The following is a 57,671-nucleotide window of genomic DNA, read 5'->3' on the forward strand; positions in this document are numbered from 1 at the left end:
TAGCAACGGTCTTGTCCGGTATGGCTTGAGGTTATTTGTAGAGATTTAACGCTCATATTTTTGCCGCGGGTGGGGCCGTTGTCTAGTTGGTGGGTGTGGGGTGCGTGTCTACTTTTGAATAAGCCTCCATGTCTCAGGTTAAATCTCAGCAAACTGCTCTTACTAAAGCTGAACAGCTGACTAGCTTTCTTCTGAAATCAGGCGTGGAGGGAAGCAAGACCTTCAAAAGCGCAGAGCAAGTAGCTGAGGAAGCTTTGAAAAGTACGCGAGGCGATCGCAATAAAGCTATTAAGAAAGTGATTGCTTTACATGCTCGTACAACCGGAACAGCTGGCTTTGTTACTGGTCTGGGAGGTCTCGCGACACTCCCAGTGGCCATCCCAGCTGATCTCTCAGTTTACTATTTGCAAGCAACCCGAATGGTAGGAGCCATCGCAGTAATCCAGGGTTATGACTTGGAGAATGAAGAGGTCAAATCAATCATTCTTGTGTCTCTAATTGGGGCAATCGGTACCGAAGTAGTAAATAAGCTAGGAATCAATGTCGCCGGAAAAAGTGGTGTAGCAGCACTAAAAAAGCTTCCTGGGCGGGCGCTGATTGAGATCAACAAGAAGGTTGGATTTCGATTACTTACTAAGTTTGGTGAAAAAGGTGCGATTAACTTAGTAAAAGTGATTCCTGTTGTTGCAGGTGGGGTTGGTGCTGGAATAAATGTTGTAGGGATGACAGCGATAGGTAAACATGCTCAGAAAAACTTTCCCTATGAACCTTTGGGTGACACTGATGGCTAGATGCCAGATTGTGTAAGAAAATGAGGCAATGGAAAAAGCGTTGCAGGCACTTGCAAATACAGGAAGGCGATAATTTTTATGTTGCTTCGTTTGATGTGTAACTGCAGATTCTCGTAATTTCCTATAAACCTTCCCCGGGGTACAGGTTTGTGCGTCGGGGAAGGGGTTGCTTAGTGGAATATTCCTTCGTATATATTAAAAAATTTTGTTTCTTTGGGGGTTTTGCTGGTTAGAGAGTTGTTTTGTGCATAATGATGGTGTTGAAATATTTTAGTTCTGAGTTGTCTAGAAATAGGATATCGTTCGCAAGCTTAGCTTCATGTTGATGTAGAGATATTTAAAACTGCTAGCATCGCAGTGCGAAGAGTGCCAAGACCTGGTGATACCGGATATTCTGAAATACTTGTAGTCACCTTTAGGTAATCGGTAAGTTTTCCTATTAATAATTTTCTTAAAGTGTTTTAATAATTTTTTTACATGAGGAAATGGTATGTCTGAAGAAAAGAGAGATCAAGAACAGAACCTGCAAACTGCAGCTGAAATTGCTCTTGTTGAGTTGCGCCCCGGTATTGCTGCCCTATACTCTAAAGATTCAGTGGCTGGGCTAGAAACAATGTCATTTGACTTACTCAATAATGAGACTAACGCGCGACTTGCTGATGGGTTATCGATGCTTCTCAACGCCGGAAGCGTAGGTAGCCAATTTGTCCAGACCGGGGCTGTCTTGCAGGGGCTGGTTCAACTTACCCCCAAAACCTTGAAAGACCTGGAAACCATGGCTCCGATGACAAATGGTTTGGTTAATTACGGTTCCCTCATGAAGGGAAGTAGCATCGGTGCATCGCTACAGTGGACCAAACTTCCACCCGAAACGGCTGCTCTACTCACCGGTCCTGGAATGTTGCCAACCCTGGCATTAGCTGCAGTTGCCCATCAGGTTGCAACAATTAACCGTAAACTTGATGAAAATCTTGAACTAACTAGGCAAGCTATTAACGAGATTCGCCAAGCCACCCAAGAAGACCGGTGGGCAACGCTTATCTCCTTAGATAAGGTAGTTTCAAAAGCTCTTGATGAAGCACGCTCGGTTGGTCAGGTAACAGGGCATGTTTTTGAACCTATCCAAGGCAAAGAATCAGAAATTATTAAAAGCCGTGAGCTATTTTCAAATAACGTACAAAAGCACCTCTCAGCCTTGTCAGCAAATATAGATGAGCAGAGAAACTACATTGAAGCTAATGAACAGGCCATACTCAATGACGCTAATGGTCTTTTGCTGGCCGAATGGACAAGACATCGCTGGAATGTGCTGCGGTCGGCGCATATTAGCTTAGATGAGGGTGCATATAACCTGTTAGAAACTGTTCTGGCTACTACTGAGAATGAATATGAGGAATCACGTAAAAAACTTGAGAACTTGTTGAGTACACTCGTTCAACAGTTGAATCTGATCAAGGAACTTACCCCAGAGGGAGGATTGGCTCGTATACCTTTTGGAAAGGGTCGACGCAGCCTAAATTCAGCTGACAAGGCGGAATCATTAGCCCAAGCAGTCTCAGCGCTAGCTGGAAAAGCTTACAGCGCGCCAGCACAACCAGAACCAAGTTTCACCGTATTTAACCAGGAAGTTGAAGAGTCACTTTATCGTATTCTTCGGTGGGCCTTGCCTCCTGGGGCTCGGTTGCTGGCTTTTGCGGATGTTAATGAGGGTTTCACCAACTCATACTTGGGAATCACAGAGACAGACTTCTTTATTGTGAGCTACGGAGATTTGCGGAAGAAGGGGCTGGTGGGAGAGCTTCACCCCCTGGCCGATATTCGCTATGTGCGTTTAGATGAACGAAAGTCCCGTGACCCTCAGCTGCATATCATCACAAAGGATCAAAATTTCCAGGTTGATTTTGATCGGTGGATTACTTCTGGGGAGAACCTATCTAAGGCTCGTAGGCTAGCAGATATTTTGGCAACCGTAATGAATCTTCCTGTAGACGAGAAAAAGAATGACCCGATCTTCGAGCTGGAGGGTCAAAAGCAGTTATCGGGGGGATGGGGAACAAGTAAGAGCCTGTCTTAAAGTGCAAGTGCCCCGCGAAAAGTGCGGGGCACTTGCACTTTTTCGATGGCATCTTAAATGGGTGTGCGGTGTGTCGTTCACCTCTCGTAAGCATGCTTTGGCACAATAGGTGATAACAAGTTCACTGATGAAAGAAGGTTTATCATGAAAGCACGTCTAGCGTTTATCGCCGGTGCAGGTATCGGTTACGTGCTGGGTGCTCGCGCAGGCCGCGGCCAGTACGAAAAGATCAAGACCCAGGCCGCCAACGTCTGGAACGACCCCAAGGTACAAAACGGCATCAAGACCGCCGAAGAAACCATCAAGGAACAGGCCCCCGTCGTCGCCGAAAAGGCCAAGGAAGCCGCTGCGGCAGGTGCCGAAAAGGCTAAGGAAGCTGCTGCCGCAGGCACCGAGAAAGCCAAGGAAAAGGCTGAAGAGGTCAAGGACGCCCGCACCGAGGCTAAGGCCGAGAAGCAGGTAGAAAAGGCAGAAGCTAAGGCCGAAAAGGAAGCCGAGAAGGCTGACAAGAAGGCCCAGAAGCTGGTCGACGATGTCCCTGCCGATGTTGTTTCAGATCCCGCCACCGATATGAACGACGAAGGCCCCGCGACTACCAAGTAAAGCCTCCTCACGCTCAAGCGCAGACCCTCCCGCCCTCGGATAATCGAAGAGCGGGAGGTTTTGTGCTTCTATCTGGGATAATGGGGAGCGACCTAGACACCACCTAACTTTTGGAGACCCCCATGTCTGATGCCCCCGCACCCGCCTGCCCCGCCTGCTCTGAAGAGTACTCCTACCAGCAGGGTGACCTCTGGGTCTGCCCCATGTGCGGCCACGAGTGGGCCGAAACCGATGCTGCTGAGGCAGAAGAGACCGGCTCCAAGGTGCTCGATGCTGTCGGCAATGAGCTGGTGGACGGCGATTCCGTCACCATCACCAAGGGCCTCAAGGTCAAGGGTGGTGCTGACATCAAGGCTGGCACCAAGGTTCGCGGTATCCGTCTGCTCGAAAGCCCCGTCAACGGCCACGATATTGAAGCTAAGGTTCCCGGCGCAGGCCAGATGTACCTGAAGTCCTCCGTGGTCAAGAAGAGCAACTAACCCCCGAAAGCAGTGGCCCACCCGTGAAATGGCTGGTGTGGGCGGTTGCCATAGCCGCCTACGTTTTCTCGATTATCAACCGCAGCTCCTTCTCGGCGCTGGGGGCCACTGCCCAAACCCACTTTGGGGTAGAGGCTACAGCTATTTCCCTCTTCATCATGCTGCAGCTGGTGGTCTACGCCAGCTGGCAGGTGCCGGTGGGCGCTCTGCTCGATCGTAAGGGGGCGCCGGTGCTGATTGCCATCGGCCTGACCCTCATGACGGCTGGCCAGTTTCTCCTGGCCCAGAGTGAGACTGTGCCCCTGGCCCTGCTGGCGCGTGTGCTGGTGGGCAGCGGGGACGCCTGTATCTTCGTCAGCTTGATTCGTCTGATTTCAGATTGGTTTACCCCTAAACAGATTCCGGTGGTCAACCAAATTAGCGCCAATATGGGTCAGATGGGTCAGTTGGTTGCCGTCACGCCCTTGGTCACCCTGGTGGGTGCCCTGGGCTGGCAGGGCGGATTTACCGTTCTCGCCGCTATCGGTTCCTGCCTTCTGATCCTGGCCCTATTTACGCTCAGGCCGGCTCCCGGCAGGGCTACCGTAGCCCAGGGGCTGGGCCGCCGAGCCCGGCGCGGACGGGGGAGCGCGTCCGCCCGGCGTCCGCTCCCTGACCAGGAAGAAACCAACCGGGCCCGCGCCGACCACCCCTACCCCGTCACAGACTCTCTACCTGTACTACCCCCAGCAGGAAACCCAGGCTTTGCGGCCTCTATCAGGCAGGTACTGGCCTACCCGGGAGTGCGCCTGGCCTTTTGGGTGCACTACGTGACGGCCTCCATGATTTTCTCCATCATGCTGCTGTGGGGCATGCCCTTCCTGACAGGGGGCCTGGGCTATAGCCTGGCCTTGGCCTCGGGCATCGTCAGCACAGTGGTGGCCTCCATCGTCATTGCCGGGTTCTTCACCGGCTCGATTCTCTCCCGCTTTTCTCCCTACCGGGTGCACATTGCGGTGGGTAGCAGCCTGCTCAACCTCAGCCTGTGGTCCCTGATTTTCTTCTGGCCCGGAATTGCCCCCACCGCCCTGGTGTACGCTGCGGCTATTACTCTGGGCATTAACGGCCCGGTATCCATGGCAGCTTTTGAGGTGGTGCGTTCGCACGTGCCCCAGCACCAGCGCGGCCTAGCCACGGGCATCGCTAATATGGGAGGCTTCGTAGGGGCCCTCACCACCGTGTTCCTGATCGGCCTGATTCTTGACAGTCTCGGCGCCGGCACCCCCGAAACCTACACCCTTGAGGCCTTCCGCTGGGCTATGGCCAGCCACATCCCGGTAATTCTGCTGGGTATTCTCATGATTGCCCTGCTTTACCCCAAGGCCAAGCGGGAGCTGGCAGGCCGGGCACAGGCGTCCTAGTTTCTCAGGGGCGGACGCCCGCCGCCCCTCCCAGTCGACAGGCAGCAAATGCGCGGGGAGGGGCACGGTATCTTGCCCACATTTTCCGGTTTTCACTGGGCAGGTGCTACTGCGGTCTTTAGAATTAAAAGCCGCACACCACGCCTTAACCTGTGAAGGAAACATGACCAGAAAATCAGTCGTCCTGTTCACTAGCCTTGCCCTGCTGGCCCTCACCGCCTGCCAGCAGGAAGAAGTGATTACCCGCGTTGACCCGCAGACCGCTTCGGCAAGCGCAAGTTCAGCATCGCCCAGCCCTACCCCCTCCGTTGAGGCGACCACCGCAACGCCCACTCCGGAGCCGACTCCCGAACCCACCACCGCAGAGCCGACCCCTGAGCCCACTCCCGAAGACCCCTTCCCGGGCACCGTTTTTGCCGAGAACGGCGTGACCTTCTTCGTCCCCCAGGACTACGTGCAGGACGCCGCTCCCTCCCAGGCAGAAATCTTCACCTACCAGTTCACCCACTACCGTAGCGCAGAGGACGCCGCAGGCCGCTTTATGGTGGGCACCCCCTATAACGATGAGCAGGGGCGCAGCGCCGAAGAGATGGAGAAAGAAACCGTCGCCCGCCTTACCCCGGCCTGGTCTATCAATGAGACCATTGAGACCATTAACTACACCCGCGAAGACGGCGTGCGTGTGATTCGCTCCGAGGTACGTTTTGCTTCGAGTAACGCCCCCGGCTATATCTTCACCCTGGATAACGGGCACGAGCTGATGCACGCCGCTATCTTGGTCGACGAGGCCAACCCTGACTTCGTGAAGAAGATTGAGGATTCTATCGGCTTCGCCTGGTAGCAGGTACTTTAGCCAGAAGCCTATACACACAGCGGGCGGAACCGGTACCGGTTCCGCCCACTGTGGCGTTTAAAGAGTTTCGCTATAGGTTTGCCCCGCTTTTAGTTTTCTTCTGCGGTCTCTTCGGGGGTGTGCAGCTCGCCCACGCCCTCAGACAGGGCAATGAATTCGTCGATGTCTTCCTGGGTTGCGTAGGGTACGGGGTGTACGAGCAATTCATTAATACTGGAACGGAAGATGTAGCTAAGGTGGACGGGGTCTGATCCCTTACCGCCGATAATAGCTTTGGTGGTCAGACCGTAGCTGAGCATGGTCAGCTGGTTAGCCTGCACCTTGATATCGGTTCCGGCCTTAAGCTGTCCTGCCTCGTCGAGGTGCACCAGCATATCGTAGAAGAGGGTGCGGATGCGCTCCAGGCTGGCAGTCGAAATATCTTTAATTTCGGGGGTAGAACGCAGCTCGGCCACCATGCCCAGGGTGATGCGGGAAACCGCGCGGGAGCGCGGGGTGAGTGGGATGAAGTGCTCAAGAATCTTGATGGTGTTGAGCACGTCCTGCCCCTGTACCGATACCGCCCGCATACTGGCCTCGGTCTCTACACCGATAAGTTCCAGGGCGTAGGTGACAAGTTCGACGCGGCTGTCGAAGGAGTGACGCAGGGAACCGGTGGAAATACCGGCTTCGGCTGCCACCTTGCGAATGGTGATAGCTCTGACGCCGCGCTCGTTGAGGAGTTTCCAGACTGCCTGGGAAATGACTTTCTTGCGTTCGTCGTGGTCAATGAGTTTAGGCACTGAAGAACTCCTGACTGAAGTAGTCGAGATCCTGATCCTCAGGGTAGGTGAAGATTTCAAGCAGGGTCTCGAAGTGGGTGAGCATGGGGGCCATGAGCTCTTCGTCGCTTGCCTCGCCATCGGTGAGCAGGTAGAGACAATTAATTCCCCACAGCAGAGCTACAAGCTTTTCTACCTCTAGGTCGATATCGATATCGTCGCGCACAAAGCCCTGGGCCCGCAGCTGGCTGAGCAAGAAGCCATAGGCGTAGAGGAAGTCCTTTTCATGGGACTGCAGAATCTTGGCGATACCGGGAATCGTTGAGGCATCGGCCAGCATGCCCGCAACCACGGTGATAAAGAGCTTGCCGTCTTCAGAGACGGGGGAGAGCTCGGTGAAGATTTCTTCGAGGCTGTAAATCAGCTCGTAGTTGAAGGTGCGGCTGGTGAGGGACCTAATGAAGCGCTTGCCTACATAGTCGAGAGAGAACTGCATCATCTCTTCGTGGGAGGGGAAGACGTGGCGCAGAGAGCCTGTAGAGATGCCAGCTTCGGCGGCTACGGTTCGCACAGATACGCCGCGGACGCCTTCACGGGCGAGCACCGCCCAGACCGCCTGGGCGATTTCTTGTTTTCGTTCTTCGTGGTTGATGAGTTTTGGCACAGTTTTACTTTAGATGATGGTGTGGTTACAGGCGTCGCACCCTGTCTTTTTTCGTGGGAGAACGCCTTTATGACGTGGTGCGGCGGGGTTTTATGACGCTAGGTAGGACGCCAGGTGCTCGCCGGTGAGGGTAGCAGCGGCGGCGAGGGCAGTGGGGGTTCCCTCAAAGACGATTGTACCGCCCCCGTGGCCGGCCTCGGGGCCAACGTCAATAATGTGGTCAGAATGGGCGATGACGGCCTGGTGGTGTTCAATGCAGAGTACGGTGGTGCCGGCGTCAACCAGCTGGTCGAGCAGGGTAAGGAACTGCTGAATGTCGGCCAGGTGCAGGCCGGTGGTGGGTTCGTCGAAGATGTAGATTCCGCCGGGTTCTGCCATGTGGGTGGCGAGTTTGATGCGCTGGCGCTCGCCGCCGGAGAGGGTGGAGAGGGGCTGACCGAGGGCGATGTAGCCCAGGCCCACATCGACGAGGCGCTGCAGGATTTTGGTGGCGGCGGCCAGCTTGGTGTCTTTGGCGCTGAAGAAGGTGAGGGCATCGGCAGCAGAGAGGGCCAGAACGTCGCTGATGTTCTTGTCGCCCAGGCGGTATTCGAGCACGCCGGGGGAGAAGCGTTTGCCCTCGCATGCCTCACAGACGGCGGTGGATTTTTCCATGAAGCCCAGCTGGGTTTCTATCACGCCGGTGCCCTTACATTCGGGGCAGGCGCCCTCAGAGTTGGCTGAGAAGAGGGCGGGCTTGACCCCGTTGGCCTTGGCGAAGGCCTTGCGGATAGGTTCGAGCAGGCCTGTGTAGGTAGCCGGGTTGGAACGGCGCGAGCCTTTGATAGGGGCCTGGTCGATGTAGATGATGCGCTCTTCGCTATCTGCCTGCTGCTCGAGGAGCTCGGTAATCAGGGAGGACTTACCAGACCCGGCAACGCCGGTGAAGGTGGTCAGGACGCCGGTGGGCACGGCCACCGAGACATTTTTGAGGTTGTTGCGGGTTGCGTGAACAACCTGCAGGGCCCCGGTAGCCGGGCGGACGGCGTCCTTAAGTCCCTGCCGGTCGTAGAAGTGGCGGGAGGTGACGGTATCTGCCTGCTTGAGCCCCTCGAAGGCCCCGGCGTAGACCACGGTGCCACCGGCAGAACCGGCGGCTGGGCCCATGTCGATAATGTGGTCGGCAATGGCGATGGTCTCGGGCTTATGCTCTACCACCAGCACGGTGTTGCCGCGGTCGCGCAGGCGCAGCAGAAGCTCGTTCATCTTGGTGACGTCGTGGGGGTGCAGGCCCGCGGTGGGCTCGTCAAAGACATAGGTGACGTCGGTGAGCGGGGAACCCAGATGGCGCACCATCTTGGCGCGCTGGGCCTCACCACCTGAGAGCGAGGAGGCAGAGCGGGAAAGGGCAATGTAGCCCAGGCCGATGGTGACCATAGAGTCGAGCAGGTGCTCCAGCGCAGCGAGCAGGGGAGCGACCTCGGGGATGTCCTGCTCACGCACCCAGGCAAGCAGGTCGGTAACCTGCATGTCGCAGAGCTCAGCAATGTTCACCCCGTTGACCTTGGACGCCAGGGCAGCCTGCGACAGGCGGGTGCCGCCACAGTCAGGGCAGGGGACAAAAGTGACGGCCCGGTCAACAAAGGCGCGAATATGGGCCTGCATGCCCTCCTTATCCTTGGAGAGCATAGACTTCTCAATGCGGGGTAGCAGACCCTCATAGGTCATATTGATGCCCGCAATTTTCATCTTGGTGGGCTCTTTATACAGGAAATCGGCACGCTGCTGCTCGGTGAAATCCTTGATCGGAATATCGGTGGGGTAGAGACCCGACTCCTTGTAGAGGCGGGCGGACCAGCCGCTGGTAGAGAAACCGGGGACCTTGAAGAAGCCCTCATCTTCCATGGTCAGGTTCTCATCAAAAAGTTCAGCCAGGTCAATCTGGCTGGTACGGCCCAGACCCTCACAGCGGTTGCACATACCGCCGGTACGGGAGAAAGTAACGTGCTCGGCCTTACCGTCACCTACCTTACGAGCCCCGGTGCCCTGCACGGTTGCCTGGTTGAAAGAAAAAGCGGTGGGGGAGCCTAGATTTGGGGAGCCCACACGGGCAAAGAGCATACGGAGCATGGGAAGGGCATCGGTTGCAGTGCCCACCGTTGAGCGAGGGTTAGCCCCCAGGCGCTCCTGGTCAACGATAATAGCGCTGGTCAGCCCCTCAATCGCATCGACATCGGGCCGATCCTGATGCGGCATAAACCCTGCACAAAAGCCGAATAGGTTTCATTAATAAGACGCTGAGACTCAGCCGCCACCACACCAAAAGCCAAGGACGACTTACCCGACCCCGACACACCGGTAAAGACCGTCAGACGGCGCTTAGGAATCTCAACCGAAACATTCTTGAGATTATTATTGCGGGCACCCGTAATACGAATAGTCTGATGGGAATCAGCGGGGTGGGTTGCAGACACGAAATCTCCCTAAAGTGCGAAAGTTAGCTGCACACCAGTCTATCGAACCGCCCACCCCGGCTAAGACCCGCGGTTCCCCGCACAGCGCAACACCTTGCACCACCCCGGTTGCCTGCGCCACAATACAACTATGGCTACTACACATCTTGAAGGCAATGACGTAAAGACCGTAGGCGACCTGCCCGCCGTAGGTTCCACAGCACCCGCATTCACCCTGGTGGGCACCGACCTTGACGCAGTCACCTCAGACTCATTCGAGGGTAAGAACCTGGTCCTCAACATCTTCCCCTCCATCGACACCGGCGTCTGCGCCACCTCCGTCCGCAAATTCAACGAAGAAGCATCCAAACTCGAGAACACCACCGTCGTGTGCATCTCCAAGGACCTCCCCTTCGCCCTGGGCCGCTTCTGCGGCGCTGAAGGCATCGAAAACGTTGTCTCAGCCTCAGCCTTCCGCGACTCCTTCGGCGAAGACTACGGCGTAACCATGACCGACGGGCCCCTGGCCGGCCTGCTGGCCCGCTCCGTTGTCGTCGTCAACGCCGCCGGTGAAATCGTCTACACCCAGCTCGTCGACGAAATCACCACCGAGCCCGACTACGAGGCAGCGCTCGCAGCTCTCTAAAACCAACATCACTTACGCGGTGGGTATATCCCTTCCGCCTGCTGACCCTCTCCCAGCTCGCGCTGGGGCGCTCGCCGCTCTCTAAAACAGAGACACCGCGCAATAAATTAAATTAGCGCAGCAAACATACTCTCGCCGACTGACCCTCTCGCTCCTCGCCTAGAGGCTCGTCGCGATTCACGCCAGACCCAGCCAGTCGGCTCCGAGTATGTTTGCTGCGCTTTTTTGGTAGGTGCCTCTTGGCGGTATCTCCTTAGAAGACCCAGTTAGCAAGTACCACGCAGGTCGCTGTACCTACGATGAGGGAGAGCGCCAGGTTCTTCCGCCACAGGTGGGTAGCAACAGTTACTACCGCTCCGGCGAGGTAGGGCAGGGCCGTCTCGCGGGAAGAGTAGTCGATTTCTGCCAGCACGTAGAAGCCCAGGCAGATAATGGCGCCCATGGGCAGCCAGGCGGCCAGGTTAGCAACCAGAGCTGAATCTTTGAGCACGGACTTCACGCCGAAGGGAATCAGTCGCAGGGCGAAGGTGATGCCGGCGGCCAGGAAAATAGCTGACAGAATGTAACCGGTGCTAGGCACGGGGAGCCTCCTTCGCAGGGGTAGTGGCACGCTGGGCGGCAAGGTGACGGATCGTGAGCAGGACCACCAGGGTCAGCAGAGACACCAGCAGCATAGAATGCGGGGCAAGGACGATGGCCGTCAGCGAGGCAGCTACCGCAAGGGACGCTGTGATCCGGTCCTTGACCGCCCGGTAGGCGTCGATAGAGAGCACCAGGAACATACCGGTCATCACGAAGTCAACGCCCTCTAAATGGGAGAGAAAAGTGGCTCCTAGAATCACGCCCAGTGTGGAGCCGCCCCACCAGGAGAGCCAGAGCACCACAGAAACCGTCATGATGCGGGAGCTACGAAAATTCTGCGACCCCGGGGCGGTGTTCAGGGCATAGGCCTCGTCGCAGAGCATATACACAGCCAGGGCCTTAGCTAGGTTCCCCTTGACGTTCTGCAGGGGATAGGAGATGCCGTAAACCAGGTGCCGGGCGTTCATGAGCAGGGTCGTGGAAGCAATCAGGCTCAGTGGCGCAGCGGCGGCAATCATGCCCACCAGCAGGAACTCCACCGACCCGGCAAAGACAATAGCTGAGAGAGCCGGGGCAACCCACCAGGGCAGGCCCACCGAAGCGACCAGCACGCCCAGGCCCATGCCCATGACCACAAAGCCAATGCAGAGGACACCGGCTACGCGCAGGCCTTCCCTAAAGCCGCTTTCGCCGGGCAGCTGGCTGATGTGTTCCCCCGTAATGGGGGCGGACGCCGTCGCCCCGCTGGCGGGGGCCGGCAGGTTGGCAGGGGTAGAAGGCGCTGAGAGCTGACCTGTATCTGGGCTGGTGTGGTGCATAGCCATAAGTTTAGATAAAACTAGAGGAACTCCAATTTTCTGATCAGCATGTAACTGCTTGCCTCCTCAGAAATAAAACCCGTGCTGGCGCCGTTACCCGGGTACCGGCGTCCGCCCTCCCCCCACAGTAAGGAAGAACCATGACCGACAAGACTACCCGCACCGAAGACCCCAACTACCGCGCCGTGACCGTCGAGCGGGTCGCCTCCCGCCACTACCGCGCCACCAACGCCAAGGGCGACACCCTCGACTTTGGCCAGGGCGAAGGGCTGCTCACCCCCGTCGAACTGCTCCTAGCCGCTATCGCTGGCTGCTCCGCCATCGACGTCGATGTGGTCACCGGCCGTAAATCAGAACCCGAAACCTTCACCGTACACTCCTCGGGCTTGCGCAAGGTCGACGAGAACAAGGCCGTCAGTCTCGACGACATCGAAGTCAGCTTCAACGTGCGCTTCCCCGCCACCGAAGACGGCGAAAAAGCCCGTTCCATGGTCGACCGCCTGATCAAACTCTCCGCCGAAAAAGACTGCACCGTCTCCCGCACCGTCGAACACGGCGCGTCCGTCACCTTCATCAACGAAGATAAGCAGAGCTAAATCACGCTGCCCACCCGGGGGTGCAGGGCGCTCGCGGTGGTAATCTAAAGTTTGTCTTATGCCCCCTAAGCAAAACTGTTGGGGGCTCATTACCACCGAAAGTAGCAGCACACTATGTCTACTGAAGCGCAGTCTGTACCCACCGGGCAGACCAAAGAAGAGCTCAAGCGTGGCCTCGCCAGCCGCCACCTCTCCATGATCGCCATCGGCGGCGCCATCGGCACCGGCCTCTTTGTTGCCTCCGGCTCCACCATCGCTGAAGCCGGCCCCGGCGGCGCCCTGCTGGCCTACGCCCTGATTGGCATCATGGTGTTGCTCCTCATGCAGTCCCTGGGCGAAATGGCAGCAAACCTGCCCGTTGCAGGCTCCTTCCAGACCTTTGCCTCCCGCTACGTCTCAGACTCCTTCGGCTTCGCCATGGGCTGGAACTACTGGTTCAACTGGGCCATTACCGTAGCTGCTGAGCTGGTGGCTGCCGGCGTCATTATGTCCTACTGGCTTCCGGACGTCCCCGGCTGGATCTGGGCTGGCGTCTTCCTGGCCATTATCCTGGGCATCAACGTGCTCTCGGCTCGCTCCTACGGCGAATCAGAGTTCTGGCTGGCTACCATCAAGGTGGTCACCGTGATCGTCTTCCTGATCGCTGGCGTCGCCATGATTTTCGGTATTCTGGGCAACCACGACAACGGTTTTTCCAACTGGACCGACGGTGAAGCTCCCTTCAAGGGCGGCTTCCTCTCTGTCCTGGCTATCTTCATGGTCGCTGGTTTCTCCTTCCAGGGCACCGAAATGATCGGTGTTGCCGCAGGTGAATCCGAGAACCCCCGCCGCGATGTGCCCCGAGCCCTCAAGAGCGTTTTCTGGCGCATCATGCTCTTCTACATCGGTGCTATCGCTATTATCGGTACCCTGATTCCTTACACCAGCCCCAACCTGCTGCGTGCGGACGCCACCGATATCGCCTACTCACCCTTCACCATGGTTTTTGAGAACCTGGGTATTGCATTTGCCGCTTCGGTGATGAACGCCGTCATTCTGACCGCGATTCTCTCTGCCGGTAACTCGGGCCTCTACGTTTCATCCCGTATGCTCTACGCCCTGGCTCTGGAGGGGCGTGCTCCCAAGATTTTTGCCCGCGTGAACTCCCGCGGTATTCCCATGCCCGCCCTACTCATGACCGCCGCTATCGGCCTCTTCGGCTTCGTCTCTGCCGTGGTGGGCGAGGGTTCTGCCTACACCTGGCTGATTAACATCTCTGGCCTATCGGGCTTCATCACCTGGGTGGGTGTGGCTATCTGCCACTACCGCTTCCGCCGCGCCTACGTGGCTCAGGGTAACGATGTTAATGATTTGCCTTACAAGGCCCCTCTCTTCCCGATTGGCCCCATCGTTGCGCTGCTGATGTGCCTGCTGGTGATTGCCGGCCAGAACTACAACGCTATCTTCGCTGGGCACTGGTTCGAGGTTGTCTCGGCCTATATCGGTCTGCCCATCATTATTGGTGTCTGGCTGGTGCACAAGCTGGTAACCGGCTCAAAGACTATCCCGCTCAAGGACGTGGACGTCTCAGGCCTTGAGGTCTCAGGCAAGTAAGTTACTTGTGAGGAACAGGGAGGGCACCGGGGTTTTCCGGGGTCCTCCCTTTTTGTATACCTAGGTGCATTGACTCCGGTTTGTACCAGCCCCTGCCCACTTTGAGACTGATTTCTGAACACTGCGTGGTACAAAGTCGTTTGGTCGGGACGCGGACGCCTGTGAGCGGGGGAGCGGGCCGGGCTAGAATGGTGTGGTTTGGTTTTGTTTTCTGTGTAAGTGTTCTAGGTTGAAAGGTGTGGCCGCGTGGCTAAGCTCTATTTCCGTTTTGGCGCCATGAATTCGGGTAAGTCAACCGCGCTGTTGCAGGCTGCCCATAACTATGAGGAGCGGGGCCAGCGGGTGCTGCTGGCCAAGCCGCAGGTTGATACCAAGGGCGATACTGAGATCGTGTCCCGCCTGGGTGTGACTCGCCAGGCTGACTTTTTGGTGGGTGCGGACGACTCTGTGCGCGAGCTCTTCCACGCTGCTGCTGAGCCTAATGCCGATGATGACCGCATGCACTGGCATCTGCCCGTCTCCTGTCTGCTGGTGGATGAGGCCCAGTTTTTGACCGCTGAGCAGGTGGATGACCTGATGCGGATTGCGGTGGAAGAGAACGTGCCGGTGATGTGCTACGGCATTCGTACGGATTTTAGGACGCGGGCTTTCCCCGGCTCTGCCCGCCTGCTGGAGATCGCCCATACGCTTGAAGAGCTGAAGACTATTTGCCGGTGCGGACGCAAGGCTTTGTTCAATGGTCGCACCGTTGATGGAAAATTCGTCTTTGCCGGTGACCAGGTGGCCATTGACGGCGTGCATGTGGGCTACGAGTCCCTCTGCCCCACCTGCTACCTGGAAGAATCGGGCGGCAAGCTCTACCAGTAGCAGCCCTCTTGCACGTGTGGATTTTTTCCTGCTAAAGTAGTCATCACGATTCAGAAGCCCAACGTAAAGCCCTTTGACTTGTTGGCTGGCAACCGCCTGACGCAGACGGTGCCCTCAAAGGAAAATCGGTCACCCGCCAAAAGGCCCGGTGAAAGCGCGATTATTTAGGAGGCCCACTGTGGTTTCATTTTTCCCTTTTTCAAAGTCTTCAGCTTCAGTAAAAGCTACTTCAGGCTCTTCTCACACCGATCAGCGGATGAACGTGCCGCTTAGCCAGCGGTGCACTCTGCACTCGGCGGGGCATGGAATTGTCCCGGCAATTGGTATCAATGCGTCGAACATGACCTGGCAGGAAGCTACGATTATGGCTGTGCGGGGTACGCGCGTGCAACTGAAAATCGACGGGCAAAGCCGGAATTTCTGGCATCATGATTCTGCTCGTTTGTTTGAGTTCCTCGGCGCGACGGACGGCCAGGTCCGCGACGCATCGGGTGAGAGGAGGGACGCCGGTGCTCCTCTTCTTCTATGGAATGAGGAACATCAGCTGCTTGGGTTGCGAGATGACAAGATCTTTTCTTTAAGTCATCTTTCACCGGAACCCTTAACCGCTTGCGTTACCGCTGAAAATCGCTAGCTGAGAGTATAGATGAGGGGTCGGCTACGGACTAGATTTGTAGCCGACCGTCTTGATAATTTCACCTAATCAATTTCCTTTCGAAACACTGGACGGGTGAACAACGTAGTAGGTAGGTTGCGACAGAGCCGTTCGGCTGTGTACTTCATTTGTTGGTAGTTTCGTTCAATGCGCCTTCAGTATGAGGTGTAACGCTCATGAGTTTAATGCTGATTCAACTCGTAAACGTCATAGACTAATACAGTTGGCAGTGAGGGTTCCCAGCTCTCGTGAACACATGTATAGTTGAAAAAAGTCGAATATATATTCGAAGATTGTGATGAGTTGATGGGGAGACGCATGTATGCTGACTTCAGTTGAGATTTGCGCCGGTGCTGGTGGCCAAGCTCTTGGCCTAGAAATGGCTGGGTTCGAGCATCTAGCAGCCGTTGAGATTGACCCAGATGCTTGCAATACTCTTCGAGCTAATCGTCCTGAGTGGAACGTGGTTGAGGCTGATCTCAATGAATGGGACCCTTCACCGTTCAAAGGTGTAGATCTCTTTGCCGGTGGCGTGCCTTGCCCTCCTTTTAGCGTTGCCGGCAAACAGCTGGGTGCTGACGATGAGCGTGACCTTTTCCCCCGAGCCCTTGAGATTATTGAGACTCTTGAGCCCAAAGCCGTCATGCTTGAGAACGTTAAGGGCCTTCTATCGAAGCGTTTTGCTGATTATCGAAATGAGATTATCAAAGCTATGGGCGACCTAGGCTACGTCGTTGATTGGCGACTGATTAACTCTTCTGATTATGGTGTACCCCAGTTGCGTCCTCGCAGTATTTTGGTTGCTACTCATAAAGATTTAGAGGGGTGTTTTGTTTGGCCTGAGCAACGCCCTGATGAGGCTCCCACGGTAGGGAATACCCTTGTGGACTTGATGGCTTCTAACGGTTGGGAGGGTGCGGACGCCTGGGCTCAAGGAGCGCAGAAGATTGCTCCTACCTTGGTGGGGGGCTCGAAGAAACACGGCGGGCCCGATTTAGGGCCAACACGCGCAAAGCAGGCCTGGGCTGATATGGGTGTAAACGGTAAATCGATTGCTGAGGACGCCCCAGAGCCGGGATTCGCTGACATGCCCAGATTGACTGTGCGTATGGCCGCACGTATCCAGGGTTTCCCAGATGAGTGGCAGATTACTGGTCGGAAGACCGCTGCATACCGCCAGGTGGGGAATGCATTTCCACCTCCGGTTTCTTGCGCTATTGGTTCTGAAATCGCAAATCTTTTGAACAAGAATATTGAGGTGAAGAATGGTAGCGTCGCTGCGTAAACTTCGGCAGGAGTATCATCAAGAGCTCATCGATTTAGGTGTCTTGGCCGTCACTGCGAGTGGGGTGGCTTCGAACGCTGATAGCTCACAGAAGACGAGCAAAGCTATTGCTTTATCTATTGCTGAACAGATTGGAGTTACTCCTGGTGGTGAAAAGCTAGCCGGTCAGACAGCTGGGCATGCCTTTGAAGCTGCGACGACTCGGTTTCTGAGCAAAGCATTGGCTGAGTTTAACCATTTGGTACCACCGGGTACAGCCATTGAGCATGTGGTGAAGCGTGGGCATGGCTTTTATCTGGCTGAGTTTGTGCCTTACCTGCATTTGAAGCAACTTGCGGGTGCTGTGGAATCAGACCCGACCTTGTCTACGGTCTTGGGTAATTCATATGATATTAGTCCTGATGTGATTATGACTCGGTCTCCCCAGCCTGATGTGTACTTCAACGGCAACGCTTCTCGTGTTGATGATTTAGTTGCGAGATTGACGCCTCGCCGTCTTATCAATAGTGAAGCAAAGTTTGTCGAAGCGATTATTAGTTGTAAATGGACCTTGCGTAGCGACCGTGCTCAGAACGCCCGTTCTGAGGCCCTGAATATTATTCGGAATCGTAAGGGACGTACTCCGCATATTGTGGTGGTAACTGGAGAGCCTACTCCGTCTCGTTTAGCTTCTCTAGCATTGGGCACAGGCGATATCGATATGGTGTATCATTTCGCACTAGATGAACTTCAAAAGGCAGTAGCTGCTTCAGAAAATGATGAAGCAGTGAATATGCTCAATATCCTGACTCAAGGTAATAGGCTCAGAGATATATCAGATTTGGTTTTAGATATTGCAGATTAGTCGAGGCTATAGACGATACTAAGGGCTGGATTAGTAAGTCAGATTTCTAACTTCGGTGGACGGATTGTTTTTCCTCTAAAAATTTTTCTGATGACTGGATTATTAGGGAAGCTAGCTTTTGAGGCTAAGCTTAAGAACGTATAAGTATATCCGGAACCTAAATAAAACAGTTATTATATGAGACTTTTAAAAGATGATTACTCTCATATGCTATATGATAATCCAAAATGAAATATAATCGGATCCTTATATCTCTGATTATATCTTTTACTTTGATTCTCTGACTGATATACAGATTGCCTTAGCCAGCGCCGAAATCTATCTATTCTTTGACTATAATTTGAAGTATCCGTCAATCGAAAATTTTTTGGGAATCCGCTATCGGTCGTATGGGGCATTAATCATTCATTAGAAGCTGATGACGCATATTCTGAAATCTCACAGATAATCGAAAAATCCATATGGGTAGCTATCGCATAGCATGTGAAATTTTCGATTATCTGGAAATTTCTTGGGTGGTAGAAACGCCTAGCAACTATTATTATTTTGGATAAAAATGATGCTATTGGGTTCTCTGTCTAGACTTTAAGTAATTTTAAACTTCGCTCCGCAGGCTATTAACGTAATGGGTGGCCCTATGCATCATGGAATCATAATGAGCGGAATTATTTGTTTTTTCAAATAAATTCCTAAATGCAGATAGCCATTTTTCATTGCTGTGACTCTGTAAGTTTATTGAATCGAAATCCATGACTGTATGTGAGCCACTATGTGACCATGCTATTAGTGAGTTATGAATTATTCTTTCTTCGAAATCCATCTCAGCATCAATCTGATATAGATTGTTCTCTCCTCCGAGTGTGGAATAATAGCTTTCGATTATTCTTCTCATAGTATTGGGAAGCCATGGGTGATTTCCATGCAAATCTTCCTGCGCCAGGGCAATTTGGTCCCATAGCTCTTGGTAACTAGTCCTAATAGGATTGATTTGCCCGTAGTTCTCAACGCTATTTGGCTGAGGAGATTTCTTCAAAATTTTATAAAAACAATAGGACAGTGGGTACCTACTACTATTTTTGTAGCACACTTCGTTATGAAATCTTGTGTTGTGTGTTAATAAAATTATTTGATTGATGGTTGGGTGATTTCCTGAGGCTACTTTTTCAATCATATCGCGAATTAACATTGAAACAGTAAACATGACATCAGAGTCGAGACTTGAAATAGGGTCATCGATTAGTACGACAATTTTATCTGAAGGGTCATCAATAGTGATTCCTTCAACTGTTTGTAAGAAATATAAGAAGGTAATGAAGGTTCTTTCACCTTCGCTAAGTGTATTTACATCTGCTCTCTGACCTTCATCTCGAACAATAAAGTATCCACCATTATTCCTTTCATCTATATCAATATAGAAAGAGTGGAAATTACATATCTTGAGTAGATTATTTATTTTAGCAGCTACTGAGGCTGAGGTTTGCAAAGACCTCTTTAACGTTTCAAGTTCAGTTCGTTTACTGTCTAAAGAATTTCTTAGAGTTATTATTCCTCTATTTATTCCTTCTATTTGACACTGTATAGAGGTTACCGACTCTAAGTACTCGGTATACCTAGCTTTAATTCCTCTGCTAATTACAAAAGATTTCCACACTTCATCTTCGAAATTTCGTCTTAATTCTCTAGAGGAACTAACCATCTCATTAAAATCTTTTATTTTTTTGTTGGCTCTGTTGATAATTTGATTAATCTCAAGATATTCCTCAGGCCAGTAGGCTTCGTGGGTGCTGGAAGGATGAGAGAGCTTCTTAGAAATTTCTGTAAGGAAAAGTTCAATTTTTGTAATAAAATTTTCTAAATTTATGCTAAGGTTGAGGTCGCCGAATTGTTGATCCACCCATCTATTCATTTCATAAAATGATTTAACATCACTAATAAATCCTTCGATTAAAGATTTTGAACTAGTGAGAAGCTCTATCTTATTTGAGTAGCTCTCATCGATTATATTTTCTATTTGACTTCGGATATCAGCAGGGAGTTCTTGAAAACAAAATGGACACACATTATCTGTGATATCATTTACCCCTTCCTTCACCCAGTCGAAGTTATTGTTTTTCTTTACCTTCAGAGCATACTCAGATTCTGAGGCTGAGAGTAAGGGAGAAGATAAGATTTCATATACGGCGTTTAAATTAAATTCGTCAGTTGCTGGTAAATACTGCAACTCTTCAAGAGGTTGAGCCTCATCAGAGAATATCACTCTTGCCTTTTCTTCAAGCTCTTCTATTGTGCTAAAATTTCTTTGGCTGGTTTCCTCATCTCCGGGCGCAGGTGAATTTATTTTTTCGATAGCTGAAACGCACTTCTCTCTACATTTATCCTTTCTCCCGAAACCTACTACTTCTCTTCTGATAGCCTCGGGTATCGTTCTCCGCTGCTCCCAGATAAAATCTATTAGTTTTTCACCTTCTTGCTGTATCTCATTTTCCTTTTTATTTTTAGCTTCGTTCTTGCCAGTGAGTCTTCTCCTATATCCAGCAATATCTCTATTTAGAATCTCTATTTGTTCTACCGCTGAGTCGGCGTCTTCGCCCATTTGAAAGACCCCCGGCTCACTATTATCTGAAGTGAAGGTGGATTTCAGATAGTCTCTGTTAAAAACTTTAATTATTTTTTTTCCGGATTCCCAAACAATATCTGTATCAGATGCTTTAATTAGATTGCTAATAGAAGTTTTCCCTGAGCCGTTGGGTGCATATATGAAATTAACGTTTGATAGATTAGAAATTTCCTCACAACTTCCATTGAATGGATGCAGGGAGCTTACGTTGATGGTCTTTATCATTTTTACCTCTTTGGATGAGCTAATCTTGAAATATTAAAATTTCTTAGGTGGAAATATCTATTCTGTTAATTTTGTTTGGCAATCTTGAGACAGTGTTAAATTTTTTATAAATTGATTGAAAATTAAATTTTTTCTTAATTATTGTTTGGGTGAACTGTTGTTCATTTATTTTGAATAAGTTGATGGAGGCGTATAAAAAATTTTAAGGTGTTGAAAGAATAGATAGACAAGATGAAATATTGAAATCAACAGAGGCCCTGGCGCTAAAGGAGCACTAGGGCCTCTATGGATAGATTCTTTACTTCTTCAACCCATCCACCACTTCATTCAGGGTAGCGCTCGGGCGCATCACGGCTGATGCCTTGGCGTCCTCGGGCTTGTAGTAGCCGCCCAGATCTGCGGGGGAGCCCTGGGCGTCCAGCAGCTCAGCCACAATCTTCTCCTCGTTGGCAGCCAGAGCCTCAGCCACCGGAGCGAACTTAGCCGCCAGGTCGGCGTCCTCACCCTGAGCAGCCAGCTCCTCAGCCCAGAACTTAGCCAGGTAGAAGTGCGAGCCACGGTTATCAATCTCGCCCACACGTCGGGAAGGTGACTTGTTCTCGTTCAAGAAAGTACCGGTTGCCTTATCCAGGGTGTCAGCTAGAACCTGGGCAGAAGTATTGCCGGTGGTCTTGGCCAGGTGCTCAAAGGAAGCTGCCAGGGCCAAGAATTCACCCAAAGAATCCCAGCGCAGGTGGTTCTCTTCCAGAACCTGCTGAACGTGCTTGGGGGCAGAGCCGCCAGCACCGGTCTCAAAGAGGCCACCGCCGTTAATCAGCGGAACAATGGACAGCATCTTGGCTGAGGTACCCAGTTCCAGGATGGGGAAGAGGTCGGTCAGGTAGTCACGCAGTACGTTACCGGTGACTGAAATGGTGTCCTCGCCCTTGCGGATACGGTCAATCGAGAACTGGGTTGCCTCAGCAGGAGCCAGAATGCGGATGTCCAGACCTGAAGTGTCGTGCTCGGGCAGGTACTTCTCGACCTTGGCAATCAGGTTTGCGTCGTGGGCCCGGTTCTTATCGAGCCAGAAGACCGCGGGGGTTTGGGAGTCGCGGGCGCGGGTGACGGCCAGCTTGATCCAGTCCTGAACGGGGATGTCCTTGGTCTGGCAGGCGCGCCAGATATCACCGGCAGAAACTTCGTGTTCAATGAGAACGTCACCGGCAGAGTTCACCACCTGAACTGTGCCGTCCGCTTCAAGCTGGAAGGTCTTGTCGTGTGAACCGTACTCCTCAGCCTTCTGGGCCATCAGACCCACGTTGGGCACGGTACCCATGGTGGTGGGGTCGTAGGCGCCGTTGGCACGGCAGTCCTCGATGACGGTCTGGTAGACGCCAGCGTAGGAAGAATCGGGCAGGACGGCCAGGGTGTCAGCCTGCTGGCCTGACTCGCCCCACATCTGACCGGAGGTACGAATCATGGCGGGCATGGAGGCGTCCACAATGACGTCTGAGGGGACATGCAGGTTGGTGATGCCCTTGTCAGAGTTGACGTAGGCTAGCTCGGGGCCTTCCTGTAGACCCTTGTGGATTAGCTCGCGGACGTCCTCACGGATATCCTCAGGCAGGGTATCAATGCCGGAGATGATAGCGGCCAGGCCGTTGTTACCGTTCAGGCCGGCGGCATCCAGCTGCTCACCGTAGGTCTCAAAAAGCTCGGAGAAGTAGGCGCGCACAACACGGCCGAAGAGGATGGGGTCAGACACCTTCATCATGGTGGCCTTCAGATGTACCGAGAAGAGCACGCCCTCAGCCTTGGCACGGGCAACCTGCTCGGCCAGGAACTTATCAAGTTCAGCCACGTTCATGTAGGTGCCGTCAACGATTTCACCAGCCAGTACGGGCACAGATTCCTTCAGGACAGTCACGGTGCCGTCGGTACCGACGTGCTGGATCTTCAGGGTATCGTCAGCCTCAATAATCACGGACTTCTCGTTAGAGAAGAAGTCGTCGTGGCCCATGGTTGCAACATTGGTCTTGGAATCTGCTGACCAGGCACCCATGGAGTGGGGGTTCTTGCGGGCGTAGTTCTTAACAGACAGGGGAGCGCGGCGGTCTGAGTTGCCCTCGCGTAGAACCGGGTTCACGGCTGAGCCCTTGACACGGTCGTAGCGGGCGCGGACGTCCTTATCCTGCTCGGTCACAACCTCATCGGGGTAATCGGGGATAGCGAAGCCCTTTTCCTGCAGCTCAGCAATAGCGGCCTTGAGCTGGGGCACGGACGCCGAGATGTTGGGCAGCTTGATGATGTTAGCTTCGGGGGTCTTAGCCAGCTCGCCCAGCTCGGTCAGGGCGTCCGCTACCTGCTGCTCTGCAGGGAGGATATCGCTGAACTGAGCCAGAATACGACCCGAAAGTGAAATGTCGCGGGTTTCTACCTCAACACCGGCGGTTGAAGCATAGGCCTCAAGAATGGGCAGGAAGGAGTAGGTCGCCAGCAGCGGAGCCTCATCGGTGTGGGTGTAGATAATCTTTGCCATGAAGGGCGTCTCCCTTGTCGCTTGTGGGCAGTTTCATTTCCAAGAATACAACGATGTGCCAGCGCTCACTAAATAAGAAGTGCCTGTGTGACAAGATAAATCGGCTACTGAGATAGGGTTACTGATATGAGCATCGATACTTCAGCCCCGATTGTTGTTTCTGCACTTGTCATTCGTAATGCCTTGGGTGAGGTGCTCACTGTTCGCAAACGCAGCACCACAGGGTTCATGCTTCCCGGCGGTAAACCTGAGCCGGGCGAAACCGCCGAAGAAACCGCTCGCCGCGAAGCTGCCGAGGAACTGGGCCTTGTTCTCGACCGCTATTCCTTGATGAATGTGGGTACCTACCAGGCGGCGGCCCTCAACGAAGCGGGGCGAACCGTCCGCGCCCATGTTTACCTCTTGGTAACTGCCGGGGGTGTTGCTGATCTAGAGCAGGCCGCGCCCAGCGCTGAAATTGAGGAAATTAGGTGGGTGCACCCCGACCCTGCGCGCGATGACCATAGCAACCAGGCCCCACTGAATACTCAGCATATTTTCCCGCTGCTCACCGGCGATGATTTTGAGGACGCGGACGCCCCGGTTAGCGTGGCCCAGTATCGAGACCTAGAGGCAAAAGTTGCTGAACTCCAAAACCTGGTAGATACCTTGTACATGCAGGTGGAATTTCAGAACCGCTTCAGCTATCAGGCGACCTGCGCTCGTGCCGGGATCAAAGGACGCAACCTCTTTGCACTTAACACCGCTTTGGGTATTTGTCGTGACCGTATCCACGGCGCACCGCACATCATCTTTGGGGCGGCAGCCGCGGAAGAAGCCCCTATTTTAACGGCGGCAGTAGAGCAACCCCTGAACACAAGAGAAGACCTTCTGGCCATTATTCGGGTTCTTGCCCCGCACCACGCAGAGCAGGTTCTAGATGCCTACCTTGGTGCAGGTATGGACGACGGAACTTTTGCTCGTTTGCCTGTCAGCTAGGAGCAATGTTAAGAAGGGGAGGGTAATACGCTATCACCTCAACAGGTGCTGGTGATACCGTAGAACCTATGACTGACACCACACCTCAAGAAAAAGATCAGCAGAAAAACGCTGCCTACCTCAAGCAGCTCATCGAACACCCCCGCATGGTCGGGCTCGCGTCAGGGCGCACCGGCGCGCCCGTGCTCACCGTCAACACCCTCAACAAGGACGGCGCAAAGTGGCGCCCCCGCCTCTGGGCCCTTCCCACCGGGCAGGAGGACAAGCCCTACCCGCTGACGGCACCCGAGTCGGGCGCCTCCGTCCTGACCATCACCGACGAGGGGCACATCTACCTGACCCTGGGCAAGGACGTGGACGAAGCCGACTCCAAGAGCCTCAAAGGCGTCTACCGCCTACCCGAGCACGGCGAACCCGAACTCATCTTCACCCACCCCGGCGGCGTAGATACCCTCGCAGTACGCCAGCGCGGTGAAACCACCCGCTACATCTACAGCGCCAAAGCCCACCGGGGCACCCTCGAAGAGCAGGCCAAGACCCTCGACGAACGCGAGAAAACCGCCACCTCCGGTGTGCTCTACACCGAATTTCCCACCCGCTTCTGGGATCACGACCTGGGCACCGGCGTCCGCGCCCTCTATGTTAAGGACGGGGACGGCGAACCCCGCCGTATCGCCCTACCCGGCGACCGCGCAGAACTCGCCGGCTTCGAAGTCTGCCCCACCGGCGACCGCGCCGCTATCACCCTGCATACCAAGGCCCGCGGCATCCACCAGCGCTACAGCACCTGGCTGCTTGACCTCAACGGTGAGAAAGAACCCCAGCTGCTGGCCGAAGCGACCGAAACCCACGACTACTCAGCCGGCGCTTTTACCCCGGACGGCAGCGGCCTGGCTATCACCGAGGTGCGCCGTTGGCTGCCCGGCCAGTCCATCAAGGTCAACGCCAGCCACTACAGCTTCGAGACCGGCCAGCTAATCGAGCTCTCCCGCGATGTCGACCGCTGGGCTGGCGACATCGTGTGGATTGATAGCACCCGATACGCCTTCGTCACCGACCACCTGGGAGCTACCGCCATCTTCACCGGCAGCATCGACGGTGCTACCCGCGTACTGGTCGAGGACGGCGCCAGCCACTTCTCGGCTCTGGCCTACAACGAAGGGGCCCTCATCGCCCTGCGCGATGCCCACCAGCACTCGGCCTATCCCGTCCGCATCGATATCGAAACCGGCGAGGTCACCCGCCTGGCTTCGCCGGTCGAAGAGCTGCGCGCCCCGGGCCGCTTCGAGCGCCTGAGCTCCACCGCGGCCGACGGCACCGAGTTCACCTCCTTCCTCGCCCTGCCCGAAAAGGACGCGGACGGCCCCCTGCCCCTGCTCGTCTTTGCACACGGTGGCCCCTGGGGGTCCTGGAACTCCTGGACCTACCGCTGGAACCCCTGGGCCTTCACCGAAGCCGGCTACGCTGTGCTCATGCCCGACCCCGCGATTTCCACCGGCTACGGCCAGCACATGCTCGACCGCGGCGGTGACGACCTGGGCGGCACCCCCTACACCGACATTATGCAGGTGGTCGAAGAGACTGCCGCCCGCGACGATATCCAGGGCGATAACGTGGCCTTCTCAGGCGGCTCCTACGGCGGGTTTATGACCAACTGGGTGGCAGGACGCGCGGGCACCCGCTTTAAGTGCTACGTCACCCACGCCTCAATCTGGGACTACAACACCATGTACTACCTCTCAGATAACGGTGCCTGGCACGAATGGAAGGTCGAGTTCGGGGGAGAGGGCGACAGCATCTCGCCGCGTCATCATGCCGCCGATATCGCGGCTCCTATGCTGGTGATTCACGGCGATAAGGACTACCGTGTGCCCATCGGCCAGGCCCACCACCTCTGGGCTGACCTGCAGCGCCACTCCCCGGAGCTAGGGCACAAGTACCTCTACTTCCCCGATGAAGGGCACTGGATCCTGAAACCCGGCAACTCCCGCCTCTGGTACCAGGTCTTCACAGCCTGGTTAGATCAGCACCTCCTGGGTCAAGAGTTCAAGGCTCCTGAAATTCTGGGCTAGGCTCTCTGCCTGACCTGGGCCGCTTGCATAGCGAAGGGCACCTACCCCGTAACGGGGTAGGTGCCCTTTTGCTAGGCGTTTTAGCTCTTACCTAATGGCAGTCTCTGAGCTAGAACTGAACCTGGTCTAGCTTAGGCGCGGCGGGCTGCACGAACAGCACCGGCGCCCAGGCCCAGGACGCTCAGGCCACCCAGAGCCAGCAGAGCTGCATCGGATGCACCGGTCTTAGCCAGCTCAGGCTTCTTGGCTGCCTCGGTCTTTGCGGTCTCAGCCTTAGTTTCTGCCTTGGCTGCTTCAGTCTTGGTCTCGGTAGAAGTGGTGACTACGGTTGCGGGGTCAATAGTCGGCTTCTCTTCAGCCTTGACGCTCTCACCCTTAGCGGTCAGTACGCCCTCGGGAACCTCATGGGTTACGCCTTCACCCTTGGCAGTGATGAGCAGCTCGGGCAGCTCATGGGTCAGGCCCTCGCCCTTAGCGGTGATGATGAGTTCAGGCAGTTCGTGGGTGGTGCCGGGGCCCTTAGCGGTGATGATGAGTTCAGGTAGCTCGTGGGTGACACCGGGGCCGTTGATACCAATGTGGCCCTCGGGAACCTCATGGGTTACGCCTTCACCCTTGGCAGTGATGATGAGTTCAGGCAACTCGTGGGTGGTGCCGGGGCCATTGATGCCGATGTGGCCCTCAGGCAGTTCGTGGGTGACACCGGGGCCGTTAATGCCGATGTGGCCTTCGGGCAGTTCGTGGGTGACGCCCTCGCCCTTATCGACGATGAGGGGGTTGAGGTTTTCATCTACCCAGGTGGAGCCGTCAACGGGGAGGAAGGGCAGCTCGTAGGTGACACCGGGGCCGTTAATGCCAATATGGCCCTCGGGAACCTCATGGGTTACACCTTCACCCTTATCGGTGATGATGAGTTCAGGCAGTTCGTGGGTGGTGCCAGGGCCGTTGATGCCGATGTGGCCCTCGGGGAGATCAAGGGTGGTGCCGGGGCCGTTAATGCCAATGTGACCTTCGGGCAGTTTGTGGGTTACGCCTTCACCCTTATCGGTTACCAGGGGATTGAGGTTCTCGTCGACCCAAGTGGAACCGTCCACATCGCCGGTAACGGGAGAGACCCAGGCAGAGCCTTCATCAATGACGGTGGGAAGGTCTACCCATTCAGAAGAGTCGGCTGCAAATGCAGGAGAGCCCATCAGGGCTACCATGCCCAGAGACAGTGCGGCGGTAGCGCCCAGGGTCTTCTTGGAAGGCTTGTGGAAAGCGGACATATCGAACCTCTCTGTTCGTAGATAACGGTGCCCTGTGTGCGATAGTGAGGGCTTGAGCAATTACAAAAACCTCAACTGTGAGCTTTGCTCCCAGGAATCGTATGGCTAACTCTCTGTGAGTATTTGTAATTCACTATTAAATCTACCAAGATGTTCGAAAAAATCTTATATGTTTAGCGGCGTGAAGCTATGACTAGGATTTATGACAAATTCGAAAGTTGTTTGACGCTGCAATGGTCCTGATGTAAACAAAATTTGAAATAAACCTGTACTTGTCTACCCCTTATATTCTGCTGAGCGTCGAGAGTTTAGTCTGCGTTTAACGAGCGATACTGTGGGGCCGATATTAACAACAACCCATAGGGGGTTTGTTATGACGAGCAACATAAATACGGTGCGCAAAAGTGATGAGGCATTTTCGGCGAGTGTGAGGTAGTTAAGCCAAATGGTGGCTCCAAAATATAAAACGGTGCCCACTGCTATATAAACTATTGCCCACCAGAATTCGCTGGCTGATGCATGGCCTTTACTATTCCAGTAGTGCCGGTAAAAGAGGCGTACAGCCCCCGCGAAGCCTACCTGCTGGGCCACGGCTGGGGCGCGAAGCTCGTCCGGGTGCTCCTCATCGTCGAACCCATCGAGGTTGAGGGCTTCGGGGGTATCTTCCAGGGATTCTTCGCTGTGGGTATAGCGGGTAGGCTTGTGCTCAGACATACCCTCAAGAATACCTAAACCGCAGGAGTCGACGATGACCACCCTTCTGCTGACCTATTTCGGCCCCTTCGAAGGGGTACCTATCAATCCCAGCCAGGCGGTAGCATTTGGGGCACAGGAAGCCCTGGCGATTTCGGCTCCGCATCTCACTGTTGAGGTTCACGAACTGCCGGTGGAGTTCGCCGAATCAAGCCGGGCGCTGGGTGAGCTCTTGGAGCGCATCAAACCTGAGCTAGCCATAAGTCTTGGTGTTGCGGCTGGCCGCGATAAGGTCAGCCTGGAACGAGTTGCCATCAACCTCGACTCTGCTCGTATTCCAGATAATGCAGGTGCTCAGCTTATCGACCAACCCATCCGCGGTGACGGCCCCGATGCCTACTTCTCTACCCTGCCTACCCGGGCAATTTTTGAGCAGCTTATCTCTCAAAAGTTACCTGTGGAGCTGTCATACACCGCCGGCACCTTTGTCTGTAACCATGTTTTTTACGAGCTCATGCACGCCACAGCAGGAGCAATACCGGCTGGCTTTATTCATATTCCCCTCACCCGCGCAGAAGCTGGGGAGGGTACGGACGCCACGGCCGGGCGTCCGCAGGTCACAGCCAGCGCGGACGCCGGGGGAGTGGAAGGAAGAAGCCTGCCTACCCTGCCTGAGTCCCAGGTTATCGGAATTATCGAGCAGGCCGTACTTACCGCGCTCACCCAGCTTTAACGCAAGACCCCGGTAACTTACGAACGAAGTTACCGGGGTCTTGCGCAACAGGCTTTGCGCAGGGGGCGAAGGTAGCACGTCTCAGCTAACGTAGGGCGCCCCTGCAGCCGACTGGCTGGGGCTGGCATGAATTGGGCGAGCCCTCCAGGGCGAGACCAAGAAGGTTAGTCGGCCAAGGGGCGTCCTGCGGTAGCTAAATTACTTGCGCTGATCCAAGTAGAAACCAATCAGGCCCTGGGTTGAGGAATCCTGCTGAGCCAGAACCTCGCGGTCGCCACCCACGGCGGGGGCCAGCTGTAGGGCCAGCTGCTTGCCGAGCTCAACACCCCACTGGTCGAAGGAGTCGATGCCCCAGACAATGCCCTGAACGAAGGTGATGTGTTCGTAGAGGGCGATGAGCTGGCCCAGGACGGCGGGGGTCAGCTGGGAGGCCATGATGGAGGTGGTGGGGCGGTTGCCTGAGAAGACGCGGGCCGGAACGATTTCTTCGGCGGTGCCCTCGGCGCGGACCTCGTCGGCGGTCTTGCCGAAGGCCAGGGCCTTGGTCTGGGCGAAGAAGTTGGCTAGGAAGAGCTCGTGGACGTCCTGCTCGCCGTCGCGGGTTGCGTGAACCGGGTTGGCGAAGGCGATGAAGTCGGCGGGAATTAGGCGGGTGCCCTGGTGGATGAGCTGGTAGAAGGCGTGCTGGCCGTTGGTGCCGGGCTCACCCCAGAAGACTTCACCGGTGGCGGTGGTGACGGGCTTGCCGTCCGCGCGTACGGACTTGCCGTTGGATTCCATGGTCAGCTGCTGCAGGTAGGCGGGGAAGCGGTGCAGGTACTGGTCGTAGGGGAGGACGGCGTGGGTTTCGGCGCCAAGGAAGTTGACGTTCCAGATGTTCAGCAGACCCATCAGGGCGGGGACATTTTCGGCCAGGGGCGCGGTGCGGAAGTGCTCGTCCATGGCGTGGAAGCCGGCCAGGAACTGCTCGAAGACCTCGGGGCCGAGCACAATAGCCAGGGGGGTGCCGATGGCGGAGTCGACGGAGTAGCGTCCGCCTACCCAGTTCCAGAAGCCAAAAGCGTTCTCGGGGTCGATGCCGAATGCCTCGACCTTATCCAGAGCGGTGGAGACAGCGACGAAGTGGGCGGCGACGGCGTCCTTTTCGTCCTTGCCGTCCAGGGCGCCGGCCTCGCGCAGGGAGGTGAGCAGCCACTCGCGGCAGACGCGGGCGTTGGTGAGGGTTTCGAGGGTGCCGAAGGTCTTGGAGGCGACGATGAAAAGGGTGGTCTCGGGGTCTAGGTCCTTGACGGTCTCGGCGGCGTCTGTGGGGTCGATGTTGGAGATGAAGCGGGCGGTCAGGCCGGGCTGGGCGTAGGGCTTCAGGGCCTCGTAGACCATGACGGGGCCCAGGTCTGAGCCGCCGATGCCGATGTTGACAACGGTTTCGATGCGCTTTCCAGTAATGCCTACCCACTCGCCGGAGCGGACGCGGTCGGCAAAGTCGTAAACCTTGGCGAGGACCTCGTGGACGTCGGCGTCGACGTCCTGACCATCAACGACGAGAGCGGGGGTGGCGCCCTTGGGGCGGCGCAGGGCGGTGTGCAGGACGGCGCGGTCTTCGGTGACGTTGATGCGCTCACCGGCGAACATGGCGTCGCGACGCTCTTCGAGGTTCACCTCTTCGGCCAGCTGGGTCAGCAGAGCCAGGGTCTCTTCGGTGATGAGGTTCTTGGAGAGATCAACGTAGAGGTCGGCGGCGGTGAAGCTTAGCTTTTCTGCGCGGGTGGGGTCGGCTTCGAACCAGGCGCGTAAATCAGCGGTAGTCTTCTGCTGGTGCTCGGTCAGGGCTGCCCAGGCTTTGGTCTGGACGGGATCGGTGATGGCGGGGAGAGACATGCGTGCTCTGCCTTCCTGTCGATTTGGGTGTTCTTGCCTCTATTTTATGTTGGTTTGGTAGTTTTTGACCCCGCTGGCAGGTGTGGTTTTTTGTGGTTTTATAGGCAATTAAGCAGACCAAGAGGATGCCTACTTATTATCAGTGATGTTATTATTGAAGTGGAACAGGCATCTCTAGCCCCCTCCCGAACCACGCTGCGCGGCCCAGCGCCCCTTGACTGAGCGTGGACGCGGACGGCAGCTCGTGAGGTGCTTTTGCATGTCAACTAGGTCGAAACGTAAGAAGATATAAAGGACACTTTCATGGCTACTACCCAGCAAACTCCGCCCGGCTCGGGCCCCGACCTGCGGAAGGGGGATATCGACGCGGCCGCTAAGGAAAACATGCGTGAAGGTTCCCTGGCCCCCAAGGTCTTTATTCCCGCAGCCGTCATCATGGCCGCCTTCATCGGCATTACCCTGGCCTTCCCCCATCGCACCAAAGAAATCTTCGATGCCCTGCAGGCCGACGTCATTAACTACTTCGGCTGGTACTACGTCGCCATCGTTGCTTTCTTCGTTATCTTTGCCCTCTACCTGGGCTTCTCCCGCATGGGCGACGTCAAACTAGGCGACGACGATGACGAGCCTGCCTACCCCTTCACCACCTGGTTCGCCTTCCTCTTCGCTGCCGGTATGGGTATCGGCCTGGTCTTCTACGGGGCAACCGAACCCCTTATGCACTACGTTGACCCCCGCCCCGGCGTGGGTGATGGCACCAAGGAAGAGATTGCCCAGGCAGCGATGAGCCAGGCCTTCCTGCACTGGGGCCTGCACCCCTGGGCTATCTACGTCATCGTGGGCCTTGCTATTGCCTATGCAACCCACCGCCTCAAACTGCCCCTTTCCATCCGCTACTCCCTCAAACCCCTGCTGGGTGACCGTGTAAAAGGTGGAGCAGGTGACGTCATCGACGTTGTCGCTCTGGTTGGCACCCTCTTCGGTGTAGCGACCTCTCTTGGCCTCGGTGTTATGCAGATTGCTGCGGGCCTGGGCTACATGAACATCCCCGCCCAGGGTAACGGCTGGCTGGTGGGCATCATCGTGGTGCTCATGGGTATCACCCTCTTCTCCGTGGTCACCGGCCTAGAAAAGGGTATGAAGTGGCTCTCGAACGGCAACCTCATGCTGGCTGCTATCGTCTGCCTCTTCGTGCTGGTGGTTGGCCCCACTCTCTTCCTCTTCCGTAACTTCATCGGGTCCATCGGTAACTACCTGCAAAACGTCGTTGCCATGACCTTCGAAACCCTGGCCCTCTATGGCGTTGACGGTGAACAGTTCCAGGCTGCCTGGACCACCTTCTACTGGGGCTGGTGGATCTCCTGGTCGCCCTTCGTCGGCATGTTCATCGCCCGCGTCTCTAAGGGCCGTTCCGTGCGCGAGTTCGTCATCGGTGTGCTGCTGGTACCCGCTCTGACCTCCTTCTTCTGGTTCTCTGTACTCGGCGGCACCGCCCTGCACCAGGAACTTTTCGGAACCGGCACCAGCTTGGTGGGCGAAGACGGTAGCGTCTCTGCAGAGAATGCCCTCTTCCAGATGTTCCACAATCTGCCCGGTGGCGTCATTCTGACTGCCGGTGCGGTACTGCTGATTACCGTCTTCTTCGTGACCTCGGCAGACTCCGGCGCCCTGGTGCTCGGTATGCTCTCCACTAACGGGTCACCTGAACCCAAAACCTGGATCCGCGTTTTCTGGGTACTGGTTGCAGGTGCAACCGCGATCTCCCTGGTTGTCATCGGTGGTAGCGAATCGCTGTCAGCGATTCAAACCGTCGCAATTCTGACGGCCCTGCCTTTCTCGGTAGTGATCGTGCTGATGTGTATCTCCCTCTACAAGGCCCTGAGCGTTGAGCACCGTCTTTTCGTCCGCGCCCAGCGTCGCAATGCTCGCCATGAGATTGAGGCCTCCCTGGCTGAGCAGATCGACGACCGCGTCAACGAGCTGGTTGCCGAAGGCGTCGAAGAGCGCGTCACCGCAGCTGTGGGGGAGCACCTTGACGAACACCTGGACGGCCAGCTTGAAGCCGCCCTGGAAGAAGCCGTGGACAAGGCGGTTGAAGCTAAGGTCGAAGAGGCTGTAGAAAAGGCTGTTGACGAGGTAGCTCTCCAGGTCGACGCAAATACCGCCGCAATCGAACAGATTCGTGCGGTGACCGGATCTATTCCGGTAGTCAAACCCCAGGACGTAAAGCAGACACCCTGGAATAAATAGGAAATAGATAGGGGCTTATTCAGAACGGTTCCGCAGGCTCGCGCTCGCTGCCGACCCTCTCGCATGGTTCGCTTCGCTCACAACGCGATTCACGCCAGCCGCCGAGCCAGCAGCTTCGCTGCGAGCCTGCTACACCGCCCTTTTGAATAAGCCCCTTATTTTCTAATGTGTTCCAGAAGATAGCGGCTAGTTTAGGTGCCGCCGGTATAATCAAACCGAAAGCCCTCTGCGCTGGTGCCGAAAATTCGGCAGGTAAGCCGCGCACCGGCGTCCTTATCCCCAACATGTAAGCGAGATACTTTCCGCATGTCTGAAACTCAGAACACCGCTTCACGGAGCGACCTTCGCAACGTGGCAATCGTGGCTCACGTTGACCACGGCAAGACCACCATCGTTGATGCGATGCTCAAGCAGACCAACGCCTTCTCCGCCCACGCTAACGTGGAAGACCGCGTCATGGACTCCGGTGACCTTGAAAAGGAAAAGGGCATCACCATTTTGGCTAAGAACACCACCGTGTTCTACTCCGGCCCTGCAGCCAAGGGCGAAGAAATTACCATCAACGTTATTGATACTCCCGGTCACGCTGACTTCGGTGGTGAGGTTGAGCGCGGCCTGTCTATGGTTGATGGTGTTGTGCTGCTGGTGGACGCTTCAGAGGGCCCTCTGCCCCAGACCCGTTTTGTGCTGCGTAAGGCCCTAGCTGCTAAGCTGCCCGTTATTCTGGTTGTTAATAAGGTTGACCGCCCCGACGCCCGTATTGACGAAGTTGTTGGCGAGTCTATGGACCTGCTTCTGGGTCTGGCTAGCGACCTGGCCGATGAGGTTCCCGACCTCGATATCGACGCTCTGCTGAACGTCCCCGTCGTCTACGCTTCCGGTAAGGCTGGCGCTGCTTCACTGAACCAGCCTGCCGATGGCGCCCTGCCCGATAACGATGACCTGGAGCCCCTCTTCGAGACCATCCTGGAACATGTTCCTGCCCCCACCTATGACCCCAACGAGGTGCTGCAGGCTCACGTGACCAACCTCGACTCCTCGCCCTTCCTGGGCCGCCTGGCCCTGCTGCGTATCTTCAACGGCACCCTGAAGAAGGGCCAGACCGTTGCCTGGGTACGTCAGGACGGTGAAACTAAGAACGTTCGTATCTCTGAGCTGTTGGCCACCAAGGCCCTGGAACGTGTTCCTGCTGAGTCCGCTGGCCCCGGTGAAATTGTCGCTGTTGCCGGTATCGAAGACATCACCATCGGTGAAACCCTCACCGACCCCGAGAACCCCAAGCCCCTGCCCCTGATTAAGGTCGATGACCCCGCGATTTCCGTTACCATCGGTATCAACACCTCACCGCTGGCCGGTAAGGTTAAGGGCGCTAAGGTTACCGCCCGCCAGGTGAAGGACCGCCTCGATAAGGAACTTATCGGTAACGTCTCCCTCAAGGTTCTGCCCACCGAGCGTCCGGACGCCTGGGAAGTTCAGGGCCGTGGCGAACTCGCTCTGGCAATCCTCGTTGAGCAGATGCGCCGCGAAGGCTTTGAGCTGACCGTGGGCAAGCCCCAGGTCGTCACCAAGACCATCGACGGCAAGGTCCATGAGCCCATGGAGCACATGATTATCGACGTGCCCGAAGAATTCCTGGGTGCCGTCACCCAGCTCATGGCAGCTCGTAAGGGCCGCATGGAAAACATGGCCAACAACGGCACCGGCTGGGTCCGCATGGAATTCGCTGTGCCCGCCCGCGGCCTGATTGGCTTCCGTACCAAGTTCCTCACAGAGACCCGCGGTGCCGGTATCTCATCGTCCTACTCCACCGGCTACGAGCCCTGGGCAGGCGACATCGACTACCGCTCCAACGGCTCCATGATTTCTGACCGCGCAGGCGTCGTCACCCCCTACGCCATCATCGGCCTGCAGGAACGTGGCACCATCTTCGTCGAACCCACCTCAGAGGTCTACGAGGGCATGATTATCGGCGAGAACTCACGCGCCGATGACATGGAAGTTAACATCACCCGCGAAAAGAAGCTGACCAACATGCGCTCAGCTTCAGCAGATAACTTCGAAAACATGACTCCCCCCAAGAAGCTCACCCTCGAAGAGTCCCTGGAATGGGCCCGCGAGGACGAGTGCGTGGAAGTTACCCCCGAAGCGATTCGTATTCGCAAGGTTATCCTTGACTCCAACGAGCGTGTGCGCGAAGCACGCCGCCGCGCCCGCGCCTAAGGTTACAAAGGGATAGACGCTCTCAGGGCCGTGGCCCGTTCTCCTGAACAGGGGAGCGGGCCACGGCCCTACTGATAACCACAGGGATAAGAGCGAGATGACCAAAGCACATCGTTAAAACAGCAAACCCAGCTAGAGCTCAGTAAGTAAAGCTAAAATTGCTAGGAACCAAACAGCACCCAGCAGAAAACCGTCACCATGGAACTCGACGCCCAGCCTCATTACCCGGTTGCCGGTGAAGTCATCACCGATACCGCTACTTTTAGCTTGATTCCCGAAGGCCTCAAGCCCAAAGACACCACCGTTCTTTTCGTGCACGCCCACCCCGACGATGAAGCCTCATCGACCGGTGCCACCATCGGCGCTCTTACCGACGCCGGCGTCACTGTATACTTGCTCACCATGACCCGTGGCGAAATGGGCGAAGTCATCGACCCTGCCCTGCGTCATCTCGAAGCAACCCACCCCGCTAACACTGACAGAGGCCATGCCCTGGGTGAGTACCGCACCGGGGAGCTCAAAGCCTCCCTCAAAGCCCTCGGCATCCGCCACCACCTCTACCTGGGCGAGGGGGCGAGTTACCTGCCCGGCGAGCGCACCAGCTACCGTGATTCGGGTATGACGTGGGGGTCGGACGGACGCGCTATCGCTAACCCCGCCGCAGCCGATGACTGCCTTACGCGTCTGCCCCTCAAGCCCCAGGCAGACGCCATCGCCAGCGCTATCCGTGAAATTAGGCCGGACGTCGTCGTCACCTACGACGCGGACGGCGGCTACGGGCACCCCGACCACAAACGAACCTACGAAGCTACCTTGGCGGCCGTCCGCTCCCTAGAGGGAACCCCCTCGGCTCCCATCGCTCTATGGGGCATCGAAGGCGACCCCAATCGTCAAGATACCCGGCAGCAGGCTGTCATTATGGGCAGTATCGATCATAAGCGTGAGGCCATGCGGGCCCACGCTACCCAAATTACTATCACCAGCGAGACCACCTTCGAGTACTCAAACGGGGTCTCCCAGCCCATCAACCCTACCGAAACCTACCGCCTGCTCTGGGGCACAGCCCAGTCGGGAACCCCCGCCGACGTGTCTCCGGAAGAAAGCGTTGAAGCGCCCGGCCCTATCAACTCAGCCATTTCCGCAATCGCCCTCGGGCTGATTGCAGGTTTTGCCGGCACCATGTACCACGCCCATATCTGGTACCCCACTAGTGCGCTCTGGGTACCCTGGGGTGCTGCCCTGGGCATCCTGACCGTGTACTTCGCTTCAACCTGGGTTGCCATTCACACCGAAAAGAACTGGGCAGCAGCCCTGCTCGGTGCCACGGCCTTTATCCTCATCGGCATCTTTGCATTCGCCAAAGGTACCTCAATGCTGGTCTATATCAACCCCATCAACCCGATCGGCACCGCTGGAACTATCTGGGCTCTCGGATCCCTTGTTGCCTCAACCCTGGGAATTATGAGCGCCACTAAATACCGCCGCAATAAAACTTAACCCGGCTCAACAGGCTATCTCATCCATCACAAAAATCTGCCCCCACACCGGTGACCAGATACACTAGAGCACAGTTACCCAACACACCACGCACCGGTGCGTCACCACCAGAAAGGCACCCATGACCTACATCATCGCCCAGCCCTGCGTCGACGTAAAAGATCGCGCCTGCGTCGAAGAATGCCCTGTCGACTGCATCTACGAAGGCGAACGCTCCCTCTACATCCACCCCGACGAATGCGTCGACTGCGGTGCTTGTGAGCCGGTTTGCCCCGTAGAAGCTATCTACTACGAAGACGACGTCCCCGAAGAATGGGAAGATTATACCGCCGCTAACGCCGACTTTTTCGACGATCTTGGCTCACCCGGTGGCGCAGCCCGCCTGGGTGTCATCGCTAAGGACGCCCCCATGATTGCGGCCCTGCCCCCGCAGAACCAGGACTAAGACACCTAGACACGGTTCAAGGAGCGAGTATCTTGTGAGATACTCGCTCCTTTAGTTTTATGCGAAGGCTTACACTAGAAAACAAACATATTCACAAGAGAAAGCAGACCATGCGCGAATTTGGCCTCGACCTGCCCGACTACCCCTGGGACACCATGGCCCCCTACCGGGCTACCGCTGAAGCCCACCCCGAGGGACTCATTAACCTTTCTATTGGAACCCCGGTTGACCCTACCCCCTCAGTTATCCGTGATGCCCTGGCCGGTGCCACCGACGCCCACGGCTACCCCACGACCCACGGTACCCTTACCCTGCGTCAGGCTATCGTTGACTGGTTCGACCGCCGCCGCGGCGTGCCCGGGCTGACCACCGACCAGGTCATGCCCACTATCGGCTCGAAGGAGCTTGTTGCCTGGCTTCCCTTCCTGCTGGGCCTGGGGGAGGGGGACCTGGTCGTCCGCCCCACCGTTGCCTACCCTACCTACGACATCGGTGCCCAGCTCGCCGGTGCAACCCCCGTGGCCGCTGACTCCCTGGACGAGCTCGATGAGGCGACCCGTGCCCGCGTCCGCCTGGTATGGATTAACTCGCCGGCCAACCCCACCGGCATTGTGCGCGATGTGGATGAGCTGAAAAAGATAGTTGAGGACGCCCGTGCCCTGGGTGCCGTGGTTGCCTCCGACGAGTGCTACGCAGAACTGGGCTGGGGAGAATGGGACGCTGCCCGCGGTGGGAAGCCGGTGCCCTCCGTCCTTGACCCCCGCGTCTGCGGCGAAAGCCAGGACCTGGTGCTGGCAGCTTACTCTCTTTCTAAGCAGTCCAACTTCGCTGGCTACCGCGGGGCTTTTATCGCCGGTGATGCTGGGATCATGGCCAATCTGGTCAACTCTCGTAAATATGCCGGCATGATTGTGCCTGCCCCCGTGCAGGTCGCTATGACCGCTGCCCTCTCAGACGACGCCCACGTTGAAACCCAGAAGGACCTTTACCGGGCTCGCCGCGAGGCCCTGCTGCCGGCTCTTGAGCGCTTCGGCCTGACCGTAGAGCACTCCGAGGCCGGGCTCTACCTGTGGGCTACAGCGGGGGAGGATACCTGGGCTACCGTCCAGCGCTTTGCAGACAAGGGTATCGTGATTGGCCCCGGCGTTTTCTACGGAACCGCAGGTGAGGGCTATGTGCGCATCGCCCTGACCGGCTCAGATGACGACATTTCCCGTGCCGCTGCCCGACTGTCAGAGTAAAGCAAAACTGTTAATGTCAAATAAGCTCAGCTAAAGAACGTAATGTAGCTTCTGAACGCACACCAATGTGACCCCGCGCATTATTCTGCTGTAATGTAGACCATAGATGACGTGCGTACGTGCACGGTGCGGCCTTCCACCACCCCGCGAAAGCCGCACCGTCCTTTTTTAGAATCCCACTTCATCACACAGCACGTACGTTGCCTCGTATGACAGGAGGAACACAATGACTGAGAACAAAGCGCTGCTGAGCTATGACGGCAAAGAACTGCCCCTGCCCGCAGTAGAAGCAACCGAAGGTAACGGTGCCTTCGAAGTTGCAGGCATGCTCAAAGAAACCGGTAAGGTAGCCTACGACCCGGGCTTCATGAACACCGCAAACGCCAAGTCAGCTATCACCTACATCGACGGTGACGCCGGCATCCTGCGCTACCGCGGCTACCCCATCGAAGAGCTGGCAGAAAAATCCAGCTTCATCGAAACCGCCTACCTGCTTATCTACGGGGAACTGCCCACCCCCGCCCAGCTTGAAGACTTCGACCAGATGATTCGCCGCCACACCATGGTGCACGAAGACTTCAAATTCTTTTTCCGCGGCTTCCCCCGCGACGCCCACCCCATGGCCGTCCTCGCATCCAGCGTCTCAGCCATGTCGACCTTCTACTCTGACTCCCTCGACCCCTTCGACCCCCGTCAGGTAGAAATCTCAACCTACCGCCTGCTCTCCAAGGTGCCCACCCTGGCAGCCTACGCCTACAAGAAGTCCAAGGGCGAGCCCTCCATCTACCCCAAGAACGAGCTCAACTACACCGAGAACTTCCTGCGCATGTGCTTCGGCTTCCCCACCGAGGAATACGAGGTCAACCCCCTGCACGCCAAGGCTCTCGATCTGCTGCTGCTCCTGCACGCAGACCACGAGCAGAACTGCTCCACCTCCACCGTGCGACTGGTCGGCTCCTCAAACGCCAACATGTTCGCCTCCGTCTCAGCCGGCATCAACGCCCTCTACGGCCCCCTGCACGGCGGCGCTAACGAGGCAGTGCTCAAGATGCTCAACCAGATTCAGAAGGACGGCATCAGCCCCGAAGACTTCATGGAGAAGGTCAAGAACAAGGAAGACGGCGTCCGCCTCATGGGCTTCGGCCACCGCGTCTACAAGAACTACGACCCCCGCGCTCGTATCGTCAAGAAGACCGCAGACGAAATCCTCGAATCCATCGGTGGCAACAACGAACTGCTCGATATCGCCAAGCGTCTCGAAGAGAAGGCCCTCAACGACGACTACTTCATCGAACGTAAGCTCTACCCCAACGTAGACTTCTACACCGGTCTCATCTACAAGGCCATGGGCTTCCCCGAGCACATGTTCACCGTCCTCTTCGCACTGGGCCGCCTCCCCGGCTGGATCGCCCAGTGGACCGAAGGTATCCAGGACCCCGACCGCAAGATCGGTCGCCCCCGCCAGGTCTACATCGGCGAAGCTGAACGCCACTACCCCGAACGATAAGCTGCCAGGCAGCGCATCACTAAGCCCCGGCGTCCTTACCTCTGTGGAGATAAGGACGCCGGGGCTTGGCTTTAGGGGCTACCCGTTATGCTTCGTAGCCCTGGGGGTTATTTTTCTGCCAGTTCCAGTGATCGCGCACCATAGTGTCGATATCGCGGGTAGCAGACCACCCCAGATCCGCTAGGGCAGCAGCAGGGTCGGCGTAGGAAACAGCCACATCGCCGGGGCGGCGGTCCACAATCTTGTAGGGCAGCTCCTTACCCGCAGCCTTCTCAAAAGCGTGCAGAACCTCAAGAACCGAGTAGCCGTTACCGGTACCCAGGTTCCAGGTGTGCAGGCCGCCGTGGGCGGTGATGTAATCCAGGGCCTTGAGGTGGCCGTCCGCCAGGTCAACGACGTGAATGTAGTCGCGCACGCCGGTGCCGTCGACGGTGGGGTAGTCGTTGCCGAAAACATTGAGGTATTCGCGGCGACCCACAGCGACCTGGGCGATGAAGGGTACCAGGTTGTTGGGGATGCCGGCCGGGTCTTCACCGATGCGGCCGGACTCGTGGGCACCTACCGGGTTGAAGTAGCGCAGCAGGGCGATGTTCCACTTAGAATCTGAGGCCGCCAGGTCAATGAGCATATCCTCGATGTGTTCCTTGGTGCGGCCGTAGCAGGACTGGGCGTCCATGTTCAGCTTCTCGGTCAGCGGCATAGACTCGGGTTCGCCGTAGACGGTTGCAGACGATGAGAAGACGATGGAGTGGCAGCCTGCGTCTTCCATAGCGTAGAGCAGGTTGAGGGTTCCAGCGACGTTGGTCTGGTAGTACCACAGGGGCTTTTCGGCGGACTCGCCCACGGCCTTAAGACCGGCAAAGTGAATCACAGCGTCGGGTTTGACCAGGTTGAACAGCTGCTTCATCTCGGGGAGATCCAGTAGGTCAACCTTACGGAACTCCACGGTCTTACCGGTGAGTTCTTCAACGCGGGCCAGGGACTCCATGGAGGAGTTTGAGAGGTTGTCCATAACGGTTACCTCGTGGCCTGCCTGGAGCAGTTCGAGTACGGTGTGGGAGCCGATGTAGCCAGCTCCGCCGGTAACGAGAATCTTCACGTTTTCCCCTAGTAGACGATTGGTGTTCTTTCTAGCTTACATTGAGAATCTCGAATAGGCGAGATATATCAAATATTCGGATTAATCTTAATATCGATATCTTTATTAAATATATTCATAAGTTCTTTGAACCCAATGATATACCTTCCTTCAGTACTTATAGGTATTGAGAAGAAATTTGCATGAGCAGGATCTGCATGATAGCCATCTTCATGGACTATCGAGTTTCTTATTTTTGTTAAATGAAAGAAGAAGCTTGATTGTATTTGTCGAACTTTTTTGCCTGGGGCGTACTCTTGCGCAAAATATTTACGGTAAGTATTTTCCCAAAATTGTATAAAATTAACTATTGTAGAGTAATAAAACCATTGGACGATGTCGCTCTCTGCTTGGCTATCCTTGAGGAGCTCATTCACGGAATATGTTGACTCATATTTTATGTCGAGGTTCGCTGGAGTTTTAAATGATAAATTTTTTATTGTAGTATCAATTTTAGCAATTTTTTCTAGGACGCTGGTGCTGGCTCTTGCGATAGCGATGAAAAATCCTAAGAGATGAGACATTTCTATAATTCTAGAATCAGTCTGTCTGTCGATAGAGGTTGTGCTATTTTTTGCAGGCCCATTTTTTGATTTACTTGTAGAGCTAGAGCTAGAGCTAGAGCTAGAGCTAGAGCTAGAGCTAGAGCTAGAGCTAGAGCTAGAGCTAGAGCTAGAGCTAGAGCTAGATGATGTTATGAATAGTTCAGGCTTGTTGATAAGAGATGCAATTTTTTTCAATTCTAACATCTCTTCTCTCTGCGCCTTGGGGGAGGGTTTAATTTCAAAGCTTCCGTGCGAATTATTTAAAAACAGTCCGTGCATTAGTGTATTCCTCACGGGCTGGCTTTCGATGATAAACGAGGGAACGTAACGTATGGGGGCAGATAGGTTGTATTTCCTATTATCAATCTCTGCGCATCTTTTGCCGTATGTGTGTTCCCATTTTGCGTGAGCTCGGTAGTATAAGGTTCTGTTCGACCAGTTGTTTAGTGCTTTATTGAAATTTACTTCTCGTGAAAATCTTTTCCAAGTTACTAATTTGTCTACTTCTTTTTGGAGATCATCGTATATTAGAGGGAGGGGGCCAATTTTCCCCCCGAGCCCCAATGTTAGCAGGATGCTGGCATTGATTGAATCTGATATATCTTGGTTGAAATCATTGATAATTTCCAAGAACATTTTTTGTTTGGAGTTTTTGGGTGGATTCGAGACTATTTTTTTCATTTTAATCCCAATATTTCGATGGGTGCTAATAAAAGTGGATGAAAATTTTGAATTCCAATAGCTAGGAGGTGCTGTGAGGGTTTTTATTTAGTATCGGAAATTTATTAGTTTTAATTATGAAATTAATTTTGGATCAGGGGTAACAATTTAAGCAACCCCTTCATTTGTTTTGCACTATTTGATACCTATCACATCCATGCGAAAGTCTATTGTAAAATTGCTCTGGTGAATTATTGAATTTTGCGTTTTCCTGTTATGTGTAAGTGTCTGTAAATATCAAATATAAAATTGGTGCTTCCTTATTTATATGGAAGCACCAAGTGCAAAGATGTAAATACCTAGTTAGCGTGCAGCTCTGAGTTCAGTTCCACGGTGTTGTTGGCGCGGGGTAGCACCTCGATAGCGCCGGTTACGGAGTTGCGGCGGAAGAGCAGGTTGTTGACACCTGAGAGTTCCAGGGCCTTGACGACCTTGGGCTCAGCACCGGGGTTGAGGACGGTCACGCGGGAGCCAGCGGTGACGTACAGGCCAGCTTCAACCACGCAGTCATCGCCCAGGGCAATGCCGATACCGGCTTCAGCGCCGAGTAGGGAGCGCTCGCCGATGGAGACACGCTGGGTGCCGCCACCAGACAAGGTGCCCATGGTGGAGGCGCCACCGCCGATGTCGGTGCCGTTGCCAATGACAACGCCCTGGGAGATTCGGCCCTCAACCATGGATTCACCGAGGGTACCGGCGTTGAAATTGACGAAGCCTTCGTGCATGACGGTGGTGCCTGCGGCCAGGTGGGCACCCAGGCGGACGCGGTCGGCATCACCGATACGAACACCGGCGGGCACGACGTAGTCAATCATGCGGGGGAACTTGTCGACGTGGGTGACGACCAGGGCGCCGCGGCGACGCAGCTTCAGCGAGACGGTGTTGAATTCGCTAGCCAGGACGGGGCCGAAGTTGGTCCAGGCGACGTTGGCGAGAGCACCAAAGAGACCGTCGAGGTTGATGGTGTTGGGGGCAACCAGGGTGTGGGAGAGCAGGTGCAGGCGCAGGTAGGCGTCCGCTGCGTTGGCGGGGGCCTCGTCGAGGTTGATGGTGACGTTGACCAGCTCACGCACGACGTTGCGGTCTTCGTCGGCTTCGACCAGGGCTTCGAGGTCGGCTGCTACGGAGTCGTCGGGGGTGTCGGTGAGGGCGGGGGCGGGGTACCAGACATCGAGTACGGTGCCTTCGTTCTCGCCGGAGGCGACGACGGTGGCCAGGCCCAAGCCGGATGCTACACGGGTGTTGTTTTCAGTCATGCCTACCAGTCTACGGAATCAGGCGGGTGCGGGGCGCTATCTGCTTGTATGGTGGAACTATGATCAAGAACCCTACCCTCGCCCAGGCCGCTGAGTTCGCTCAGGTGGGCCCCGGCGTCCTGAACCTAACCCAGCCCGTTGAAGATCTCACTGCTGACCTGCTCAATATTTATTCTGTTTCTGGCGCCGAGGTGCGCCTGGCGGACGCCGTTCAGGCGGCCCTTGAGGGGATCGGCGGCTTAGAGATAACCCGCGACGGCGATGCCATCATCGCCCGCACTAACCTGGGCCGGGATACCCGCATTGTGCTGGCAGGTCACCTAGATACGGTGCCCCTGCCCCGTAGCGAGGGCTCACGCGGCACTGTCCCCGCCTCTTGGTCTGAGGGAGCGGGGGAGCGGGTTCTTTACGGCCGCGGCGCCGTGGACATGAAGGGCGGGGTTGCCGTGCAGCTAGCCCTAGCTGCACGTCTGAAAGAACCCCGCTACGATATCACCTACGTCTTCTACGACAACGAAGAGGTTGCCTCAGAGCTCTCAGGGCTTGCCCGCCTGATGCGCAACCACCGGGAGAAGCTGACCGATGCGGCCTTTGCCGTGCTCCTGGAGCCCACCGACGGCACCATTGAGGGCGGCTGCAACGGCACCATCCGCTTCTGGATTCGCACCTCGGGTGTCGCTGCCCATTCGGGTCGCGCCTGGAAGGGCGTCAACGCTATCCACAAGATGGCGGACGTGCTGGGGCGTCTTGCCGCTTATCAGCCTGCCACCTATGAGGTTGAGGGTCTGGCCTACCGCGAGGGGCTCAACGCCGTGCAGATTTCAGGCGGGGTCGCGGGGAACGTAATTCCCGATGACGCGGGCGTCCACATCAACTACCGTTTTGCCCCCAATAAGACCCTGGATGAAGCCGTCGCGCATCTGCACGAGGTTTTTGAGGGCTACGAGCTGGATTTCGTGGACCTTTCATCAGCGGCCCGCCCCGGCTTGGACGCTCCGCTGTCTAGGTCACTGATCGAGTCGGTCGGGCAGGCCCCCAAGCCCAAGTACGGGTGGACGGACGTCGCCCGCTTCAGCGAAATCGGTATTCCCGCCGTGAACTTCGGGCCCGGCGACGCCCTGCTGGCCCATACCGATAACGAGCACGTTAAAGCCTCCGAGGTGCGTACCTGCTATACGGCGCTGGAAAGCTGGCTGACGGCGTCCTAACCCCACAAAGGGACCACAAAACTTCAAAGGGACCGCATAATATGCGGTCCCTTCAAAATTTTCAGGTCCCCTTGGGTAAGTGTCGCAGGTGCGGACGCTAGTGCTTGGGAATCTTGAACATCAGCTCGGTCTTGGGGCGGGCTTCGTCCACTTCACCGGGCACACCGTCGGCGTGCTTGATCTCTACGTCGGAGCGGGAGCTCATGTACTTAGCCAGCCACTCGGCGAAGAGGGTCAGGGCGAAGTTGATGACCACGAAGATCAGGGCGGCCAACAAGAGCATCTGTAGGATGTTGCCTTCACCGGAACCGAAGCGGCGGGCGGCAGCCAGCAGCTCGGGGTAGGAGATGATGTAGCCCAGGGCGGTGTCCTTGAGAATGACCACAAACTGCGAGAGCAGCGAGGGCATCATGGCGGTCAGGGCCTGGGGTACCAGAATCAGGGTCAGAACCTTCCAGGGGGTCAGACCGATAGCCAGACCGGCTTCACCCTGGCCCTTGGGTAGCTGCTGAACACCGGAGCGCAGAAGCTCAGCGATGACCGAGCCGTTGTAGAGGGTCAGACCCAGAACCACGGCGATAAAGGGCAGCTGTGAGGGGGCAAAGAGGTTGAGTTTGCCCAAAAAGAGCCAGAAGAAAATCATCATCATCAGCACGGGAACGGCGCGGAAGAACTCCACGACCACGGTACCGAAGGCTCGCACGGCCTTATTGGGTGACAGGCGGGCCAGACCGAAGAAGAGACCGAAAGCCACCGAGGTGACCACAGAGATCAGGGCTGCTGAGAGGGTCTTCCAGAGGGCGGGCAGAATGTAGTTGGCCCAGAGGTTACCCGAGAAGAGGGAAGTCCACTTATCGGCTTCCAGCTGGCCCTGGCGGTTCATCACCATCATGATGTAGGCAAAGCCTGCCGCCAAGAGCACAAGAGCCACGATGTTGAAGATGCGGGTTCGGGCACGGGCCTTGGGGCCGGGTACGTCAAAGAGTACCGAGGTTGAGGTCATACGCTTGCTCATCGCTTCACCGCCAGTTTACGAGAGGCCCAGGTGGTTAGCAGGCCGATGGGGACAACAATAATCACAAAGCCCATGGCGAAGACGAAGAAGATCATGAAGATGAGGTCTGAGTTGAACTCAATCATGGACTTCATCATGCCGGATGCCTCAGCGACTGAGGCTACGGTGGCTACGGTGGTGTTCTTGGCTAGCGCAATCAGGGTGTTGCCCAGCGGGGTGATGGAGCCGCGTAGAGCCTGCGGGAAAATCACGTAGCGGGCGGTGGGCAGGAAGCCCAGGCCGATGGCGCGGGCTGCTTCAGCCTGGCCAACGGGAACGGTATTGACGCCGGAGCGGATGGCCTCACAGACGAAGGCCGCGTGGTAGATGGCAAGAACGATGACGGCGTAGATAAAGAAGTTCCACTCAAAGCTGGTTGCTAGCGAGAGCTGGAACTGGGTCCACACGCCCAGGATTGCCAGGGTCATCAGAATGGTCAGCGGGGTGTTGCGGACCAGGTGCACGTAGGCGGTACCCGCCCAGCGTAGGGAGGGCACAGGCGAGATACGCATAAGTGCCAGCAGAGAGCCGAGGACGAAAGATCCGATGGCTGCCCAGAAAGTCAGCTGGATATTGGTCCAGAAGGCGCCGATGACGTCGTAGGTGGCAAAGAGCGTGGAGAGCTGTTCAGAGAACGACATGAAAGCCTCCGATGGTTGAAAGATTGTGGTGTGGTGAAGGTGCGCTGGGCGTTGCGGTCTTATTTAGCGTCAACGGTGGCGCAGGCGTCGGTGAGGACGGGCGGGTTCAGCTCGGCGTTGTAGGTGTAGTTAGCGGCACCTACGTTCTTTTTGATGGCTTCTTCCCAGGCGCCGGTTTCGACCATCTTGTTGATGGCTGCGTTGATGGCGGCGCACTTGTCAGATCCCTTGGGCAGGCCGACACCGTAGTTTTCGGTGGAGAAGGTGTTGCCAACGAGCTTGAGCTCGCCCTGGTTAGCCTTGGTAGAGGCGAGGCCCGCCAGGATAATGTCGTCGGTGGTCACAGCATCGACCATGCCGGCGTTGAGGGCGACGACGCAGTCAGAGTAGGAGTTCTGCTGAACCAGCTGGACCTCTGATGAGTACTTGTCCTGGATCTTCTTTGCACTGGTTGAGCCGGTGACGGAGCACAGGTTCTTCCCGGCAAGAGATTCGGGGCCGGTGATGTCGGTGTTCTCTGCCTGGACCAGCAGGTCCTGGCCAGCGACGAAGTAGGGGCCAGCGAAGTCGACGGTTTTGAGTCGCTTTTCGGTGATGGAGTAGGTCGCAAAAATCATGTCTACCTGGTTGTTGGTGAGCATGTTTTCGCGGTTGGCGCTGGGGGCTTCGACCCATTCGATCTGCTCTTCGGAGTAGCCGAGTTCAGCTGCAACGTAGCGGGCTACGTCGGTGTCGAAGCCGGTGTAGTCGCGTCCGTCCTGGTAGCCCAGGCCGGGCTGGTCGTACTTGATGCCGATGCGGATGGTGTCTTCGCTGCCGGTGGCAGAGCAACCGGAGAGCGCGAGGACGCCGGTGGCGAGCAGGGCGGTGCAGGCTGCGGCCTTTGCTTTGGCGCGGGAGAGATTCATGGCTGGCCGTCCTTAGTGACCCAGGATCTTACCCAGGAAGTCCTTGGCGCGGTCTGACTGGGGGTTGGTGAAGAACTGGTCGGGGGTGGCTTCTTCGACGATTTCGCCGTCGGCCAGGAAGACGATACGGTCTGCTGCCTTGCGGGCGAAGCCCATTTCGTGGGTTACCACGATCATGGTCATGCCTTCGCGGGCCAGGGAGACCATGGTGTCGAGTACTTCGTTGACCATTTCGGGGTCAAGAGCGCTGGTGGGCTCGTCGAAGAGCATGACCTTGGGCTTCATGGCGAGCGCACGGGCGATAGCGACGCGCTGCTGCTGGCCACCGGAGAGCTGGGCGGGCATCTTGGAGGCCTGGTTATCGACGCCAACCTTCTTGAGCAGGCTCATGGCCAGTTCTTCGGCTTCGGCCTTGCCCATGCCGCGTACCTTGCGGGGGCCCAGGGTGACGTTTTCGAGGATGGTCTTGTGGGCGAAGAGGTTGAAGGACTGGAAGACCATGCCGACTTCTGCGCGTAGGTTGGCGAGTTCCTTACCTTCTTCGGGCAGTTTTTTGCCGTCGATGGTGATGGTGCCGTCGGTGATGGTTTCAAGACGGTTGATGGTGCGGCAGAGGGTTGACTTGCCGGAGCCTGAAGGGCCGAGGAGGACGACAACCTCGCCCTTGCCGATGGAAAGGTTGATGTCCTTGAGGACGTGGTTCTCACCGTAGTGCTTGTTGACGTGGGTGAGCTGAACCAGTGCGTCAGTAGTCACTGGGCTTCCTCTCTTGTGGTGGATTCAGTGCGTGCACCGGTAGCATGGAGGTGCTGTGGCACAAACCAAATGGTGTATGTGCCTTACCTTACCCCCTGTAAGGTAAACAACTTGTTACACGGGGTGTCGTGTTTTTACAGTCATATTTGTTGGGTTTTGTTGAGGGGCGCTGGGCGAAAGGGCTTGGCTCCTGCGGGAGGACGGTATGAATTATCTACTGGTTGCGGTGACCTTTGTGGTGCTGGCGGCGGTGATGGCCGGGTGCGCGGTGCTGGGTACTGACCGCTTGATTCCGGGGCGGAAGGCTATCGAGGCGGCAAGCAAGGACGGCGTAGCGCTGGTTCCTGCCGCTGAGCCGCCGCTCATTCTTTCGGATCGCCCCGACGCGGAGGAGCTGGGACAGATCCGTTTTGCAACCTCGGCTTTGGGCTATAACCGCGATGAAGTGGACGGTGTGCTGGCTAAGGTAGTTGCTGAGAACAGTCGCCTGCGCCAGGAGCTTGAAGCCCTGCGCGGTGGGCAGAGTCAGGACGCCACCCCCGACCTGCGTGGGGAAGGCTAGGGGTGGGGCGTCCGTCCGCACTGCCTCCGGGCAGTCTACTGGACCGTGTTGCCGCTACTCTGAGCGTAACCGTTAGCCGGGGAGTTCTCGTCTTGACCGGACTGCCCATCAGCCTGCGGGTAGCCCTCATCTATGGGGCAAGCCGACTCTGGGGTTGGTTTATCTTCGCGTCCGTGGGTCTGCACCAAACCTTTAGTCCCTGGAAAAATAGCGCGATGGGCTACCTAGAGTTTGTCACTATTTGGGACGCCGACTGGTACGCCAAGATAGCCGCTGGCGGCTACCCTGCGGTTCTCCCCATGGACGCCAACGGTCACGTTGCTCAAAACGAGTGGGCTTTTTATCCCCTTTACCCCCTCATCAACGGTGCCGTCAGTAGCATGACCGGCCTGAGCTACCAGCTAGTAGCCCCCACCGTTTCCCTGCTGTTTGGCTTTGGGGCAGCCTGGTTTATCTACCGGCTCTTTGAAACCAGCCTACAGGTGCGCGGGGCAGCTACCGGGGGCGCTACTGCCCACCGGGACACTGAGCTAGAGACAACCGCCCTGTGGGCAACCGCTGCCGTCAGCTTCTGCGCCGTTGCACCGATTCTGCAAACCGGCTATGCCGAGGCAACCGGCCTCTTCTTCCTGGCCTGGGCCCTCTACTGGCTGGTACAGCAACGCTATGTGCTTCTGCTTCTTCCGGCCCTTGGGGCGGCCCTGTCCCGCCCTGTGGGCGTGCCCCTGGGAGCCGTGGTTGGAATTTGGTGGTTCGTGTGCTGGGTTCAGCAGGCTCGCGCTGAGAACCTGCTGAGCGCCTTGAAAGCGACCGCCCCGCAGCTGGCCTCTGCCCTGGCCGTATGTGCTTTCGCCTTTATCCACCCGGCCATCGCCTGGGCGTCCACCGGGCGTATCGACGCCTACACCGCGACCGAGGCCGCGTGGAGAGCTGGCGGGGAGCACGTTCTGCCCTTTATGCCCTGGTACACCCAGAGCCAGCTCTACCTGGGGCAGATGCTGGGCCCCCTCGTCCTTATCCTGCTACTGGGCGCCTACTTGCTGGCCCTGCTGGCTCCCGTGACCCGGCGGGTACTCCACCCGGCGCTCATCACCTGGTGTGCTGCCTACGCGGTGTATATGCTGGCCTTCTTCAACCCGCAGTCCTCCACCTTCCGCCTACTGCTGCCCCTCTTCCCGCTCCTTCTGCCCCTCGTGGCCCTATCCGCTTCGCGGGCCTACCGCTGGCTGCTGATTCTTAGCGGAGCAACCCTGCAATTTGGCTGGGTCGGCTGGCTCTGGCACTGGAAGCAGCTACCCGGCGGCGGGGACTACCCGCCCTAAACCTGTAAGTTTCCACCCAAAAACGCCAGAAGTGAGCCACTAAGCACTATGATTAAAAGAAGGTGAGACCGGCAACAGAAGCCGAGAAACCGCAGACCAACCCTCGTTGAAGGAGAACCAAGATGGCAGCTCAGAAACCACGCACCGGCGACGGCCCCCTCGAAATCGTGCGCGAAGGGCGCAGCATCGTCATGCGCATTCCCGTTGAAGGTGGCGGCCGCCTGGTTCTTGATATCACCGAAGAAGAAGTCGAGGCAATCCGCAAGTGCGTTGAAAACGTCTAGGCTTCAGCTCTGAGCCCGGCCCCTGCTCCGAACCACACAGGTTTGGGGCGGGGGCTTTAGCGTTTGTAGACCAGGTAAAGACCCTCACCCGCGTGCACGAGCGAGACAAAAACATCGGCGGTACAGGCCGCCACCTCGTGTAAGACAGAGCGCACCGAAACGGTCACGGCATCGCGGGCTGTAGGGTTCGCAACAGCCCCGCCCACCAGCGGGTCATGCAGAATCAGGAGCCCGCCAGGTTCTAGGAGGGCCAGCGTATCGTAGACCAGCTGTTCAGCTAGCTGGCTGCCAGCGTCAATGAAGGCCAGGTCGTAGGAGGCTGCTGAGAGGCGGGGGAGTACCTCGGCAGCATCGCCGGTGATGACGCGCACCCGGTGGCTCTTATCAAGACCGGCAGCTGCCAGCAGAGTGCGGGTTGCCTGGCAGCGGGTGGCATCGATATCGATGGCGGTGAACGCCGCACCGGGGGCCAAGCCCGTGAGCAGGGCGGCCGTAGCAACGCCGGCCCCGCAGCCGATTTCTACAGCGTGTTGGGCCTTGGTAGCGGCCGCGAGCACCGTAAGCAGGGAAGCTACCGACGGGGCGACGGGGGCGGCGTCCAACCGCTCGGCCCCAGCCCGGGCAGAGGCCACCGCAGGAGCCTCCAACGGGAACTCTTCAGCATAAACCCAGCTTCGAGCCTGTTCCTGAGTATTCACCTAGTACTTCACCTTCACATGAGTGCGCGCGGGAATGATTCTGAAAACATCTTAATCAACCCCGCTCGTTTTATGGGCGAACACTCGGGCTGAGCTGGTAATCTCTTTGTGTGTTTGGAATTAGCGGCCTCGAATTTATCGTTCTAGCGATCCTGGTGTTTGTTGTCATCGGGCCAGAACGCATGCCCGAATATGCCCAGCAGCTCAAAGACTTCATCAAGTGGGTTCGCCGTATGGCCTTTGACGCTAAGGACGACCTCAAAGAAACTCTCGGCCCCGACTTGGGCGATATTAACTGGCGCCAGTACGACCCCCGCCAGTACGATCCCCGCGTCATTGTGCGCGAGGCTTTTGCTGAGGACGACGAAGAGCGCCGCAAGGAACTTGAAGAAAAGGCGGCAGCTGCACCGGCTCCCTCTGTGAGTGTGCGCCTGCCCCGCGGCGCCTGGGCCCCCTTCGATACTGAGGCCACCTAAACTCTTTACTCTTTCTCTCGCCAAGGGGACCTGATTTTCAAAAAAGGACCGCATAATATGCGGTCCTTTTTTGAAAATCAGGTCCCCTTGGTCTGGGGCTAGACGGTAAAGGGTAGGGGGGCTCCCGCTAGCCCGCGCGGACGGTGGGTCAGGGCCCGGGCGGTTTTGACCAGTTCCTGCGCCGCAGCGGTCTCGGGCGCACCCCAGACCACCGGGGTGCCGGCGTCCCCGCCCTCGCGCAGGGCAACCTCGAGCGGTACCGACCCCAGCAGGGGCACCTCGTAGCCCAGGGCCCTGCCCAGGGACTCGGTGAGGACGGCCCCACCCCCTTCTCCGAAGAGGGGCAGGGTGGTGCCGTCCGGCAGCTGCATGGCGGCCATATTTTCTAGCACCCCAATCACCTTCTGCTCGGTCTGCAGGCTGAGGGTTCCGGCCCGCTGGGCCACGTCCACGGCGGCCAGCTGCGGGGTTGAGACCAGAAGAATCTCGGCGTGGGGCAGCAGCTGGGCCATTGAAATCGCGATATCGCCGGTGCCCGGGGGCAGATCGAGGAAGAGCACATCCAAGTGACCAAAGTGCACGTCGGTGAGGAACTGCTCCAGAGCCCGGTGCAGCATAGGGCCGCGCCAGGCGACCGGCTGGTCAGGCTTCACGAACATACCTATAGAAATTACCTTGATGACACCGCCACCCGAAGGGGCCTCAACCACCGGCGGAATAATCATGTCGTCCATGCGGGTAGGGCCAGCGGTAATGCCCAGCAACCCGGGAATCGAGAACCCGTGCACATCGGCGTCAATAATGCCAACGCTCAAACCCATGGAGGCGCAAGCCGCTGCCAGGTTAGCGGTCGCAGAGGACTTGCCGACCCCGCCCTTACCCGAAGCTACCGCAAAGATACGGGTCAGCGAGCCGGGGGCAGTAAAGGGGTTCTGCTTGGTGTGGCCAAGACGCTGGCGCAGGGTCGCGCGCTGATCCGGGCTCATATAACCAATCTCAAGCTGCACCTCGCTCACCTGCTCCAGGGCAGAAACCGCAGCGCGGACGTCCGCCTCAATCGTCGAACGTAGGGGGCAGCCCTCGATAGTCAGGAGCACCCTGATATCGGCGACCGAACCGGTCAGCTCAGCCCGGTCGACCATACCCAACTCGGTGATGGGCTGGCGCAGCTCAGGGTCAATAACGGTTGCAAGAGCTGCAAGCAGCTCCTCATTCAGATGTGATGTCTGCATGGGGTAAATCGCCTACTCAAACGAGCGGTCGATGTCCTTTACCTTCTTCTTCTTACGCATTTTCGGGTGGTCATCGCTCAGCACATCAAAGGCGCTGGTCACAGGCTGGGCGGCATTGGGATCGAAGGGCTTAGTTTCTTCGGGTGCCTCAAGCTCATTCGCCTTAGCCGCCAGGGCCTCAGCGCGGGCAAAGAGCTCCTCCTGGCGACGCTGCACCTCAGCGAGCTCTTCCATAATGTCGCGCATCTCGCCGCGCACAAAGTCACGGGTGGCAACCTCTCGCAGGGTAATACGTAGGGACGCAATCTCACGGGTCAGATACTCGGTCTCCTCGAGGTTACGCTGGTCGCGCTGCCTGTCCTGGCGGGCAACCACGCGGTCGCGGTCGTCCTGCCGATTCTGCGCCAGCAGCAGCAGGGGAGCCGCATACGAAGCCTGCAAAGAGAGCATCAGCGTGAGCAGAGTAAAGTTCAGCGCACGGGGGTCAAACTGAAGCTCCTCAGGCGCCAACGTATTCCAACCCAACCAGAGGGCACAGAAAATCGTCATCCACAGCAAAAACTGCGGAGTACCCATAAAACGCGCAATTTTTTCGGTCATTTGACCGAAAGCATCGGGGTTAGGGCTCAGCTGAAAGAGAGGCCGCCGCTTCTTCTGCTGCGGGGTCCCGAGAGTCTGCGCTGAATCGTTGCGCTCGCGTGCATCACTCAAAGCGGCGGCCTACCTTTCGAATTGGGGTTCCATCGTCATAGGTGCGCCAGTCGTCGGGCAGCATCTCATCGAGCACGTCATCCACGGTGACCGCCCCAACCAGGCGGTCGTGGTCGTTGACCACCGGGATGATGGTCAGGTCATAGGTCGCCAGCACGCGGGTTACTTCTTCGATGCTGGCAGCGTCGGTAACCGGCTCAATGGAGGTGTCGATAATGTTGCCCACCTGCTCGCTGGGGGAGTGGCGCAGCAGCCGCTGCATGTGCACAATGCCCAGGTACTTGCCGGTAGGGGTTTCAAGGGGCGGACGCGTGACCACCACCGCCGCTGCCATGGCAGGGGAGATTTCTTCCTGGCGGATATGGGCCAGCGCCTCAGCTACGGTCGCTTCGGGCGAAAGAATGATCGGCACCGGGTTCATGAGCGAACCAGCGGTACCCTCCTCGTATTCGAGCAGGCGGCGCACGTCGTCCGAATCTTCGGGGTCCATCAGTGTCAGCAGCTCTTCACGCTGGGTGTCTGAGAGCTCACCCAGAAGGTCGGCGGCATCGTCCGGCTCCATCTCTTCCAGAACGTTGACCGCTCGCTCCACCTCAAGGTGGGACAGAATCTGCACCTGGTCTTCTTCGGGGAGCTCCTGCAGCACGTCCGCTAGGCGTTCGTCCTGGAGCTCCTGGGCCACCTCAACCATGCGCTTATCGGGCATCTCGTGAATAGCGTCTGCCAGGTCAGCGGGGTTGGAGTCTTCGTGGCTTGCCACAAAGGCGGTTGCAGCCTGCGGCTCAAAATCTGTGGAGAGAATAACCTCGTCCCAGTCCACAATTAGGGTTTCCTTGCGGCGGCGCATCAGGCTGGTGTGGCCGCGCGAAATAAAGAGCTCAGAAATAAACCAGTCGCCGTTGCGGCGCTGCTCCATCGCAACGTCCTCAATCTGAGCTCTGCCCGACCCGTCACGTAGCTGTACCTTGCGGTCAAAGAGCTCACCGACCACCAGAGCCTCAGAACCGCGCTGCTCAAAGCGGCGCAGGTTCACCAGACCGGTCAGAATCACCTGGGTGGAGTCGATACTGGTCACGCGAGTCATGGGCACGAAGATGCGCTTCTTCCCCAGAATCTCGATGACGATACCCACCACAACGGGCTCCTTGAGTTTGGCCAAAGACCCCACTGCGTTGAACTGGGTGAAACCGCTTTTCAGCACCACTACATCGCGCAGACGGCCCAGGCGGTCGCCGTGGGGGTCAAAAACATCAAGGCCCAGAAGGCGGGCGATAAAAATCTTGTTCGGTACGCTACTCACAGTTATCAAGGGTACTCGCCCCAGCCCAGAGCTGCCACCGGTTGCCAGCACAATGAGAATCACCCTGCTTAGTTCACCTGTGGCGATACACCGGCGTGCTCCCAGCAAACTCCCTGCACTTTGCGAAAAAATAGGGGCATGGATCAACTCAAAGCACCTCCCGCACTGGCCATGGCAGACGGCACCCACCTACCTCCCGGCGAGCTGGTAGCTACCTTTACCGACCGTAAAGAGGTCAACAAGGCTATCGAATTTCTTGCCAGCCAGAAGTTCCCCGTGCACTCCCTCTACGTAGTGGGTCGGGACGTGCAGCAGGTTGATTACATTACCGGTCAGGCCACCTACCCGCGGGCGGCCCTCAGCGGCGTCTTCCAGGGCCTGAGCCTCGGTGCCCTGGTCGCCCTCTTCAACGCCGTGATCACCCAGACCTCGATTCTGGCCAACTTCCTGAGCATTGTGCCCCTGGCTATTGCCTTCTGCATGATTTACGCAATTATCGTTGCCTCCCGCACCAAGGGCCGCGGAATCCGTACCCGCACCCAGATGCTGCCCCAGCGCTTTGACCTGATGGCTATTCCTGCCACCGCCCAGGCAGCCCGCCATCTGCTGCGCGTAACCGTCCAGCTCGGTGGCACCCACAGCGGCGTGCACGGCCCCGGCACCCACCCCTTTGCCCAGAACGGGCAGACCTCAAGTCCCTACGTACACCCCGGCATGAGCCAGGCCAACCCCCAGGGCTACTCGGCCCAGCAGCCCCAGGGAGCCCCGAGCGGCCAGCAGGTACAGAACGGTCAGCAGGCGCAGAGTAACCAGCAGGCCCCCCAATGGTTTGACCCCTCAGCCCCCTCTCCCAAGCAAGAGCAGGCTCCCGAACCCTTCCTGCCTGGATTTAACCCGGCCGACCAGAAGCAGGATGAGGCACCGGCAGCCGAGCAGCGTCCGTCCGCCCCCGTCTTCACCCCTCCCGCTGAAACCAACCGCGACGGCTCGAAGGCCGCCGGTAAGTTCGGTCTGCGCGTGGAGTCCCCCGAAGAATTCGAGCAGATGATCCGTAAGGCCCCCGAGCCCCCTGCCACCAACGAGCGTATCGAAGCGATCCGCGCAGAAAAGGGGGAGCAGCGCTACGGCCTGCGCGTGGAGTCCCCCGAAGAATTTGAGGCAACCATCCGCAAGGCCCCCGAAACAGCAGAGGCCGAGCAGACACCGCAGAAGGACGCCCAGTAAAAGCAACCTGGTTCTGGCACTACACGCTCACTGAAAACCGCAACGAAAACCCCGCCGCTCTGGAAGAGAGCAGGCGGGGTTTCGTTCTGCAGTTGAGAGGCTAGCTCATCAGGGGTTACGCAGGCTCGCGCTCGCTGCCGACCCTCTCGCTGGTTCGCTAGCGCTCACAAGCGATTCACGCCAGCCCCGAGCCAGCAGCTTCGCTGCGAGCCTGCTTCACCGACTCCTATGAACAAGCCCCATAGCACCTTACTTAGCGGGAGTTCTCCGCCATCCAGGCTTCGATACCCTCAACGGTGCGGGGCAGGGCGGCAGAAAGGTTCTCGTTGCCGTCCTCGGTGACCAGCACGTCGTCCTCGATACGGATACCGATGCCGCGCAGCTCCTCGGGGATAGCGAGATCTTCTTCCTTGAAGTAAAGACCGGGCTCAATAGTGAAGACCATGCCGGGCTCGATGATGCCCTCCATGTAGAGCTCGTTCTTGGCCTGGGCGCAGTCGTGCACATCGAGGCCCAGGTGGTGGCTGGTGCCGTGGGGCATCCAGCGGCGGTGCTGGCCGCCCTCAGCCGACAGGGAAACCTCAGCAGAGACGGGCAGCAGGCCCCACTCGTGCAGGCGGGTAGCCAGAACCTGCATGGCAGCGTCGTGAACCTCGTGGAACTTCTTACCCGGCACCGCAACCTTAAAGGCGGCGTCGGCAGCTTCGAGCACGATGTTGTAGGCCTTAGCCTGAATCTCGGAGAACTTGCCGTTGACCGGGAAGGTGCGGGTGACGTCCGCGGTGTAGAGGGTGTCGTCTTCAACGCCGGCGTCGAGCAGCAGCAGCTTACCCTCATCGACGGTGCCGTTATTGCGGATCCAGTGCAGGATAGTGGCGTTGTTACCGCAGGCTGCGATGGTGTCGTAGCCCAGGTCGTTACCCTCAACACGGGCCTTAGCGAAGAAGGCGGTCTCGACCACGCGCTCGCCGCGGCGGTGGGCAATAGCTGCGGGCAGGGCCTTGACGACCTCAGCAAAACCGTCGATGGTCAGGTCAACCGAGCGGCGCAGGTTCTCCACCTCGAGGGCGTCCTTGACCAGACGGGCCTCAGACAGGGCCTCGGTCAAAGCAGCGTCGAGCTTATCTGACTCTTCTAGATCAACAGAGGTGTTGTAGCGGGAGGTATCGACCAGGGCATCGACATTCAGGTCAACGTTGCGCACCAGACGGATACGCACGCCGCCCAGGGCCTCGGGGCCGGCGTTCTTGGTGATAGCTACCTCAAGCTCACCCAGGTCCTTGGTACGCAGACCGTACTCGGCACCCAGCGATTCGAGGGTGGGGCGGGGGCCAATCCAGAACTCACCGTAGCGGGGGTCGCGGTAGAACATCTCGGTATCGCGGCCTGCCAGGGGACGGAAGTAGAGGGTAACCTCGTGGTTCGACCCGTTATCGCCCTGGCCTTCTTCAACGGGCTCAAAGACCAGCACAGCATCGGGCTCATGATCTAGACCCAGGCCGGTCTGGTGGGCAAAGGCTGAGTGGGGGCGGAAGCGGTAGTCGGTGT

At 57.0% G+C, this 57,671-nt stretch carries 49 protein-coding genes, 1 pseudogene and 1 riboswitch (1 of these 51 running past the window's edge); of the genes and pseudogenes, 29 read left to right on the forward strand and 21 right to left on the reverse strand.

Going from position 1 to position 57,671, the window contains the following annotated elements; translation table 11 throughout:
* The first annotated feature begins 128 nt into the window (after positions 1 to 128).
* From L7A20_RS09995 to L7A20_RS10020, 6 genes are all read left to right on the forward strand, one after another.
* On the forward strand, positions 129 to 791 hold the full coding sequence (locus L7A20_RS09995) for an EcsC family protein (protein ID WP_237199208.1): 663 nt from the start codon (positions 129 to 131) through the stop codon (positions 789 to 791).
* A 490-nt stretch (positions 792 to 1,281) separates the two neighbouring features.
* Positions 1,282 to 2,865 (forward strand): hypothetical protein, encoded by a 1,584-nt coding sequence (locus L7A20_RS10000; RefSeq protein WP_237223362.1) that lies wholly within the window; start codon positions 1,282 to 1,284, stop codon positions 2,863 to 2,865.
* A 144-nt stretch (positions 2,866 to 3,009) separates the two neighbouring features.
* Positions 3,010 to 3,468: a hypothetical protein gene (locus tag L7A20_RS10005; RefSeq protein ID WP_237223364.1), complete on the forward strand. Its 459-nt coding sequence runs from the start codon at positions 3,010 to 3,012 to the stop codon at positions 3,466 to 3,468.
* Positions 3,469 to 3,590: 122 nt separating this feature from the next.
* A complete protein-coding gene (locus L7A20_RS10010; RefSeq protein WP_237186053.1) occupies positions 3,591 to 3,947 on the forward strand; it encodes a zinc ribbon domain-containing protein YjdM in 357 nt (118 codons plus the stop codon).
* Positions 3,948 to 3,970: 23 nt separating this feature from the next.
* Complete coding sequence (locus tag L7A20_RS10015) at positions 3,971 to 5,347, forward strand: MFS transporter (protein ID WP_237223365.1); 1,377 nt, start codon at positions 3,971 to 3,973, stop codon at positions 5,345 to 5,347.
* Between the two features lie 163 nt (positions 5,348 to 5,510).
* Entirely contained in the window at positions 5,511 to 6,188 is a 678-nt protein-coding gene (locus L7A20_RS10020) for a hypothetical protein (RefSeq protein WP_237223367.1), read from the forward strand.
* A 101-nt stretch (positions 6,189 to 6,289) separates the two neighbouring features.
* Here L7A20_RS10020 and L7A20_RS10025 read toward each other — a convergent pair whose 3' ends face one another.
* The 3 genes and pseudogenes from L7A20_RS10025 to L7A20_RS10035 all read right to left on the reverse strand — a co-directional run bounded on the left by L7A20_RS10025 (position 6,290) and on the right by L7A20_RS10035 (position 10,078).
* Positions 6,290 to 6,982, reverse strand: a complete 693-nt coding sequence (locus L7A20_RS10025; RefSeq protein ID WP_237223369.1) for a TetR/AcrR family transcriptional regulator — start codon at positions 6,980 to 6,982, stop codon at positions 6,290 to 6,292.
* Positions 6,975 to 7,625: a TetR/AcrR family transcriptional regulator gene (locus tag L7A20_RS10030; protein ID WP_237223371.1), complete on the reverse strand. Its 651-nt coding sequence runs from the start codon at positions 7,623 to 7,625 to the stop codon at positions 6,975 to 6,977. Before L7A20_RS10030 ends, L7A20_RS10025 begins: the two co-directional genes overlap by 8 nt.
* 90 nt (positions 7,626 to 7,715) lie before the next feature.
* A pseudogene (locus L7A20_RS10035) lies at positions 7,716 to 10,078 on the reverse strand (ATP-binding cassette domain-containing protein).
* A gap of 130 nt (positions 10,079 to 10,208) precedes the next feature.
* Here L7A20_RS10035 and tpx point away from each other — a divergent pair.
* Positions 10,209 to 10,703, forward strand: coding sequence for a thiol peroxidase (gene tpx / locus L7A20_RS10040; RefSeq protein ID WP_237223373.1), 495 nt, complete (start codon positions 10,209 to 10,211; stop codon positions 10,701 to 10,703).
* 253 nt (positions 10,704 to 10,956) lie between these two features.
* On the opposite strand, the gene L7A20_RS10045 is transcribed toward tpx, so the two are convergent.
* Entirely contained in the window at positions 10,957 to 11,283 is a 327-nt protein-coding gene (locus L7A20_RS10045; protein ID WP_237223375.1) for a branched-chain amino acid transporter permease, read from the reverse strand.
* Positions 11,276 to 12,109 (reverse strand): AzlC family ABC transporter permease, encoded by an 834-nt coding sequence (locus L7A20_RS10050; protein WP_237223376.1) that lies wholly within the window; start codon positions 12,107 to 12,109, stop codon positions 11,276 to 11,278. The genes L7A20_RS10045 and L7A20_RS10050 overlap by 8 nt, the downstream gene beginning before the upstream one ends.
* Before the next feature lie 134 nt (positions 12,110 to 12,243).
* On the opposite strand from L7A20_RS10050, the gene L7A20_RS10055 reads away from it, so the two are divergent.
* The 6 genes from L7A20_RS10055 (at position 12,244) to L7A20_RS10080 (ending at position 17,943) form a co-directional block, all read left to right on the forward strand.
* Positions 12,244 to 12,699: an OsmC family protein gene (locus tag L7A20_RS10055; protein WP_237223378.1), complete on the forward strand. Its 456-nt coding sequence runs from the start codon at positions 12,244 to 12,246 to the stop codon at positions 12,697 to 12,699.
* A 114-nt stretch (positions 12,700 to 12,813) separates the two neighbouring features.
* Positions 12,814 to 14,292, forward strand: coding sequence for an amino acid permease (locus tag L7A20_RS10060; protein ID WP_237223379.1), 1,479 nt, complete (start codon positions 12,814 to 12,816; stop codon positions 14,290 to 14,292).
* A gap of 246 nt (positions 14,293 to 14,538) precedes the next feature.
* A complete protein-coding gene (locus tag L7A20_RS10065) occupies positions 14,539 to 15,159 on the forward strand; it encodes a thymidine kinase (RefSeq protein WP_237223381.1) in 621 nt (206 codons plus the stop codon).
* Positions 15,160 to 15,206: 47 nt separating this feature from the next.
* A riboswitch (SAM riboswitch) is annotated at positions 15,207 to 15,322 on the forward strand.
* A 15-nt stretch (positions 15,323 to 15,337) separates the two neighbouring features.
* Positions 15,338 to 15,793, forward strand: coding sequence for a hypothetical protein (locus L7A20_RS10070; protein WP_237223383.1), 456 nt, complete (start codon positions 15,338 to 15,340; stop codon positions 15,791 to 15,793).
* A gap of 343 nt (positions 15,794 to 16,136) precedes the next feature.
* Positions 16,137 to 17,099, forward strand: a complete 963-nt coding sequence (locus L7A20_RS10075) for a DNA cytosine methyltransferase (RefSeq protein WP_237223384.1) — start codon at positions 16,137 to 16,139, stop codon at positions 17,097 to 17,099.
* A complete protein-coding gene (locus tag L7A20_RS10080) occupies positions 17,080 to 17,943 on the forward strand; it encodes an NgoMIV family type II restriction endonuclease (RefSeq protein WP_237223388.1) in 864 nt (287 codons plus the stop codon). Before L7A20_RS10075 ends, L7A20_RS10080 begins: the two co-directional genes overlap by 20 nt.
* A gap of 595 nt (positions 17,944 to 18,538) precedes the next feature.
* On the opposite strand, the gene L7A20_RS10085 is transcribed toward L7A20_RS10080, so the two are convergent.
* Both L7A20_RS10085 and L7A20_RS10090 read right to left on the reverse strand, forming a co-directional pair.
* The gene (locus L7A20_RS10085) at positions 18,539 to 20,785 is read right to left on the reverse strand and encodes an AAA family ATPase (protein ID WP_237223390.1); all 2,247 of its coding nucleotides are present in this window, start codon (positions 20,783 to 20,785) and stop codon (positions 18,539 to 18,541) included.
* A gap of 298 nt (positions 20,786 to 21,083) precedes the next feature.
* Entirely contained in the window at positions 21,084 to 23,306 is a 2,223-nt protein-coding gene (locus L7A20_RS10090) for an NADP-dependent isocitrate dehydrogenase (protein ID WP_237223392.1), read from the reverse strand.
* Positions 23,307 to 23,432: 126 nt separating this feature from the next.
* On the opposite strand from L7A20_RS10090, the gene L7A20_RS10095 reads away from it, so the two are divergent.
* Together L7A20_RS10095 and L7A20_RS12010 are read left to right on the forward strand one after the other, a co-directional pair.
* Positions 23,433 to 24,284: an NUDIX hydrolase gene (locus L7A20_RS10095; protein ID WP_237223394.1), complete on the forward strand. Its 852-nt coding sequence runs from the start codon at positions 23,433 to 23,435 to the stop codon at positions 24,282 to 24,284.
* 68 nt (positions 24,285 to 24,352) lie between these two features.
* Positions 24,353 to 26,356 carry an alpha/beta hydrolase family protein gene (locus tag L7A20_RS12010; protein ID WP_272879226.1) on the forward strand — a complete coding sequence of 668 codons (2,004 nt, stop codon included), beginning with the start codon at positions 24,353 to 24,355 and terminating at the stop codon, positions 26,354 to 26,356.
* A gap of 131 nt (positions 26,357 to 26,487) precedes the next feature.
* Here L7A20_RS12010 and L7A20_RS10110 read toward each other — a convergent pair whose 3' ends face one another.
* Positions 26,488 to 27,624: a hypothetical protein gene (locus L7A20_RS10110; protein WP_237223396.1), complete on the reverse strand. Its 1,137-nt coding sequence runs from the start codon at positions 27,622 to 27,624 to the stop codon at positions 26,488 to 26,490.
* 519 nt (positions 27,625 to 28,143) lie between these two features.
* Between L7A20_RS10110 and L7A20_RS10115 the strand changes: the two genes are divergently transcribed.
* Positions 28,144 to 28,356, forward strand: coding sequence for a hypothetical protein (locus L7A20_RS10115; protein ID WP_237206274.1), 213 nt, complete (start codon positions 28,144 to 28,146; stop codon positions 28,354 to 28,356).
* A gap of 16 nt (positions 28,357 to 28,372) precedes the next feature.
* A complete protein-coding gene (locus tag L7A20_RS10120; RefSeq protein WP_237223398.1) occupies positions 28,373 to 29,050 on the forward strand; it encodes a pyroglutamyl-peptidase I in 678 nt (225 codons plus the stop codon).
* A gap of 198 nt (positions 29,051 to 29,248) precedes the next feature.
* Here L7A20_RS10120 and pgi read toward each other — a convergent pair whose 3' ends face one another.
* Complete coding sequence (gene pgi / locus L7A20_RS10125) at positions 29,249 to 30,928, reverse strand: glucose-6-phosphate isomerase (RefSeq protein WP_237223400.1); 1,680 nt, start codon at positions 30,926 to 30,928, stop codon at positions 29,249 to 29,251.
* Between the two features lie 303 nt (positions 30,929 to 31,231).
* Between pgi and L7A20_RS10130 the strand changes: the two genes are divergently transcribed.
* From L7A20_RS10130 to L7A20_RS10155, 6 genes are all read left to right on the forward strand, one after another.
* The gene (locus L7A20_RS10130; RefSeq protein WP_237223402.1) at positions 31,232 to 33,178 is read left to right on the forward strand and encodes a BCCT family transporter; all 1,947 of its coding nucleotides are present in this window, start codon (positions 31,232 to 31,234) and stop codon (positions 33,176 to 33,178) included.
* A gap of 306 nt (positions 33,179 to 33,484) precedes the next feature.
* Positions 33,485 to 35,398: a translational GTPase TypA gene (gene typA / locus L7A20_RS10135; protein WP_237223404.1), complete on the forward strand. Its 1,914-nt coding sequence runs from the start codon at positions 33,485 to 33,487 to the stop codon at positions 35,396 to 35,398.
* A 198-nt stretch (positions 35,399 to 35,596) separates the two neighbouring features.
* Entirely contained in the window at positions 35,597 to 36,895 is a 1,299-nt protein-coding gene (locus tag L7A20_RS10140) for a PIG-L family deacetylase (RefSeq protein WP_237223406.1), read from the forward strand.
* Positions 36,896 to 37,016: 121 nt separating this feature from the next.
* The gene (gene fdxA / locus L7A20_RS10145; RefSeq protein WP_135013646.1) at positions 37,017 to 37,340 is read left to right on the forward strand and encodes a ferredoxin; all 324 of its coding nucleotides are present in this window, start codon (positions 37,017 to 37,019) and stop codon (positions 37,338 to 37,340) included.
* A 110-nt stretch (positions 37,341 to 37,450) separates the two neighbouring features.
* Positions 37,451 to 38,581, forward strand: coding sequence for a succinyldiaminopimelate transaminase (gene dapC / locus L7A20_RS10150; protein ID WP_237223409.1), 1,131 nt, complete (start codon positions 37,451 to 37,453; stop codon positions 38,579 to 38,581).
* Between the two features lie 226 nt (positions 38,582 to 38,807).
* Positions 38,808 to 40,088, forward strand: coding sequence for a citrate synthase (locus L7A20_RS10155; RefSeq protein WP_237223411.1), 1,281 nt, complete (start codon positions 38,808 to 38,810; stop codon positions 40,086 to 40,088).
* 85 nt (positions 40,089 to 40,173) lie between these two features.
* On the opposite strand, the gene galE is transcribed toward L7A20_RS10155, so the two are convergent.
* The 3 genes from galE to dapD all read right to left on the reverse strand — a co-directional run bounded on the left by galE (position 40,174) and on the right by dapD (position 43,756).
* Entirely contained in the window at positions 40,174 to 41,187 is a 1,014-nt protein-coding gene (gene galE, locus L7A20_RS10160; protein ID WP_237223413.1) for a UDP-glucose 4-epimerase GalE, read from the reverse strand.
* Between the two features lie 68 nt (positions 41,188 to 41,255).
* A complete protein-coding gene (locus L7A20_RS10165) occupies positions 41,256 to 42,401 on the reverse strand; it encodes a hypothetical protein (protein WP_237223415.1) in 1,146 nt (381 codons plus the stop codon).
* A gap of 389 nt (positions 42,402 to 42,790) precedes the next feature.
* A complete protein-coding gene (gene dapD, locus L7A20_RS10170) occupies positions 42,791 to 43,756 on the reverse strand; it encodes a 2,3,4,5-tetrahydropyridine-2,6-dicarboxylate N-succinyltransferase (RefSeq protein ID WP_237223483.1) in 966 nt (321 codons plus the stop codon).
* A gap of 50 nt (positions 43,757 to 43,806) precedes the next feature.
* On the opposite strand from dapD, the gene dapE reads away from it, so the two are divergent.
* A complete protein-coding gene (gene dapE, locus L7A20_RS10175) occupies positions 43,807 to 44,955 on the forward strand; it encodes a succinyl-diaminopimelate desuccinylase (protein WP_237223417.1) in 1,149 nt (382 codons plus the stop codon).
* Between the two features lie 97 nt (positions 44,956 to 45,052).
* Here the strand turns inward: dapE and L7A20_RS10180 are convergent, their stop codons facing one another.
* The 4 genes from L7A20_RS10180 to L7A20_RS10195 are packed head-to-tail and all read right to left on the reverse strand — an operon-like array spanning position 45,053 to position 48,299.
* Positions 45,053 to 45,970, reverse strand: a complete 918-nt coding sequence (locus tag L7A20_RS10180) for an amino acid ABC transporter permease (protein WP_237223419.1) — start codon at positions 45,968 to 45,970, stop codon at positions 45,053 to 45,055.
* Entirely contained in the window at positions 45,967 to 46,650 is a 684-nt protein-coding gene (locus L7A20_RS10185) for an amino acid ABC transporter permease (RefSeq protein WP_135013730.1), read from the reverse strand. Before L7A20_RS10185 ends, L7A20_RS10180 begins: the two co-directional genes overlap by 4 nt.
* Before the next feature lie 59 nt (positions 46,651 to 46,709).
* Complete coding sequence (locus L7A20_RS10190; protein WP_237223421.1) at positions 46,710 to 47,558, reverse strand: glutamate ABC transporter substrate-binding protein; 849 nt, start codon at positions 47,556 to 47,558, stop codon at positions 46,710 to 46,712.
* A gap of 12 nt (positions 47,559 to 47,570) precedes the next feature.
* Complete coding sequence (locus L7A20_RS10195; RefSeq protein ID WP_237223484.1) at positions 47,571 to 48,299, reverse strand: amino acid ABC transporter ATP-binding protein; 729 nt, start codon at positions 48,297 to 48,299, stop codon at positions 47,571 to 47,573.
* 220 nt (positions 48,300 to 48,519) lie between these two features.
* Between L7A20_RS10195 and L7A20_RS10200 the strand changes: the two genes are divergently transcribed.
* The 3 genes from L7A20_RS10200 to L7A20_RS10210 all read left to right on the forward strand — a co-directional run bounded on the left by L7A20_RS10200 (position 48,520) and on the right by L7A20_RS10210 (position 50,482).
* Positions 48,520 to 48,876 (forward strand): DivIVA domain-containing protein, encoded by a 357-nt coding sequence (locus L7A20_RS10200; protein ID WP_237223423.1) that lies wholly within the window; start codon positions 48,520 to 48,522, stop codon positions 48,874 to 48,876.
* Positions 48,877 to 48,968: 92 nt separating this feature from the next.
* On the forward strand, positions 48,969 to 50,198 hold the full coding sequence (locus L7A20_RS10205; protein ID WP_237223425.1) for a hypothetical protein: 1,230 nt from the start codon (positions 48,969 to 48,971) through the stop codon (positions 50,196 to 50,198).
* Between the two features lie 122 nt (positions 50,199 to 50,320).
* Positions 50,321 to 50,482 (forward strand): DUF3117 domain-containing protein, encoded by a 162-nt coding sequence (locus L7A20_RS10210; protein ID WP_135013726.1) that lies wholly within the window; start codon positions 50,321 to 50,323, stop codon positions 50,480 to 50,482.
* A 56-nt stretch (positions 50,483 to 50,538) separates the two neighbouring features.
* On the opposite strand, the gene L7A20_RS10215 is transcribed toward L7A20_RS10210, so the two are convergent.
* Entirely contained in the window at positions 50,539 to 51,180 is a 642-nt protein-coding gene (locus L7A20_RS10215; protein ID WP_237223427.1) for an O-methyltransferase, read from the reverse strand.
* 110 nt (positions 51,181 to 51,290) lie between these two features.
* On the opposite strand from L7A20_RS10215, the gene L7A20_RS10220 reads away from it, so the two are divergent.
* A complete protein-coding gene (locus tag L7A20_RS10220) occupies positions 51,291 to 51,656 on the forward strand; it encodes a Sec-independent protein translocase TatB (RefSeq protein WP_135013724.1) in 366 nt (121 codons plus the stop codon).
* A gap of 98 nt (positions 51,657 to 51,754) precedes the next feature.
* Here the strand turns inward: L7A20_RS10220 and L7A20_RS10225 are convergent, their stop codons facing one another.
* The 3 genes from L7A20_RS10225 to L7A20_RS10235 are packed head-to-tail and all read right to left on the reverse strand — an operon-like array spanning position 51,755 to position 54,899.
* Positions 51,755 to 52,888, reverse strand: coding sequence for a P-loop NTPase (locus L7A20_RS10225; protein ID WP_237204597.1), 1,134 nt, complete (start codon positions 52,886 to 52,888; stop codon positions 51,755 to 51,757).
* A 12-nt stretch (positions 52,889 to 52,900) separates the two neighbouring features.
* A complete protein-coding gene (locus tag L7A20_RS10230; protein ID WP_237204596.1) occupies positions 52,901 to 53,599 on the reverse strand; it encodes a DUF1003 domain-containing protein in 699 nt (232 codons plus the stop codon).
* A complete protein-coding gene (locus L7A20_RS10235; protein ID WP_237194479.1) occupies positions 53,592 to 54,899 on the reverse strand; it encodes a magnesium transporter MgtE N-terminal domain-containing protein in 1,308 nt (435 codons plus the stop codon). Before L7A20_RS10235 ends, L7A20_RS10230 begins: the two co-directional genes overlap by 8 nt.
* A 138-nt stretch (positions 54,900 to 55,037) precedes the next feature.
* Between L7A20_RS10235 and L7A20_RS10240 the strand changes: the two genes are divergently transcribed.
* Positions 55,038 to 56,123: a general stress protein gene (locus tag L7A20_RS10240; RefSeq protein ID WP_237223429.1), complete on the forward strand. Its 1,086-nt coding sequence runs from the start codon at positions 55,038 to 55,040 to the stop codon at positions 56,121 to 56,123.
* 253 nt (positions 56,124 to 56,376) lie between these two features.
* On the opposite strand, the gene L7A20_RS10245 is transcribed toward L7A20_RS10240, so the two are convergent.
* Positions 56,377 to 57,671, reverse strand: the 3' portion of a protein-coding gene (locus tag L7A20_RS10245) for an aminopeptidase P family protein (protein WP_237223431.1). 256 nt of this gene lie beyond the right edge of the window; the window shows 1,295 of its 1,551 coding nt (coding positions 257–1,551); its start codon lies off the right edge, out of view — the gene reads right to left on this strand; the stop codon is at positions 56,377 to 56,379.

This window comes from Rothia nasimurium, from assembly GCF_928381415.1.
Taxonomy (GTDB): Bacteria; Actinomycetota; Actinomycetes; order Actinomycetales; family Micrococcaceae; genus Rothia; species Rothia nasimurium_H.

Bases quoted from the DNA above. Each gene is read 5' to 3' on its own strand.
- L7A20_RS09995 (WP_237199208.1), top strand. From the start codon at position 129: ATGTCTCAGGTTAAATCTCAGCAAACTGCTCTTACTAAAGCTGAACAG.
- L7A20_RS10000 (WP_237223362.1), top strand. From the start codon at position 1,282: ATGTCTGAAGAAAAGAGAGATCAAGAACAGAACCTGCAAACTGCAGCT.
- L7A20_RS10005 (WP_237223364.1), top strand. From the start codon at position 3,010: ATGAAAGCACGTCTAGCGTTTATCGCCGGTGCAGGTATCGGTTACGTG.
- L7A20_RS10010 (WP_237186053.1), top strand. From the start codon at position 3,591: ATGTCTGATGCCCCCGCACCCGCCTGCCCCGCCTGCTCTGAAGAGTAC.
- L7A20_RS10020 (WP_237223367.1), top strand. From the start codon at position 5,511: ATGACCAGAAAATCAGTCGTCCTGTTCACTAGCCTTGCCCTGCTGGCC.
- tpx (WP_237223373.1), top strand. From the start codon at position 10,209: ATGGCTACTACACATCTTGAAGGCAATGACGTAAAGACCGTAGGCGAC.
- L7A20_RS10050 (WP_237223376.1), bottom strand. From the start codon at position 12,109: ATGGCTATGCACCACACCAGCCCAGATACAGGTCAGCTCTCAGCGCCT.
- L7A20_RS10055 (WP_237223378.1), top strand. From the start codon at position 12,244: ATGACCGACAAGACTACCCGCACCGAAGACCCCAACTACCGCGCCGTG.
- L7A20_RS10060 (WP_237223379.1), top strand. From the start codon at position 12,814: ATGTCTACTGAAGCGCAGTCTGTACCCACCGGGCAGACCAAAGAAGAG.
- L7A20_RS10075 (WP_237223384.1), top strand. From the start codon at position 16,137: ATGCTGACTTCAGTTGAGATTTGCGCCGGTGCTGGTGGCCAAGCTCTT.
- L7A20_RS10080 (WP_237223388.1), top strand. From the start codon at position 17,080: ATGGTAGCGTCGCTGCGTAAACTTCGGCAGGAGTATCATCAAGAGCTC.
- L7A20_RS10085 (WP_237223390.1), bottom strand. From the start codon at position 20,785: ATGATAAAGACCATCAACGTAAGCTCCCTGCATCCATTCAATGGAAGT.
- L7A20_RS10090 (WP_237223392.1), bottom strand. From the start codon at position 23,306: ATGGCAAAGATTATCTACACCCACACCGATGAGGCTCCGCTGCTGGCG.
- L7A20_RS10095 (WP_237223394.1), top strand. From the start codon at position 23,433: ATGAGCATCGATACTTCAGCCCCGATTGTTGTTTCTGCACTTGTCATT.
- L7A20_RS12010 (WP_272879226.1), top strand. From the start codon at position 24,353: ATGACTGACACCACACCTCAAGAAAAAGATCAGCAGAAAAACGCTGCC.
- L7A20_RS10110 (WP_237223396.1), bottom strand. From the start codon at position 27,624: ATGTCCGCTTTCCACAAGCCTTCCAAGAAGACCCTGGGCGCTACCGCC.
- L7A20_RS10115 (WP_237206274.1), top strand. From the start codon at position 28,144: ATGGCCTTTACTATTCCAGTAGTGCCGGTAAAAGAGGCGTACAGCCCC.
- L7A20_RS10120 (WP_237223398.1), top strand. From the start codon at position 28,373: ATGACCACCCTTCTGCTGACCTATTTCGGCCCCTTCGAAGGGGTACCT.
- pgi (WP_237223400.1), bottom strand. From the start codon at position 30,928: ATGTCTCTCCCCGCCATCACCGATCCCGTCCAGACCAAAGCCTGGGCA.
- L7A20_RS10130 (WP_237223402.1), top strand. From the start codon at position 31,232: ATGGCTACTACCCAGCAAACTCCGCCCGGCTCGGGCCCCGACCTGCGG.
- typA (WP_237223404.1), top strand. From the start codon at position 33,485: ATGTCTGAAACTCAGAACACCGCTTCACGGAGCGACCTTCGCAACGTG.
- L7A20_RS10140 (WP_237223406.1), top strand. From the start codon at position 35,597: ATGGAACTCGACGCCCAGCCTCATTACCCGGTTGCCGGTGAAGTCATC.
- fdxA (WP_135013646.1), top strand. From the start codon at position 37,017: ATGACCTACATCATCGCCCAGCCCTGCGTCGACGTAAAAGATCGCGCC.
- dapC (WP_237223409.1), top strand. From the start codon at position 37,451: ATGCGCGAATTTGGCCTCGACCTGCCCGACTACCCCTGGGACACCATG.
- L7A20_RS10155 (WP_237223411.1), top strand. From the start codon at position 38,808: ATGACTGAGAACAAAGCGCTGCTGAGCTATGACGGCAAAGAACTGCCC.
- dapE (WP_237223417.1), top strand. From the start codon at position 43,807: ATGATCAAGAACCCTACCCTCGCCCAGGCCGCTGAGTTCGCTCAGGTG.
- L7A20_RS10180 (WP_237223419.1), bottom strand. From the start codon at position 45,970: ATGAGCAAGCGTATGACCTCAACCTCGGTACTCTTTGACGTACCCGGC.
- L7A20_RS10185 (WP_135013730.1), bottom strand. From the start codon at position 46,650: ATGTCGTTCTCTGAACAGCTCTCCACGCTCTTTGCCACCTACGACGTC.
- L7A20_RS10190 (WP_237223421.1), bottom strand. From the start codon at position 47,558: ATGAATCTCTCCCGCGCCAAAGCAAAGGCCGCAGCCTGCACCGCCCTG.
- L7A20_RS10200 (WP_237223423.1), top strand. From the start codon at position 48,520: ATGAATTATCTACTGGTTGCGGTGACCTTTGTGGTGCTGGCGGCGGTG.
- L7A20_RS10210 (WP_135013726.1), top strand. From the start codon at position 50,321: ATGGCAGCTCAGAAACCACGCACCGGCGACGGCCCCCTCGAAATCGTG.
- L7A20_RS10225 (WP_237204597.1), bottom strand. From the start codon at position 52,888: ATGCAGACATCACATCTGAATGAGGAGCTGCTTGCAGCTCTTGCAACC.
- L7A20_RS10240 (WP_237223429.1), top strand. From the start codon at position 55,038: ATGGATCAACTCAAAGCACCTCCCGCACTGGCCATGGCAGACGGCACC.